General features: G+C 64.4%; 55 protein-coding genes (2 of these 55 cut by a window edge). 17 read left to right on the forward strand and 38 right to left on the reverse strand.

The genetic code is table 11. The features are described 5' to 3' along the window. A protein-coding gene (locus tag P8T11_RS06225; protein ID WP_268077759.1) for a DMT family transporter crosses the window boundary here: on the forward strand, nt 1-654 show its 3' portion. The gene continues 306 nt to the left of window position 1, outside the view; only the last 654 of its 960 coding nucleotides appear in the window; its start codon lies beyond the left edge, outside the window; the stop codon is at nt 652-654. Nucleotides 655-784: 130 nt separating this feature from the next. Continuing rightward, nucleotides 785-1,975 carry an enoyl-ACP reductase FabV gene (gene fabV / locus P8T11_RS06230; protein WP_268077758.1) on the forward strand — a complete coding sequence of 397 codons (1,191 nt, stop codon included), beginning with the start codon at nt 785-787 and terminating at the stop codon, nt 1,973-1,975. Nucleotides 1,976-2,033: 58 nt separating this feature from the next. Here the strand turns inward: fabV and P8T11_RS06235 are convergent, their stop codons facing one another. Then, nucleotides 2,034-2,339 carry a hypothetical protein gene (locus P8T11_RS06235; protein WP_268077757.1) on the reverse strand — a complete coding sequence of 102 codons (306 nt, stop codon included), beginning with the start codon at nt 2,337-2,339 and terminating at the stop codon, nt 2,034-2,036. A 327-nt stretch (nt 2,340-2,666) separates the two neighbouring features. Next, on the reverse strand, nt 2,667-3,344 hold the full coding sequence (locus P8T11_RS06240) for an ABC transporter ATP-binding protein (RefSeq protein WP_050446919.1): 678 nt from the start codon (nt 3,342-3,344) through the stop codon (nt 2,667-2,669). Between P8T11_RS06240 and P8T11_RS06245 the strand changes: the two genes are divergently transcribed. Next, nucleotides 3,343-3,993: an arylesterase gene (locus tag P8T11_RS06245; RefSeq protein ID WP_268077756.1), complete on the forward strand. Its 651-nt coding sequence runs from the start codon at nt 3,343-3,345 to the stop codon at nt 3,991-3,993. The genes P8T11_RS06240 and P8T11_RS06245 overlap by 2 nt on opposite strands. Nucleotides 3,994-4,023: 30 nt before the next feature. On the opposite strand, the gene P8T11_RS06250 is transcribed toward P8T11_RS06245, so the two are convergent. Beyond that, nucleotides 4,024-5,988 (reverse strand): SurA N-terminal domain-containing protein, encoded by a 1,965-nt coding sequence (locus P8T11_RS06250; protein ID WP_268077755.1) that lies wholly within the window; start codon nt 5,986-5,988, stop codon nt 4,024-4,026. Between the two features lie 260 nt (nt 5,989-6,248). Between P8T11_RS06250 and ugpQ the strand changes: the two genes are divergently transcribed. Both ugpQ and P8T11_RS06260 read left to right on the forward strand, forming a co-directional pair. Continuing rightward, nucleotides 6,249-6,998, forward strand: coding sequence for a glycerophosphodiester phosphodiesterase (ugpQ, locus tag P8T11_RS06255; RefSeq protein ID WP_268077754.1), 750 nt, complete (start codon nt 6,249-6,251; stop codon nt 6,996-6,998). Between the two features lie 13 nt (nt 6,999-7,011). Further along, a complete protein-coding gene (locus tag P8T11_RS06260) occupies nt 7,012-7,902 on the forward strand; it encodes a 23S rRNA (adenine(2030)-N(6))-methyltransferase RlmJ (RefSeq protein ID WP_268077753.1) in 891 nt (296 codons plus the stop codon). Between the two features lie 137 nt (nt 7,903-8,039). Here the strand turns inward: P8T11_RS06260 and P8T11_RS06265 are convergent, their stop codons facing one another. The 3 genes from P8T11_RS06265 to P8T11_RS06275 all read right to left on the reverse strand — a co-directional run bounded on the left by P8T11_RS06265 (nt 8,040) and on the right by P8T11_RS06275 (nt 10,820). Further along, a complete protein-coding gene (locus P8T11_RS06265) occupies nt 8,040-9,476 on the reverse strand; it encodes a dihydrolipoyl dehydrogenase (RefSeq protein ID WP_268077752.1) in 1,437 nt (478 codons plus the stop codon). A gap of 239 nt (nt 9,477-9,715) precedes the next feature. After that, nucleotides 9,716-10,444 (reverse strand): glutathione peroxidase, encoded by a 729-nt coding sequence (locus P8T11_RS06270; RefSeq protein WP_100855924.1) that lies wholly within the window; start codon nt 10,442-10,444, stop codon nt 9,716-9,718. A gap of 175 nt (nt 10,445-10,619) precedes the next feature. Next, entirely contained in the window at nt 10,620-10,820 is a 201-nt protein-coding gene (locus P8T11_RS06275; protein WP_268077751.1) for a heavy-metal-associated domain-containing protein, read from the reverse strand. A gap of 164 nt (nt 10,821-10,984) precedes the next feature. Here P8T11_RS06275 and P8T11_RS06280 point away from each other — a divergent pair, with 164 nt between their 5' ends. Both P8T11_RS06280 and cueR read left to right on the forward strand, forming a co-directional pair. Continuing rightward, a complete protein-coding gene (locus P8T11_RS06280; protein ID WP_268077750.1) occupies nt 10,985-13,264 on the forward strand; it encodes a heavy metal translocating P-type ATPase in 2,280 nt (759 codons plus the stop codon). 16 nt (nt 13,265-13,280) lie between these two features. After that, nucleotides 13,281-13,673 carry a Cu(I)-responsive transcriptional regulator gene (gene cueR, locus P8T11_RS06285; RefSeq protein ID WP_268077749.1) on the forward strand — a complete coding sequence of 131 codons (393 nt, stop codon included), beginning with the start codon at nt 13,281-13,283 and terminating at the stop codon, nt 13,671-13,673. Between the two features lie 91 nt (nt 13,674-13,764). Here the strand turns inward: cueR and rlmD are convergent, their stop codons facing one another. From rlmD to surE, 10 genes are all read right to left on the reverse strand, one after another. Beyond that, nucleotides 13,765-15,276, reverse strand: coding sequence for a 23S rRNA (uracil(1939)-C(5))-methyltransferase RlmD (gene rlmD, locus P8T11_RS06290; protein ID WP_268077747.1), 1,512 nt, complete (start codon nt 15,274-15,276; stop codon nt 13,765-13,767). Between the two features lie 116 nt (nt 15,277-15,392). Beyond that, nucleotides 15,393-16,559 carry an MFS transporter gene (locus P8T11_RS06295; RefSeq protein ID WP_268077746.1) on the reverse strand — a complete coding sequence of 389 codons (1,167 nt, stop codon included), beginning with the start codon at nt 16,557-16,559 and terminating at the stop codon, nt 15,393-15,395. Nucleotides 16,560-16,655: 96 nt separating this feature from the next. Further along, complete coding sequence (locus tag P8T11_RS06300; protein WP_268077745.1) at nt 16,656-17,552, reverse strand: LysR family transcriptional regulator; 897 nt, start codon at nt 17,550-17,552, stop codon at nt 16,656-16,658. A 10-nt stretch (nt 17,553-17,562) separates the two neighbouring features. After that, nucleotides 17,563-17,910: an Imm51 family immunity protein gene (locus P8T11_RS06305; protein WP_268077744.1), complete on the reverse strand. Its 348-nt coding sequence runs from the start codon at nt 17,908-17,910 to the stop codon at nt 17,563-17,565. Between the two features lie 267 nt (nt 17,911-18,177). Continuing rightward, entirely contained in the window at nt 18,178-18,930 is a 753-nt protein-coding gene (locus P8T11_RS06310; RefSeq protein WP_264616203.1) for a TorF family putative porin, read from the reverse strand. A gap of 393 nt (nt 18,931-19,323) precedes the next feature. Beyond that, entirely contained in the window at nt 19,324-19,956 is a 633-nt protein-coding gene (locus tag P8T11_RS06315) for a hypothetical protein (RefSeq protein ID WP_268077743.1), read from the reverse strand. Nucleotides 19,957-20,126: 170 nt separating this feature from the next. Continuing rightward, a complete protein-coding gene (locus P8T11_RS06320) occupies nt 20,127-20,906 on the reverse strand; it encodes a 3'-5' exonuclease (RefSeq protein WP_268077742.1) in 780 nt (259 codons plus the stop codon). Then, the gene (locus tag P8T11_RS06325; RefSeq protein WP_268077741.1) at nt 20,903-21,754 is read right to left on the reverse strand and encodes a peptidoglycan DD-metalloendopeptidase family protein; all 852 of its coding nucleotides are present in this window, start codon (nt 21,752-21,754) and stop codon (nt 20,903-20,905) included. Before P8T11_RS06325 ends, P8T11_RS06320 begins: the two co-directional genes overlap by 4 nt. 17 nt (nt 21,755-21,771) lie before the next feature. Then, a complete protein-coding gene (locus tag P8T11_RS06330; RefSeq protein WP_268077740.1) occupies nt 21,772-22,596 on the reverse strand; it encodes a protein-L-isoaspartate(D-aspartate) O-methyltransferase in 825 nt (274 codons plus the stop codon). Beyond that, nucleotides 22,581-23,339 carry a 5'/3'-nucleotidase SurE gene (gene surE, locus P8T11_RS06335; protein WP_268077739.1) on the reverse strand — a complete coding sequence of 253 codons (759 nt, stop codon included), beginning with the start codon at nt 23,337-23,339 and terminating at the stop codon, nt 22,581-22,583. Before surE ends, P8T11_RS06330 begins: the two co-directional genes overlap by 16 nt. 192 nt (nt 23,340-23,531) lie before the next feature. Here surE and plsY point away from each other — a divergent pair, with 192 nt between their 5' ends. Beyond that, entirely contained in the window at nt 23,532-24,173 is a 642-nt protein-coding gene (plsY, locus tag P8T11_RS06340; protein WP_268077738.1) for a glycerol-3-phosphate 1-O-acyltransferase PlsY, read from the forward strand. Between the two features lie 40 nt (nt 24,174-24,213). On the opposite strand, the gene tsaD is transcribed toward plsY, so the two are convergent. Continuing rightward, nucleotides 24,214-25,245 carry a tRNA (adenosine(37)-N6)-threonylcarbamoyltransferase complex transferase subunit TsaD gene (gene tsaD / locus P8T11_RS06345; protein ID WP_268077737.1) on the reverse strand — a complete coding sequence of 344 codons (1,032 nt, stop codon included), beginning with the start codon at nt 25,243-25,245 and terminating at the stop codon, nt 24,214-24,216. 111 nt (nt 25,246-25,356) lie between these two features. Between tsaD and P8T11_RS06350 the strand changes: the two genes are divergently transcribed. Further along, nucleotides 25,357-26,649: an NCS2 family permease gene (locus P8T11_RS06350; RefSeq protein WP_268077736.1), complete on the forward strand. Its 1,293-nt coding sequence runs from the start codon at nt 25,357-25,359 to the stop codon at nt 26,647-26,649. Between the two features lie 54 nt (nt 26,650-26,703). Here the strand turns inward: P8T11_RS06350 and P8T11_RS06355 are convergent, their stop codons facing one another. Further along, on the reverse strand, nt 26,704-27,963 hold the full coding sequence (locus P8T11_RS06355; RefSeq protein ID WP_268077735.1) for a hypothetical protein: 1,260 nt from the start codon (nt 27,961-27,963) through the stop codon (nt 26,704-26,706). A gap of 311 nt (nt 27,964-28,274) precedes the next feature. Here P8T11_RS06355 and P8T11_RS06360 point away from each other — a divergent pair, with 311 nt between their 5' ends. Further along, on the forward strand, nt 28,275-29,297 hold the full coding sequence (locus P8T11_RS06360; protein WP_268077734.1) for an LLM class flavin-dependent oxidoreductase: 1,023 nt from the start codon (nt 28,275-28,277) through the stop codon (nt 29,295-29,297). A gap of 173 nt (nt 29,298-29,470) precedes the next feature. Continuing rightward, a complete protein-coding gene (gene trxA, locus P8T11_RS06365) occupies nt 29,471-29,845 on the forward strand; it encodes a thioredoxin (RefSeq protein ID WP_050446945.1) in 375 nt (124 codons plus the stop codon). A 70-nt stretch (nt 29,846-29,915) separates the two neighbouring features. Here trxA and P8T11_RS06370 read toward each other — a convergent pair whose 3' ends face one another. The 16 genes from P8T11_RS06370 to P8T11_RS06445 all read right to left on the reverse strand — a co-directional run bounded on the left by P8T11_RS06370 (nt 29,916) and on the right by P8T11_RS06445 (nt 45,367). Continuing rightward, nucleotides 29,916-30,503 carry an IMPACT family protein gene (locus P8T11_RS06370; RefSeq protein WP_268077733.1) on the reverse strand — a complete coding sequence of 196 codons (588 nt, stop codon included), beginning with the start codon at nt 30,501-30,503 and terminating at the stop codon, nt 29,916-29,918. A 33-nt stretch (nt 30,504-30,536) separates the two neighbouring features. Further along, the gene (locus P8T11_RS06375) at nt 30,537-31,370 is read right to left on the reverse strand and encodes a transporter substrate-binding domain-containing protein (protein WP_418910247.1); all 834 of its coding nucleotides are present in this window, start codon (nt 31,368-31,370) and stop codon (nt 30,537-30,539) included. Between the two features lie 4 nt (nt 31,371-31,374). Then, a complete protein-coding gene (locus tag P8T11_RS06380; RefSeq protein ID WP_268077732.1) occupies nt 31,375-32,148 on the reverse strand; it encodes an ABC transporter permease in 774 nt (257 codons plus the stop codon). Continuing rightward, on the reverse strand, nt 32,145-33,143 hold the full coding sequence (locus P8T11_RS06385) for an ABC transporter substrate-binding protein (protein ID WP_050446947.1): 999 nt from the start codon (nt 33,141-33,143) through the stop codon (nt 32,145-32,147). Before P8T11_RS06385 ends, P8T11_RS06380 begins: the two co-directional genes overlap by 4 nt. 74 nt (nt 33,144-33,217) lie before the next feature. Beyond that, nucleotides 33,218-33,988 carry an ABC transporter ATP-binding protein gene (locus P8T11_RS06390; protein WP_268077731.1) on the reverse strand — a complete coding sequence of 257 codons (771 nt, stop codon included), beginning with the start codon at nt 33,986-33,988 and terminating at the stop codon, nt 33,218-33,220. A gap of 241 nt (nt 33,989-34,229) precedes the next feature. Continuing rightward, entirely contained in the window at nt 34,230-35,834 is a 1,605-nt protein-coding gene (locus tag P8T11_RS06395; protein WP_268077730.1) for an ABC-F family ATPase, read from the reverse strand. A gap of 116 nt (nt 35,835-35,950) precedes the next feature. Next, nucleotides 35,951-37,075, reverse strand: coding sequence for an LD-carboxypeptidase (locus P8T11_RS06400; protein WP_268077729.1), 1,125 nt, complete (start codon nt 37,073-37,075; stop codon nt 35,951-35,953). Then, entirely contained in the window at nt 37,072-37,572 is a 501-nt protein-coding gene (tadA, locus tag P8T11_RS06405; RefSeq protein ID WP_268082432.1) for a tRNA adenosine(34) deaminase TadA, read from the reverse strand. The genes P8T11_RS06400 and tadA overlap by 4 nt, the downstream gene beginning before the upstream one ends. A 10-nt stretch (nt 37,573-37,582) precedes the next feature. Then, complete coding sequence (locus tag P8T11_RS06410) at nt 37,583-38,431, reverse strand: HAD family hydrolase (RefSeq protein WP_230695035.1); 849 nt, start codon at nt 38,429-38,431, stop codon at nt 37,583-37,585. A gap of 187 nt (nt 38,432-38,618) precedes the next feature. Next, on the reverse strand, nt 38,619-39,116 hold the full coding sequence (locus P8T11_RS06415; protein WP_268077728.1) for a hypothetical protein: 498 nt from the start codon (nt 39,114-39,116) through the stop codon (nt 38,619-38,621). Between the two features lie 259 nt (nt 39,117-39,375). After that, complete coding sequence (gene mnhG, locus P8T11_RS06420; RefSeq protein ID WP_268077727.1) at nt 39,376-39,717, reverse strand: monovalent cation/H(+) antiporter subunit G; 342 nt, start codon at nt 39,715-39,717, stop codon at nt 39,376-39,378. Beyond that, nucleotides 39,714-39,995 carry a K+/H+ antiporter subunit F gene (locus tag P8T11_RS06425; RefSeq protein WP_268082431.1) on the reverse strand — a complete coding sequence of 94 codons (282 nt, stop codon included), beginning with the start codon at nt 39,993-39,995 and terminating at the stop codon, nt 39,714-39,716. Before P8T11_RS06425 ends, mnhG begins: the two co-directional genes overlap by 4 nt. Before the next feature lie 2 nt (nt 39,996-39,997). Then, a complete protein-coding gene (locus P8T11_RS06430) occupies nt 39,998-40,480 on the reverse strand; it encodes a Na+/H+ antiporter subunit E (RefSeq protein ID WP_268077726.1) in 483 nt (160 codons plus the stop codon). Beyond that, nucleotides 40,480-42,111 (reverse strand): monovalent cation/H+ antiporter subunit D, encoded by a 1,632-nt coding sequence (locus P8T11_RS06435; protein WP_268077725.1) that lies wholly within the window; start codon nt 42,109-42,111, stop codon nt 40,480-40,482. Before P8T11_RS06435 ends, P8T11_RS06430 begins: the two co-directional genes overlap by 1 nt. Beyond that, nucleotides 42,108-42,452, reverse strand: a complete 345-nt coding sequence (locus P8T11_RS06440; protein WP_268077724.1) for a Na+/H+ antiporter subunit C — start codon at nt 42,450-42,452, stop codon at nt 42,108-42,110. Before P8T11_RS06440 ends, P8T11_RS06435 begins: the two co-directional genes overlap by 4 nt. Further along, nucleotides 42,452-45,367 carry a monovalent cation/H+ antiporter subunit A gene (locus P8T11_RS06445; protein WP_268077723.1) on the reverse strand — a complete coding sequence of 972 codons (2,916 nt, stop codon included), beginning with the start codon at nt 45,365-45,367 and terminating at the stop codon, nt 42,452-42,454. The genes P8T11_RS06440 and P8T11_RS06445 overlap by 1 nt, the downstream gene beginning before the upstream one ends. Nucleotides 45,368-45,923: 556 nt before the next feature. Here P8T11_RS06445 and P8T11_RS06450 point away from each other — a divergent pair. Together P8T11_RS06450 and P8T11_RS06455 are read left to right on the forward strand one after the other, a co-directional pair. After that, nucleotides 45,924-46,910, forward strand: a complete 987-nt coding sequence (locus tag P8T11_RS06450; protein WP_268077722.1) for a Bug family tripartite tricarboxylate transporter substrate binding protein — start codon at nt 45,924-45,926, stop codon at nt 46,908-46,910. A 406-nt stretch (nt 46,911-47,316) separates the two neighbouring features. Next, nucleotides 47,317-48,330, forward strand: coding sequence for a hypothetical protein (locus P8T11_RS06455; protein ID WP_268077721.1), 1,014 nt, complete (start codon nt 47,317-47,319; stop codon nt 48,328-48,330). Here P8T11_RS06455 and P8T11_RS06460 read toward each other — a convergent pair. The 4 genes from P8T11_RS06460 to P8T11_RS06475 form a co-directional block, all read right to left on the reverse strand. Next, the gene (locus P8T11_RS06460; RefSeq protein ID WP_268077720.1) at nt 48,311-49,192 is read right to left on the reverse strand and encodes a DMT family transporter; all 882 of its coding nucleotides are present in this window, start codon (nt 49,190-49,192) and stop codon (nt 48,311-48,313) included. The genes P8T11_RS06455 and P8T11_RS06460 overlap by 20 nt on opposite strands. A gap of 422 nt (nt 49,193-49,614) precedes the next feature. Next, the gene (locus tag P8T11_RS06465; protein ID WP_268077719.1) at nt 49,615-52,242 is read right to left on the reverse strand and encodes an AAA family ATPase; all 2,628 of its coding nucleotides are present in this window, start codon (nt 52,240-52,242) and stop codon (nt 49,615-49,617) included. Further along, nucleotides 52,239-53,363: a metallophosphoesterase family protein gene (locus P8T11_RS06470; RefSeq protein WP_268077718.1), complete on the reverse strand. Its 1,125-nt coding sequence runs from the start codon at nt 53,361-53,363 to the stop codon at nt 52,239-52,241. The genes P8T11_RS06465 and P8T11_RS06470 overlap by 4 nt, the downstream gene beginning before the upstream one ends. A gap of 73 nt (nt 53,364-53,436) precedes the next feature. Next, a complete protein-coding gene (locus P8T11_RS06475; RefSeq protein ID WP_268077717.1) occupies nt 53,437-54,738 on the reverse strand; it encodes a D-amino acid dehydrogenase in 1,302 nt (433 codons plus the stop codon). A gap of 134 nt (nt 54,739-54,872) precedes the next feature. Here P8T11_RS06475 and P8T11_RS06480 point away from each other — a divergent pair, with 134 nt between their 5' ends. The 4 genes from P8T11_RS06480 to P8T11_RS06495 form a co-directional block, all read left to right on the forward strand. Continuing rightward, the gene (locus P8T11_RS06480; protein ID WP_050446963.1) at nt 54,873-55,340 is read left to right on the forward strand and encodes a winged helix-turn-helix transcriptional regulator; all 468 of its coding nucleotides are present in this window, start codon (nt 54,873-54,875) and stop codon (nt 55,338-55,340) included. Between the two features lie 138 nt (nt 55,341-55,478). Beyond that, a complete protein-coding gene (locus P8T11_RS06485; protein WP_268077716.1) occupies nt 55,479-56,156 on the forward strand; it encodes a DUF502 domain-containing protein in 678 nt (225 codons plus the stop codon). Between the two features lie 31 nt (nt 56,157-56,187). After that, entirely contained in the window at nt 56,188-56,415 is a 228-nt protein-coding gene (locus P8T11_RS06490; RefSeq protein ID WP_268077715.1) for an RNA-binding S4 domain-containing protein, read from the forward strand. Further along, on the forward strand, nt 56,412-56,447 hold the beginning of the coding sequence (locus tag P8T11_RS06495; protein WP_268077714.1) for a restriction endonuclease. The gene runs 540 nt beyond the window's last position; 36 of the gene's 576 nt are visible here — the first part of the coding sequence; it begins with the start codon at nt 56,412-56,414; the stop codon falls past the right edge of the window. The genes P8T11_RS06490 and P8T11_RS06495 overlap by 4 nt, the downstream gene beginning before the upstream one ends.

Genomic DNA, 56,447 nt, shown 5'->3' on the forward strand with positions numbered 1-56,447 from the left:
ACGCTCAGCTACATTCCGCAGGCCGAAGCCACGGCCATCAACTTCCTGGCGCCCTTGCTGGTGCTGTCGGTGGCGCCCTGGGTCCTGAAAGAGCCCGCCCGCATGTCCCGCTTTGTGGCGGCGGGCATTGCGTTTATCGGCGTCATCATCGTCATCCGTCCTGGCGGCGGCTTGCATCCGGTTGGCACCATTTTCGGTTTGCTGACGGCCTGTTGCTTTGCCGCGCAGTTCATCGCCACGCGGCGGGTGGCGGGCGATGACCCGTTCACCTCGCTGATCTGGAGCGGCGCGGTGGGCACGGTCTGCCTGACGGTGACCCTGCCTTTCGTATTGCCGGCGGCGCTGCCGGTCTTGCAGGGCCTATCCGGCTTCGATTGGTTCTTGCTGATCTCGACCGGCCTGACTGGCGGGGTCGGCCATCTGTTCCAGATCGCCGCGTACCGCCGGGCCCCGGCGTCCACGCTGGCGCCCTTCATCTATTTGCAGATCATCAGCGCCACGTCCGTGGGCTGGCTGGTCTATGGCCATTTCCCGGACCCGCTGACCTGGCTGGGCATCGCCATCATCTGCGCCAGCGGCATCGGCATCGGCCTGATCGAATGGCGCCGCAGCCTGGCCATCAGCGCGGCGTCCACCAGGGCCGCTGTTCGCTAGATCCACCGCTGAACCCAAGGGCGCGGGCCGTGTCCGGCGCGCGCCGGGCGGCTCCCGTACAATGCTCGTCGCTTTTTGCGCTTTCGCGCTTAGGCTCCCAGCATCCGGCATTTCCCCGAGCGAGGTTTTCATGGTCATCAAGCCCCGTGTGCGCGGCTTTATCTGCGTCACCACCCATCCCGTTGGCTGCGAAGCCAACGTTAACAAGCAGATCGACTACGTTCGGGCGCAAGGCCCCATCGCCGGGGGGCCGAAGCGCGTATTGGTACTGGGCGCCTCAACCGGCTACGGCCTGGGTGCGCGCATCAGTGCGGCCTTCGGCTGTGGCGCGGAAACCTTGGGCGTGTTTTTCGAACGTCCCGCCGACGCCGCCAAGGCCGGCACGCCGGGCTGGTACAACACCGCCGCCTTCCACAAGGCGGCAGAAACCCAGGGCCTGACCGCCACCAGCATCAACGGCGACGCCTTCTCGGACGAGATCAAACAAAAGACCATTGCCGCCATCAAGGCGGGCATGGGCCAGGTGGACCAGGTCGTCTACAGCCTGGCCGCCCCGCGCCGCACCCATCCCACGACGGGCCAGGTGTTCAATTCCACGCTCAAACCGATCGGCAACGCGGTCAACCTGCGCGGCCTGGACACCGACCGCGAAGTGGTCAAGGAGTCCGTGCTGGAGCCAGCCACGCAAGCCGAGATCGACGCCACCGTGGCCGTCATGGGCGGTGAAGACTGGCAGATGTGGATAGACGCGCTGCTGGATGCCGGCGTGCTGGCCGAAGGTGCCACGACGACGGCCTTCACCTACCTGGGAGAAAAGATCACGCACGACATCTATTGGAACGGGTCGATCGGCGCGGCCAAGAAGGATCTGGACGAGAAGGTGCTGGACATCCGCGCCAAGCTGGCTGCCCGCGGTGGCGACGCCCGCGTGTCGGTGCTGAAGGCGGTGGTCACCCAGGCCAGCTCGGCCATTCCGATGATGCCGCTGTACCTGTCGCTGCTGTTCAAGATCATGAAGGCAGAAGGCACGCACGAAGGCTGCATCGAGCAGGTGTATGGCCTGTACAAGGAAAGCCTGTGCAGCGACACGCCCATCCTGGATGAGCAAGGCCGTCTGCGCGCCGACTACAAGGAGCTGGATCCGAAGGTGCAGGCACAGGTGCAGGCGCTATGGACCCAGGTCACCAGCGACAACATCTATCAACTGACCGACTTCGCGGGCTACAAGCAGGAGTTCCTGCGCTTGTTCGGATTCGAAATTGATTCGGTGGATTACGACGCCGATGTGGATCCGGCCGTGGAAATTCGCGGCCTCGTTTGATCGCAGCTTGATCGCATCGTGCTGCCTGCGCACCGGGCTTGCCCGGCCGCGCAGCGCGTCACAGATAATCCAGCGTCACCAAACGATGCGGCACGGCCACGCCGCCAGGCCCGCCGGGCAATGGCCGCAGCGCCTTCGTACTGACCTTGACGACACTGTCATTAGCCGCCGGCTGCCTGCCGGGGGTGGGCATGCAACTGACCCGGTGCATGCCCTGCCCGGCTGCGGGCACGCGGCTGGCCTGACATCGGGTGGGTTCCACAATCGAGCCGGAAAACCGGATGACGCCGCCGGCGGCACTGACCGTCATTGGGGTCAGCAAGGCAGCTATAGACAGGACAAGCGCTGAACGACGAATAGTCATGGCGGCTCCAGAGCGGGGCAAGGTCTGGCGAGCAGGCTTGCCCGCCAAACTGCATTACCGCGCCGTTAGTACCAACGCTTGAAGTCGCGCGCCGGTGTTCGACCCAGCAGCCATAAGCCGTTGATCTTGCCGCGGTAAATCCTATGCCTCGGTTGTCAACCAGACTACTCTGAAGCCCATATAGGATCAATCTGGAATAAGTCTAAAAACGCCGCTTTATTCGCGTGTCTCGTCAACATCAATGCCAGCGCTGCAATCAAGTGCGCTATGCAATGACCGTCACGTATCGATTGGGCCTTTGGGCCTGACGGCCGGAGCCGCTGCGGATCAGTCGCCCTGCACCATCCGGCCCGCGGCCAGCACAAGCTGGCGGCCGCAACGGGCGGCCAACTGCGGGTCGTGGGTAACCAGTACCAGCGTGGTGCCGTGCTCGCGATGCAGGTCGAACATCAGGTCGATGACGGTGACGCCCGTGGCGGCGTCCAGGCTGCCGGTGGGCTCATCGGCGAACAGGAGGTCGGGCTGCACCACGAAGGCGCGCGCCAGCGACACGCGCTGCTGCTCACCGCCCGACAAGGTGCGGGGGTAATGATGTAGACGCGCCCCCAATCCCACGCGCTCCAGCATGGCCTGCGCGGCTTCGCGCGCGGATTGCCCGGCAAGTTCCAGCGGCAGCATCACGTTTTCCAGCGCCGTCAGGTTGGGCAGCAACTGGAACGACTGGAACACGAAGCCCACGTGATTGGCGCGCAAGCGCGCGCGGCCGTCCTCGTCCAGGGCAAACAGGTCCTGTCCGGCCAGATGCACGCTGCCCACGCTGGGAACATCCAGCCCGGCCAATAGTCCCAACAGCGTGGACTTGCCCGAACCGGAACTTCCGGTGATGGCGACGGCGCTGCCCGCCTGCACCGTAAAATCAATTCCTTCCAGGATAGACAGCGTCCCGCCGGCATCGGCTACCCGCTTGCCCAGCCCTTTCACCTCGATCGAATTCTTGCTATCCATGCGCCTATTTTCCCTTCTGCATCTAACGTCCGCCTTGGCGATTGCCGTCATGGCGCTTCCCGCCCACGCTCAGACCGCCCCGGCGGCCGAGGGTTCCGCATCGCGCACCGTGCTGGTGGTGGGCGACAGCCTGTCTGCCGAATACGGCATCAAGCGCGGCACGGGTTGGGTGCCCTTGCTGTCCGCTCGGGTTTCCAAACAATACCCCAAGTACCAGGTCGTCAATGCCAGCATCAGCGGCGACACCACCAGCGGCGGCATGGCGCGCCTGCCAGCGCTGCTGCGCCAGCACGTGCCCGCGGTGGTGGTGCTGGAACTGGGTTCCAACGACGCCCTGCGCGGCTTGTCGCTATCGATGACCGAACAGAATCTACGCGCGATGACGCAGGCCGCCAAGCAGGCCGAAGCAAAAGTCGTGATTGTCGGGATGCAGATTCCGCCCAACTATGGCCGCGATTACACCCAACGCTTCGCCCAACTGTTTGCCACGGTCGCCAAAGACGAAAACGCCCGGCTCGTGCCCTTCCTGATGGAAGGTATTGCAACGAACCGGGCGATGTTCCAGGCTGACGGCATCCATCCTAACGAGGATGCCCAACCCCAGTTGCTGGACAACGTATGGCCGACCCTGCGGCCATTGTTGAACTAGGGCAGACCTAAGGGCGAACCTGCTGGCGGATCAGCCCTCGGCCTGCGGCTGATCGCCGCGAATGACCTCGGCGGCGCTGGGCAGTATTTGCACTTTGTACTGTTCACGCAGCATTTTCAGCATGGCTTCGATTTCGGCCTGACCCAGGCCACCCGCCAACTGCTGCGCCAGGCGCGCCCTGGCGGCCTCGTCCACATTGCCGGATTCAACCTTTTCAAGGCGAACCAGCGTGTAGTCGTTGCCCGACTGCACACCGGCATAGCCCGGCAGCGGCGTCGACGGCAGGCGCATCGCGGCATCCACCACCGGTTGCGGCAGGTCCTTGGGATCCTGGCGCGAGATGACCACGGCGGGCGCAAGACCTTCCGGCGCGGCGGACGGGTTGGCCTTGTCGGCAGCCAGGGCCGCTTCACCGGCCTTCTTGGCGGCGTCGGCGGAGCGCTCCTGGATCAAGCGGGAACGAATGGATTCGCTGACTTTGTCCAGCGGCGGCACATGGGCCGGCTCCACATTGGCGACGCGCACGGCCAGCATGACGGCGGGCGACAGTTCGATGACGCCGGAGTTCTGCTTTTCGCGCAGCACGTCGGGCGAGAACAGAATCTGGCGCACGCGCGGGTTGTCCAGCAGTTCGGCGTCGGGGCTGTCAGCGGCGGATCCCGGGCCTGCCTTATCGGCGGGCAAGAGGCCTTCGCGGGTCACACCCGAGGCGGTGCGCAGCTTCAGGCCCACGGCATCCGCGGCGGGCTGCAGGCTGTCGCGCTGGTCATAGACCTGCTTGTTCAACTGGCTGGCCATTTCCGAGAAATGCACGGCGGCAAGCTGCTTGCGCACTTCGCCGGTGATCTGGTCCTTGACCTCGGCCAGCGGCTTGATGGCCGCGGGCTGAATCTCGGTGACCTTGATGATGTGCAGGCCGGACGGGCTTTCAATGACGCCGGAAACCTGGTCCTTGGTTTGGCTGAAGATGGCCTTGTCCAGCGGGCCGGGCAACATGCCCGGCGCCAGCCAGCCCAGATCGCCGCCCTTGGCGGCCGAGCCCAGGTCTTGCGAATTCTTGGTGGCCAATTCCGCGAACTTGGCCGGATCGGCAGCCGCCTGCTTGGCCAGGTCCTCGGCCTTGGCGCGCGCGGCCTTGCGGGCCTCTTCCGACGCGCCCGGGGGCAATTCAATCATGATGTGGCTGGCGCGGCGACGCTCGGGCTGACCAAAGCGGCTCTTGTTCTGCTCGTAGTAAGACGCCAGGTCTTCGTCCTTGACCTGGATGCCCTGCGTGGCGGCGGCTTCGTCCAGCACCAGGTATTGCACCTGGACCTGTTCAGGAATCTGCAACTGCTGCTTGTTGGCGTCATACCAGGACTGGATGTCGGCCGGCGACACCGTCACTTGCGAGCGATAGTCTTCGGCGGCGAAACGGCGCAGTTGCACGGTGCGCTGCTGCGTCAATGCCGTTTCCAACGAAGCGACGACTTCGGCAGGCGCGCCGGCGGACCCACCCACGGGGTCCAGCACGCGGCCAACGGCCAGGTCACGGCGCAGGCCGGCTTCAAACGACGTCGGCGACATGCCTTGCGCCACCAGCACCTGGCGATAGCGTTCGGGCGAGAAGCGTCCGTTGTCCTGGAACTGCGGAATGGCGGCGATGGTGTTGCGCAGCGTTTCGTCAGACACCGTGAAGCGGTTGTCGACGGCAACGTTGGCCAACAGCCGTTGGTTGATCAACTGGTTCAGCAGATCTTCGCGCAAGGCGGGCGTATCAACGACGGCGGGGTCGAACTGGGCGCCCTGACGCTGCTGTATCTGCGACAGTTGGTTGCGATGCGCCTGGTCAAACTCGGCGCGCGAAATCGGCTGGCCGGCGACCGTCGCCAACTCAGGCTCTTGGCGCATGAAGCTGTCATAGCCTTGAATTCCGACGAGGAAGAAGGACGGCACAATCAGAAGCAGCAGGATGAGCTGCATCCAGCGCCGATGGCTGCGAATTAATTCGAACATGGAATCCCTGTTGCCGCGCTCCGGGGGTGTCCACCCGAAGCCGCACGAAAACGCAAAAAAAAGGGCGAACTTGATTCGCCCCATTCCCATACCGGTCAATACCGGATCAGCGGGCGGATTTTAGCATTTCTCACTCGCGTGGGGCCTTTAGATTCTCTTCAGGTTTTCCGGGCGGCCGGACCCGCGTGTGCCACAGCGGGCGCCTGCCAAGAAGGAGTATCCTTGCAACCCTGTCCCCAAGAACCCCAAGCAACACCAAAATGACCGCAGAATTGCCCTCCTGGCCCTATTCCCGCTACATCGCGCACCGTGGCGGCGGCCGTCTGGCGCCGGAAAACACCCTGGCCGCCATGCGCGTGGGCGCCGCGCACGGGTTCACGATGTTCGAATACGACGTGAAACTCAGCCGCGACAACGTGCTGGTGCTGATGCACGACGACAACGTCGACCGGACCTCCAACGGCACGGGCCCGGCGGCCGCCAAGTCTTATGCGGAACTGGCGCAACTGGACTTCGGCGCCTGGCACTCGGCCGCTTACGCCGGCGAGCCGTTGCCCACCCTGGCCGCCGTGGCCCGCTACACGGTTGCCAACCACATCGCCAGCAACGTCGAGATCAAGCCCTGCCCCGGCCGCGAAGCCGAAACCGGCGCCGCCGTGGCGCTGGCCTGCAAGCAGCTGTGGCAAGGCGCCAGCACGCCTCCGCTGCTGTCCTCGTTTGCCGAAGAATCGCTGCAAGCGGCGCTGGACGCCGCCCCCGAATTGCCGCGCGCCCTGCTGGTGGAAAAGGTGCCCGCCGACTGGCGCGAACGCCTTGCCAAATACCAATGCGTGGCGCTAAACATCAACCAACAAGACGCAACCCGCGACCTGATCGACGCCGTGCATGCCGCCGGCTATCGGATCGCGGCCTGGACCGTCAATGACCCCGAACGTGCCCGCGTGCTGCTGGACTGGGGCATCGACGGAATTTTCACCGACGAGCTGGCCGCGATCCGGCCCGCCGCCTGAGGCAGAACGCCCCGTGTTCAGTTACCGCCACGCCTTCCACGCCGGCAATCACGCCGACGTGCTCAAGCATGCCATCCTGGTCCACACCCTGGACTACTTCAACAAAAAAGACGCGCCCTACTGGGTCGTGGACACCCACGCCGGCGCCGGGCTCTACAACCTGGAGAGCGACTGGGCCAACAAGACGTCCGAGTTCGAAGACGGCATTGGCCGCCTTTGGGACGCCAAAGACCTGCCCCCGCTACTGGCCGACTACGTCGCCCGCATCCGAGACTACAACACCAATGGCCGCCTGAAGCGCTATCCCGGTTCGCCGTGGCTGGCGCTGGACGTGATGCGCCCGTCCGACCGCCTGCGCCTGTTCGAAATGCACCCGACCGAGATCGACACCCTGGTCGTCAACCTGGAACACCAGGGCCGCACGGCGCAGCGCCAGACCACCATCTACGGCGACGACGGCTTCGAGGGCGTCAAGGCCCTGCTGCCGCCGCCCACGCGCCGAGGCATGGTGCTGATCGACCCGTCGTATGAAGACAAGCACGACTACCGCCGCACCCTGATTACCGTCAAGGAATGCGTGAAGCGCTTTGCCACCGGCACCATCGCCATCTGGTACCCGCTGGTGCAACGCCGCGAAGCCAGCGAGATGGCGCGCCATTTTGAAAACCTGAAGGTCAAGAGCTGGCTGCACGCCACGCTGACTGTCAAAAAGTCCACCATCGACGGCTACGGCCTGCACGGCAGCGGCATGTTCCTGATCAACCCGCCGTGGACCCTGCACGAAGGCTTGAAGCAGGCCATGCCCTACCTGGCTCGCGAACTGGGCCAGGACGAACGCGCCGGCTTCACCCTGCAATATCGCGAAAACCCGTTCCCGGTGCCGAAGAAGCAGTCGGACGACTGAGGACGCCACGCATCAAAGAAAATGGCCCGATCCTGATGGATCGGGCCATTTTGTATCGGGGCGTCGCAACCGCCTAGGCAGTCGAAACTACCGAAGCCCCGCCTGGGTGCGGGGGGCCGGCGCCCCCCTTGCCCACGTTAAACCGTCTCTTGTTCCGACGCCTCGTTGCGCAGCGATTCGCGGGCGGCGGCGAGTTTCGCGGCGGCGTCTCGCAGCGCCGTGCGCAAGCCCTCTTCGATGACCGGGTGGTAGAACGGCATTTCCAGCATGCGCGCCACGGTCAGCTCCTGCTGTACGGCCCAGGCCAGCAAGTGGCCGATGTGCTCGGCACTGGGGCCGACCATTTCGGCGCCCAGGAAGCGGCCCGACGCGATGTCGGCGTACACGTGCAGCATGCCCTTGTTCTTCAGCATGACCCGCGAACGGCCCTGGTCGCTGAAGTCCACTGCACCCACCACAAAGGTGCCGGGAATCAGGCGGCCGTAGCCCTGGCCCGCCAGCGCGATCTGCGGGTCGGAGAACACCACGGCCAGCGGGGCGCGGCGCAAGCCCTTGCGCAGTTCGGGATAGCGCGCGGCGTTTTCGCCGGCGATGCGGCCTTCATCCGCGGCTTCGTGCAGCAAGGGCGCGTCGGCGTTGGCGTCACCGGCGATGAAGATGGCGGAATCGCCTGCCTGCATGGTTTCGCGATCGAACACCGGCACACCATGCACGCTCAGTTCCAGCGAGGTGTTTTCCAGGCCCAGGCCGTCCACGTTGGCGCGTCGGCCGGTCGCGACCAGCGCGTAGTCGAAGCGTTCGATGCGTTCGCTGTTGTCCAGCGTCACATAGCGCACTTCCACCTCGTCGCCCACCCGCGTGGTTTCCAGCACCCGAGCGTCCGGATCCAGATAGAACTCACGCTGGAAGATCTTGCGGGCGCTATGCCGCACTTGGGGGTCACTGATGCCGCCCAAGCTGCCACTGACGCCGAAGACCCGCACCTCAACGCCCAAACGCGCCAGTGCCTGGCCCAATTCCAGCCCGATCACGCCAGGCCCGAACACCGCCACGCGGCGGGGCAAGTCGTCCCAGGCGAAAACGTCGTCGTTCACCACCAGGCGATCGCCCAGCGCACGGAACGGCGGCGGCACCGAGGGCCGCGAGCCGGTCGCGATGACCACGCGCGAGGCATGTACTTCCGTGTGCTCGTCCACTCGCAACACCGTATCCGAGATAAAGCGTGCATAGCCGCGCAGCTTGTCTTCAGCAGGAATGTTCTCGACGCCTTCCAGCACGAAGCCCACGAAGCGGTCGCGTTCACGCTTGACGCGGTCCATCACCTCGACGCCATCCACCGTGATGTCGCCGCCAACGTGTACGCCAAAGGCTTCGGTGTGCGCCGCGTTGTGGGCGGCTTCGGCGGCGGCGATCAGCAGCTTGGACGGCATGCAGCCGACACGGGCGCATGTAGTGCCATAGGGGCCGCCTTCAACAATCAGCGCGCGCTTGCCCGCGGCTTTCGCGGCGCGATAAGCGGCCAGACCGGCCGTGCCGGCGCCGATGACAGCGATATCGGTATGCAGAGTTTTCATGACTGGGTGTCCCCCTGTTGCGGGTAGCAAGAAGAATTCAAAGGCGAGTTCCGCCTTGTTGCGCATCCTCGGGACGAACACCGTCCCGCGACGCCGGTGACGGGCCGCATAAGGCATGCATTAAGGGTGCGTAAAAAGGGAAGCTCGTGCCGGAAGAAACCAGGCGGTCAACCCGCACCGCCTGACTTCACCGGCCGGGCACGGGGGCTTGCCCCTGCCCGGCCGCCAGCCAACAACCTTTAGGCGAAGTGCGCCTTCAGGTCTTCCAGGCCGCCGATCAGCGCGCCGTTGATGAACACCTGGGGAGCGGTGCCCTTGCCGGACACAGCGCCGATCACACGGCCGCGAACCTTGTTTTCCAGCGGGATTTCGATCGGGGCATAGCCCTTTTCGTCCAGCAGCGCCTTGGCTTCCACGCAGAACGGGCAGCCCGGCTTGGAGAACACGACCACCTGGTCAGGCTTCTTGGCCGTCGGCGCAATGTGCGCCAGCATCGTGTCGGCGTCCGACACTTCAAACGGGTCGCCTTCCTTTTCGGGTTCGATGAACATCTTCTGCACGACACCGTCCTTCACCAGCATCGCATAGCGCCAGCTACGTTTGCCGAAGCCCAGGTCGCTCTTGTCGACGAGCATGCCCATGCCTTCCGTAAAGGCGCCATTACCGTCGGGCAGCAAGGTGATGTTGGCCGATTCCTGGTCCTTGGCCCATTCGTTCATGACGAAGGTGTCGTTGACCGACACGCAGACAATGCTGTCGACGCCGGCGGCAAAGAACGCGGGGGCCAGTTCGTTGTAGCGCGGCAGGTGGGTGGACGAGCAGGTCGGCGTGAAAGCGCCGGGAAGCGAGAAGACGACAACCGTCTTGTTCTTGAACAGATCGTCGGTCGTGACCTTCTTCCACGTGTTGTCCTCACGGACGGGGAACGTTACGTTCGGAACACGTTGGCCTTCGCGGTTTTGCAGCATTCAAATCTCTCCTGGGGTAGCGGGGTTTGTTTAACCACCATGGAAAGAATCATAAACGCCGGCTATCGATAAAACAAATTTAATAAACTAAATTGATTGATAGCTTTTAACAATGAAATGATAGCTTTCGGAAAGCGGAACCTATCATAGCCGCCTTCCGACGTTCCGATGGAACTTACACCCGGGCCGGCTCGTAACCCGCTTCGCGGATGGCTGCTTCGACTTTATCGGCCTGATCCGTGCCCGTCACCGTGACGCGATGCGATGCCACGTCGGCAGCGACCGTGGCGCCGGGAACGGCTTGGTTTACCGCGCTGGTGATGGTCTTGACGCAGTGGCCGCAGGTCATGTCGGGGACTTGGAATTCGATGCTCATGTTGTTTTCCTGAAGATCAGCGTTGGCGGATGCAGGATTTGACCCGCCATGAAACGCAGCTTAAACATTCCCACCATGTCAAGGTCAAGCGTAAAATTTGCGCCTTGACCTTCCCACGATGGGAAGGATGAAACTGCAAGCTCTACCTCAAAACGAGAATCGCCATGAGCGTTGCCAGCCCCTCAAGCACCCAGTTGGAACTCGCCATTGAAGGCATGACCTGCGCGTCGTGCGTGAAGCGCGTGGAAAAGGCCCTGACCCATGTACCCGGCGTGGCCCAGGCCCAGGTCAACCTGGCCACCGAGCGCGCGCTAGTGTCCTACGACCCGAATGCCGCCCAACCCCAAGCCTTGGTGGATGCCGTGGTCAAGATGGGCTACGAGGCCCGCCCCATCGCCGCGCAAGACGACCACGCCGAACGCCAGTCACAAGCACGCGACGCCGAAGCGCAGCGCCTGCAACGGGCGTTCACCGTGGCGTTGGTGCTGACCTTGCCCGTGTTTGTGCTGGAAATGGGATCGCACCTGATTCCGGCCCTGCACCATTGGGTGTTGGGCACCATCGGCCAGCAAAACAGTTGGCTGCTTCAATTCGTGCTGACCACCGCCGTACTGGTGTGGCCCGGCCGCCAATTCTTCACCAAGGGGCTGACCGCGTTGTGGCGGCGCGCGCCCGAAATGAATTCGCTGGTGGCCTTGGGCGCGGGCGCCGCCTGGGGGTATTCAGTTGTGGCCACCTTTGCGCCCGCCTGGCTGCCCGATGCCGCGCGCAACGTCTACTTTGAAGCCGCCGCCGTCATCGTCACCTTGATCTTGCTGGGGCGTACCTTGGAAGCGCGTGCCAAGGGCAAGACCGGCGCCGCCATCAAGCGCCTGATCGGCTTGCAGCCGCGCACCGCGCGCGTCATGCGCGACGGCCAGGCCGTGGATGTCGAGATCGAAAAGGTCAACACGGGCGATATCGTGTTGGTGCGCCCCGGCGAAAAGATCCCGCTGGACGGCGACGTCATCGAAGGCAGTTCCTATGTCGACGAGTCCATGCTCACGGGCGAACCCGTGCCAGTTGAAAAACAGCCCGGCATGCAAGCCACCGGCGGCACCCTGAACACCTCGGGCAGCTTCACGCTGCGCGTCACCCATACCGGCGCCGACACGATGCTGGCCCGCATCATCCGCATGGTGGAATCGGCCCAAGGCGCGCGGCTGCCCATCCAGGCGCTGGTGGACCAGGTCACCGCCTGGTTCGTGCCCGCCGTGATGGCGGCCGCCCTGCTCACGTTTGTGGTCTGGTTTATCTTCGGCCCCTCGCCCGCCCTGTCGCACGCTCTGGTCAACGCGGTTGCCGTGCTGATCATCGCCTGCCCTTGCGCCATGGGGCTGGCCACGCCCACATCCATCATGGTGGGCACGGGCCGCGCGGCTGAAATGGGCGTGCTGTTCCGCCAGGGCGATGCCCTGCAAACCCTGCGCGACGTCAATGTCGTGGCGTTTGACAAGACCGGCACGCTGACGCTCGGCAAGCCCACGCTGACCGAACTGGAGCCCGCGGCCGGCCATGACGGCCCGCAGGTGCTGCAATGGGTCGCCTCGGTGCAAGCGCGTTCCGAGCATCCCATTGCGCTGGCCATCGTGGCCGCCGCCGAAGAACGCAAGATTGCGCTCTTGCCCGCCGAGGGCTTTGCCGCCATCACGGGCGCGGGTGTCGAAGCCCGCGTGGCGGGTCGCAGCGTGTTGGCGGGAGCCGCGCGGTTGATGGCCGAGCGGGGCGTCGACGTCAGCGCATTCGGCGCGCGCGCCACGGACTGGGGCAACGAAGGCAAGACGCCCATCTTTGTTGCCATCGACGGCCAGGCCGCCGCCATGATGGCGGTGACGGACCCGATCAAGCCGTCCGCCGTTTCCGCCATCGCGGCGCTACATGCGCAGGGCCTGAAGACGGCCATGATCACCGGCGACAATCGCTACACGGCGGCGGCCGTCGCGCGCCAATTGGGTATCGACGAGGTGCGCGCGGAAGTGTTGCCCGATGGCAAGGTGCAAGCCATCAATACCCTGCGCGAAGGGGGCCGCAAGGTGGCCTTCGTGGGCGATGGCATCAATGATGCGCCCGCGCTGGCCGCCGCCGACACCGGCATTGCGATCGGTACCGGCACGGACGTTGCAATTGAAGCGGCCTCGGTGGTGTTGATGGCTGATGACCTGCACGGCGTGCCCAACGCCATCGCGCTCAGTCGCGCGACGCTGGCGAACATCCGTCAGAACCTGTTCTGGGCCTTTGCCTACAACGCCGCGCTGATACCGCTGGCGGCCGGCGCCTTGTATCCGGCGTTTGGCCTGTCGCTGTCGCCCATTTTCGCGGCGGGCGCGATGGCCCTGTCCAGCGTCTTCGTGCTGGGCAATGCGCTGCGTTTGAAAGCGTTCCGGCCTCATGCCGGCCACGCCTGATCCTAAGAGCCCCAACATGAATATCGGCGAAGCAGCAAAAAGCTCCGGCATTTCGGCCAAGATGATCCGCTATTACGAAAGCATCGGCCTGATCGGCCCCGCGACCCGCACCGACTCGGGCTATCGCGTCTACACCGACCAGGACCTGCACACGCTGCGTTTCGTGCGGCGCGCGCGGGACCTGGGATTTTCGGTGGAACAGATGAATGAATTGCTGGCCCTGTGGAAGGACCGCAGCCGCGCCAGCGCCGACGTCAAGCGCATTGCGCTGGAGCACGTAGACGAACTGGAGCGCAAGGCGGAAGCCCTGCGCGAGATGGCCGCGACGCTGAAGCATCTGGCGCAGCACTGCCATGGCGATGACCGGCCCAACTGCCCGATTTTGGAAAACCTGGGCCGGTCGCACTGAGGCCTGGGCAAAGGCCCGCGCAGAGGCCTGGGCAAAGGCCCCCGCCGCGGTCTGCGCAATGGCCCACACAAAGGCCCGCGCCAAAACAAAGTTACGGCGTCTCTGCAGCCTCGCCTGCCTCTGCCGCCTCGGCTGCGACGCGCGCGTGGTAGGCATCCGTGGCAGCCTGCTTGGCGGCCGCCTTTTCAGCGGCGGCGGCGGCCTTGGCTTCTTCCGCCGCAATGGCGTCGGCTTCGGCCTGGATGGCGCGCTGGCGAGCGCGTTCCTTCACTTCCGCCACGCCGGCGGCATCCAGCGATTCGAATACGGCAATGGATTCCACATGGCCCGTGTGCGGGAACATGTTGATCACGCCCGCGCTTTTCAGGACGAAGCCGCCCTCATGCACCAGGATGGCGGCATCGCGCGCCAGCGTTGCCGGGTTACAGGACACATAGACGATGCGGCGCGGCCGCTCTTCTGCGCTCAGTTCCGACAGCGCTTGCGACACCGCATGCGCGCCTTCGCGCGGCGGGTCGATCAACATGCGGTCAAAGTAACCCAGGCTGCGCAGCCAATGCGCGTCAACCTCGAACAGGTTCAGCGTGGCGAAGCTGGTGCGTTCGCCCAGGCCATGGCGCGACGCCGCGTCGAAGGCGCGGTCGGTCAAGGCCTTGCTGCCTTCCACGCCCACCGCTTCGCGGCCTTGCGTGGCCAGCGGCAAGGTGAAATTGCCCAGGCCGCAGAACAGGTCGGCCACGCGGTCGGTGGGCTGCACGTCCAGCAGCTTCAGCGCGCGCGACACCATCGAACGGTTGATGGCATGGTTGACCTGCGTGAAATCGGTGGGGCGATACGGCATGCGCAGCCCGAATTCCGGCATCGTGTACGACAAGGAGTCGGCGTGCTCGGGCTCTAGCGGATGCACGGTTTCCGGGCCCTTAGCCTGCAACCACCACTGCACGTTGTGCTCGGCGGCAAAGGCACGCAGGATGGCGATGTCGCCATCGGTCAAGGGCAGCAAATGGCGCAGCACCAGGGCGGTGACGCCATCGCCCAGCGACACTTCAATCTGCGGCATGCGGTCGGGCGCCGACATGGACCCGATCATGGCGCGCAGCGGCATCAGCAGGTTGCTGACGTGGCGCGGCAGCACATGGCATTCACGCATGTCAGCCACGTAGCTGCTCTTGCGCTCGTGAAAGCCCACCAGCACCCCGCCCTTCTTCGGCACCACGCGCACCGACAGGCGGGCGCGGTAGCGGTAGCCCCAGGTCGGACCCTGCAACGGCGGCAGGATCAGCGCCGGACGCAGCTTGCCGACGTGCCAGAAGGTGTCTTCCAGCGAGCGTTGCTTGATGGCCACCTGTGTGCTGGGTTCCAGGTGCTGCATGGCACAGCCGCCACAGACGCCAAAGTGCGGACAGCGCGGCACGACGCGCTGCGACGAGGGGCGCAGCACCTCGTCCACACGCGCAATCTCGTAAGACGGCTTGCGGCGCACCGTAACGGTGGTGACCCGTTCGCCCGGCAAGGCGCCTTCCACGAACACCACTTTCCCGTCGCGGCGGGCGATCCCCCTGGCTTCCAGATCCAGGGACTCGATACTCAAAACGTCTGACATCTCACGCAGTCCAGAATTACACGCAACCCATGATTGTAGAAGGACTCCGCCCATTCCCGGAAATGGTCTTTCACGGGGCCGGAGCGCAGCGCCTCCGGCCCGTCGGCAGGCCCAGGTCAGGCCGCCTGCCTGCGGCGCAGGCACAGCGCCCCCATTGCGGCCAGGGCGGCGGCGGCGCCCACCAGCGGCAGCGCCGATAAACCCAGCCACGCAATGGTCAGGCTGCCCAAGCCGCCCCCAACCGCCGTGCCCAGGTTGAACGAGGCGATGTTCAGCCCCGCGGCCACCGCCGTGGCGCCCGGCACGTGGCGTTGCGCCAGTTTCAGCAAGCGCAGCGTCAACACCGTCACGATGCAGAAGAACACCAGGCCCAGCACGCCCGCCAGCGCCAATACGGCCCACCCCGACGCGCGGAACTGGTAGAGGCCCAACAGCGTCGCCACGAGCCCTGTCAGCCCCAGCAATGCGGCGCGGTCGGGATCCATCTTGTCGACCAGGTAACCGCCCAGCAGGTTGCCGCCGATGGAAAACAGGCCGAACAGCAGCATCGCCGTGCTGAGCCGCTGCACGCCCACGCCAGTCACCTGCAACAGATAGGGCGAAACAAAGGTGAAAAAGCAGAAGGTCGCCACGCTGACCAAGGCCCCGACCCCTGCCGTCATCAGCATTTGCGGGTGGGCGATGGCACGCAGCGCGGCCATGGCGCCGGGCCTGTCCTGCGCCCCCGTCGCCGGGCCCGGGTCGCGCGGCATGCAGTAAAGCAAGCCGCCCAAGCCCAGCACGGCCAACGCGCCGATCGCCAGGAACACCGCGCGCCACGACCAGACGCTGCCCAGGAACGTGCCCAGCGGCACACCCACCGCCAATGCCAGGGTGAGGCCGATCCACACCACCGCCACGGCGCGTCCGGCGCGTGCCTCGTCCACCAGCCGGGTGGCGGCGTCGGACGCCACAGCCATGAACACCCCATGCGCCAGCCCGACGGTAAACCGCAGGCCCAGCAGCATCGGCAGCGTTCCCGACAGGCTCATCAGGCAGCTACCCACCGCCAGCACGCCCATGGCCCACGCCAGGATGCGCCGGTCGCGCCAGTGCGCAACCATGGCGGTCAACAAGGGCGCACCAATGGCCGCGCCGAAGGCGTAGGCGGCGATTGCCGTGCCGACCGCCTCGATCTTGGCGTGCAGGCCATCGGCCATGGCCGAGACCAAACCCGCCACCACGAATTCAGACAGACCGAATGCGAAGGTGCAGACGGAGAAAAGATAGACAGCGATAGGCATGGCGTTCAAAGGTCGACAGAGACAGCCGCCGAGCTTAGAAGCGTCACCTCACGCCGTAAAATAGTTTATTTATCGCTAATTAAGACTTTCAGCGTCTTATTTGATCAGGCGAACGGCGTCGATCAAACGATCCCGCACGGGCGACGCCCGCGCTGCATTCCACGCCATCAGCAATTCCACATGCCGCAGCGCCTCGGGCGCATTGGCGGCAATGGGGCGGAACACGACGTCGTCGCCCGCGGCCTGGGCCAGCGACGCGGGCAGCAAGGCCACGCCGAAGCCCGCCGCCACCAAGGCGGCCACCGTCTGCAACTGGCGCGCTTCCTGCGCCACTTTGGGCACGAAGCCCGCCGCCTGGCAGAGTTGAGTCAGCTGATCGTGAAAGCCCTGCCCCAACCGCCGGGGCGACCCCACGAACGGCTCGTCTTTCAACGCGGCCAAATCCACCATCGCCTCGCCTGCCAAGCGATGCGCCGCCGGCAAGGCCACCTGGATGGGCTCTTGCAACAGACACTCGAATTGCAGGCTGGGCGTGGTGGCGCCCGGCGTGCGCATGAAACCGATGTCGGCGCGCCCGGCTTCCAGCGCCTGCACCTGCTCATGCGTCGTCGCCTCTTGCAAGGTGAAGGCGACGCCCGGATTCGCATCGCGAAAATCGCGCAACGCACGCAGCAGAGGCGCATAAGGCGCGATGTTGATGAACGTCAGCGTCAGGTGGCCGTCCATGCCTTGCGCCACGCGCTGTGCGTGCACCACGCTGTCTTCGAGTTCACCCAGGATGCGGCGCGCGGACAGCAGGAACGCCGCGCCCGCCGGCGTCAAGGCCACGCTGCGGTTGGTGCGCTCAAACAGCTGCGCGCCGATTTCAGCTTCAAGCCGCCGGATGGCCTGGCTAAGCGGCGGCTGGGCCATGTGCAGGCGCTGCGCCGCGCGATTGAAATGCAGGGTTTCCGCCACGGCGACAAACTGCCGCAACAACCGGGTTTCGATCATTGCGAAGCGGTCAGTCCAGTTCAGCCCGCGAAAACAGGTCTTGAATCAGTTTCCTGTCTTCGCAAGCGGCCTTGAACGCCAGGGCGAATGCCTTGAGCGCTTCGCTATCGGACGAATAGGCGCAGAACGTATCGGCTTCCGGATCGAAATCGATCAATTCATCGAGTTCGGGCGTTTTCTCGTTCAGAAAAACCAGTGCCAACGAGGTCCAGTCATAGCCCGTGCCCAGAAACCCCTCTTCCCTTCTGCGGCGAAAAACCTCTTCCTTGTATTCCCCGACATTGAGGCTTACCGAGAAGTTGCCTTCGTACTCCATCCAGGAAAACGGCTTGATTGTTTCTTCGAAATCGATAGTCACTGCGCTCAAAGCTCCTTGAATCGCCGGCCGCCGACAATAGCGGCCGGGCTGATGCGCGGAAAGTCCCCCGCCGCATCTTGTGCGCGACCATTAGAGGCAATTATTGCGATGCGCGCAACGCGGATCGTATTGAAGGCTCCAGCGCCCGGCAGTTTTGGCGCCCGTAGCAGATAAAAAAAGGGGAATTGAAGGGGACTGTCCCATCAGGCAGTCTCCTTCAATTCCCCAAAGGCCGGCGCCTTTTACAGCGCCGCCACGGATTTCAAATCAGAACGAACGCGCCACGGAAAACACCGCGCCTATCCGGCCGGACGGATGACCGTATTTGGTGGGCAGCCAGTTGTCCTTGGTCGCGCCCACCGCGGCCAGCCCCAGCACCCAACCCTTCAGGTCCTTGGTGACGCCAACCTTGTAGTCGACGTAGTGGCCGATGGAATCGCCGTCCATGTTGGATTGGTTTTTCAGCTTTTGATAACCCAGGTGGCCCAGCAAGCCCCATCCGTCGCCCAGGTCGAATGTGGCCGTGCCGTCCAGGTACCAGGTGCCTTTGCTGTCCGGGGTGCTGAAGAAGTCGCTGGGCGTGTAGGAGTACTTCAACGAGTAGTTGCCGTAGGACGCGCCCAGGTACAGGTCGGTGTTGTTGTAGTTGCCGCCCTTGGGAGAGCTGGAACCCGGGTAGTAGTAATGCAGCACGCCGGCGTCCAGGGTGAATCCGCCGCCTACGTCGCCTTTCCAGCCGCCGTAGAAATCCATTTCAAGGTTGCCGTCGGTGAAAACGAAGTCAGAGACGTTGGAGTTCCAGTTGCCCAGATAGAAGCCGGAGCTGTGGGCCAGGTCGAAGCCCACCTGCACGGCGGGACGGAAGTCGGTTTGTGAATAGCCGCGGAAGCGATAGTCGCTGACGATGGCGGCGTTGCCGCTAAGCGAAAAACCGGCTCCCAGGTCGGTGGGTTCGGCCTGGGCCGTCGAGGCGAAACAAGCAGCAAGCGCAAAAGGCAAGGCTAGCAACGTCTTCTTCATGGTGCGGAGTCCTGATCGGATTTAACGAGGAGGAGGACGGCCTGTGGCGCATCCCTCTAACCGGCTTTGCAGCGGCTGGTTACCGGTTCATTCTTCTTGAAGCAATGTCCGTGCCAGGTTTCCGCGGGGTGACAAGCGTGGCGCGCGCGGGGTGATGCCAGAGTGACAAGCAGTAATTCCGACACGAAACGCGGGGGGGCACGCACCAGAAACGGGCGCATCCGATCACGCCAGCGTCACGGCGTGCATCAACATGGGGAATCTGCGCCAAACTGGCTCATCGCGCGGGCTGACGCGGGCAAGCGAGACAAACAAAAACCCCGGCACGCGGGGAACGCGTCCGGGGTTGTCGAAGAGCCGTCCGCCCGATGATGACGGCGGACGGTGGCCGGTTTAGTTGGCCGAAGGCGGGGGAGGCGGAGGCGCATCGGCACCAGCGGGCGGAGGCGGCGGCATGCCGCCCTTGCCCTTGCCATGACGGGCTTCCATCTTGGCGTGGCGTTCCTGCATCCTGGCTTCACGGTCCTTGACGATCTTCGTCACTTGCCCGCGTTGCGTATCGTTCAGGCTATCCCACACCGCCAACCACTGGTCACGAACCTGCTTGGCCTCGGCGCCGAACTGATCACGCGATTGCTCCGACTGCGCCATCAGCGCGCGCGGGTCGAGCTTGCCGCTGTCAAGTTGCGACTTCAACAGGTCATGGCGCTTGCCACCGGCTTCACGCATGGCCTTGTGCAGATCGCGCTGGCCTTCTTGCGCGGTCTTGAACAGCGCCTGCTGTTTCTCGTCAAGCTTCAGTTGATCAACCTGCGCCTTGGACACGGGGCCCAGGCCGGGAATGAACAGGCCATCGCGCATACCCTTGTGGAACTCGCCACCGCGCGGGCCGTGGTGATGCATCGAAGCCGGGCCGCCATCGGCGGGGGCGGGAGGCGCGGCCATGGCGGAGCCAGCCATCAAGCCGCCCGTCGCGGCGACAAATGCAAGAGCGGCCAAATTGGAGCGAAGTGCGAATCGGGACATGAGTGTCTCCTGAAAGTGAAGAAAGCGAGGCCATTGTGCGGTTGGCCTGGTTTCAACCGGGTTTCGCGCCCGCGGTCCATGTTTCAGTCGATTGCGCCTGCGCCAGATGTGAAAACGGGGCCTTGCGGGGCCCCGTCGTATTCTGGCTTGCGCCATGCACAATGCCGGCCTCAGGTGGCGTCCCAGGCCGCCATGTATTCCTTCCAGTGCGGCGCGTCGCTGGCCGACAGCGTGTCGCGCACCAGGGAGACTTCGGCGTCGTAGCCGGTGCGGTCCAGCTCGCCACGCAGGAAGCGGAAGCGGCAGTACACCAGCCAGGTGTTGACGACGTCGGTTTCGCAGTAGGCGCGGACTTCGTCGGCGCGGCCCGTATTCCACGCTTCCCATACCTTGCTGCCGTCCATCCCCAACTTGCCCGGAAAGCCGCACAGCTTGGCCAGGTCGTCCAGCGGCGCGTTGGCGCGGCCGTTGTACTTGGCCAGCACGTCCATCAAGTCCACATGGCGCGTGTGGTAACGGGCAATGTAGTTGTTGAACTTGAAGTCACGGTCTTCTTCGCCCATGTCCCAATAGCGGGGCGCGGGCACGCCCAGGATCAGGCTGCGGTAATGCAGGACGGGCAGGTCAAAACCCGATCCATTCCAACTCACCAGCTTGGGCGTGTAGCGTTCGATGGTCTTGAAGAAGCCGGCCAACAATGCGGCTTCGGGGTCGTCGGGTTGCCCCAGCGTCTTGACGCGAAAGCCTTGGTCGTCGCGGAACACGCAGCCCACCACCGCAACCTTGTGCAGGTGCAGGGGCAGGAAATCATGGCCTACGGCTTCACGCCGCGCGGCCAGCGCACGTTCGACGACGTCCTGGTCCGAGACATCCGCCCCCCAGCCGTTGAGCTTGCGCAGCCCATCGGCATCGGGGACGGTTTCCAGGTCGAATACCAGGGTGGGCGTCATTTTGCGGGCAGGTACTGCATGGGGTCGACCGGCGTGCCCTGACGGCGGATTTCAAAGTGCAGACGCGGCGACGTCGTGTCGCTTTGGCCAAGTTCAGCGATCTTGGCGCCGCGCTTGACGTTCTGCCCCGTCTTCACGAGCAAGGAGCGGTTGTGCGCGTAGGCCGTGATGAAACCGTTCTGGTGTTCAACGATGATCAGGTTGCCCAAACCCCGCACGCCGTTGCCGCTGTACTTGACCAGGCCATCCGCGGCGGCGGTGATCGGGTCACCCAGGGCGCCGGAAATGTCGATGCCCTTGCTGCTGGCGTTGAAGGTCTGCACGATGGGGCCGTTGGCCGGCCATGCCCAATTGATGACGCTGGCATCCGCCGCGCGCGGCGAAGGCTTGACGTCGACCGGCGCCGGCGCGGGCGTGGCGTCGGGCGGCGGGTTGGTTGCAATGGGGGTTTCAGGCTGGTCCAGCGGGCGCGGCTGCGGCTTGACGCTGGCGATGGGCGCGGGTTGCGCACCGGTGCTGGCGCCGCCCGACATCTTCAGCACCTGGCCTACCGAGATCTGGTTAGGGTCGCTAAGGTTGTTCCAGCGCTTGACGCTTTCGATGTCCACGTTATTGGCGCGGGCGATCTTGTAAAGCGTATCGCCCGGCTTCACCACATAGCTGCCACCGGGCTGAGCCGTTGACGGCTGTCCGTTGGTCATGTCGACCACGGGCGCGCGAGTTCCTTTTGATGCGCAGCCGGCCAGAATAGCCAGGCTGAGTGCCCCCGCGATAAAGAGCGGGCGGCGCAGGCGCGTCATGGACGCGCCCATAGTCATATCGGTCAGTTGCGACTGCCCGTTGAGCATACGTTTCTCCTGTTTGCTCAAGATTGTATTCCGGCGCGTAGCGGCACAAAGCGCACGGCCTCTAATTCAGTGCGTTTCCAACTGGCCGCGCCGGTGCGTTCGATCAACACCAGGCGCTGGTTGGTGCCCCCTTCGGGAGCGATCAGGCGTCCGCCAGGCGCAAGCTGCGTGAGCAGCGCTTGCGGAATGGCCAGGCCAGCGGCAGCCACAACGATAGCATCGAACGGCGCCACGCCGGGCAGGCCCAGCGTGCCATCGCCGTAGATCAGGCGGATGCGGGTGGTCAGCCGCAAGGCGCGCAGATGCTCGCGCGCCAGCTCGTAAAGGCCGCGAATACGTTCGATGGAATGGACTTCACGCACAAACTGCGCCAGCACCGCCGCCTGGTAGCCACAGCCCGCGCCCACTTCCAGCACGCGCGTCGGCGTGCGGTCGTCGCACGCTGCCGCGATCATGCGCGCCACCACCCAAGGCTGCGAGATGGTTTGCGAATGCCCGATGGGCAACGCCGCATCTTCGTAGGCGCGGCTGGCCAGGGCTTCATCCACGAACAGATGACGTGGCACGGCGGCCATGGCGTTCAGCACGCGCTCGTCGCTGATGCCCTGCCCCCGCAGCCGCTGCACCATGGCCTGGCGCAACCGGTCAGAGTTCAACCCAAGATTGTTGCCCGAGGCCGGCGCGGGTGCTTGCGCCTGGCGAGGCAAAGTGGCCGCGGAAATGCGGGTGTTGCTGTTGGTGGCGGTGACGCCGGGGCTGAGCCGGCCTGAGTCGTAGCGGACCGGGCTGGGACGCCCGGGCACCGCCTGCGACACATCGGGTTGACTTACGCGTTTGCGCATAACGGCTCTGCCCAAGTTCGGATTTCGTCCAGTTGACTGTGCTGGGTCAGGTCCAGCCGCAAGGGCGTCACCGACACCGCCCCCTGCTCCACCGCGTGGAAATCCGTACCCGGCGTGGCATCGGCGGCCAAGCCTACCGGGCCAATCCAATACACCGTGTCGCCATAGGGGGTGGTGGTGCGCACGACGGGCTGCGACGGATGGCGTTTGCCCAGGCGCGTGACGGCAAAACCGTGCAGGTCTTCAAAGCGACGGTTGGGAATGTTGACGTTCAGCAGCACCGGCGCGGCCAGGGGCTGCGCCAAGTGGCGTTCCACCACCAGCCGGGCGGCGCGCGCGGCGGAATCGATGTGCTCCCAGCCCTTCTCGGCCAGCGAAAACGCGATGGCCGGAATGCCGAACAGGTAGCCTTCGCTGGCTGCCGCGACAGTGCCCGAGTAGAGCGTGTCGTCGCCCATGTTGGCGCCGTTGTTGATGCCGGACACGACCAGGTCCGGCCGGGCATCCATCAAGCCCGTCAACGCCACGTGTACGCAATCGGAGGGGGTGCCGCTGACGGCGATGAAGCCATTCGAGGCGGTGCGGACCGTCAAGGGCCGATTCAGCGTCAGGGAATTGGAAGCGCCGCTGTGGTTGGTCTCGGGCGCGACGACGGTGAGTTCGCCCAAGCCTTCTAGCGCCGCGACCAGCGCTTCCAGCCCGGGGGCCGAGTAACCATCATCGTTCGAAACCAGAATTCGCATTGTGCATCCGAAAGAAAATAAAACGCGCGTGGACGTGTCGGATTGTACCGTCCGCCGCCGCGCCCTGTATGACGGCGTGCGCGCGGGGGGCAGGAACACCACGCTCGATAACCCGTACCCAGGGGGCGCGCGCGGCGCGGTAGAATCCGCAGCCATTACGACAACAACCGACAACAACGGACTCCCTACCCCATGGCGATTACCGAACCCTCCCTGGCGTTCACCGCAGCGCTCGTCCTGCTGGCCTACCTGATCGGCTCCGTGCCCTTCGCCGTGGTTGTCAGCAAGCTGATGGGGCTGCAGGACCCTCGCAGTTATGGGTCCAAGAATCCGGGCGCCACCAACGTGCTGCGCACCGGCAACAAGACAGCCGCCGCGCTGACCTTGCTGGGCGACGCCGCAAAGGGATGGTTCGCAATCTGGCTGGCCGAAAAGCTGGCCCCGGGGATCGCCCCCGTCGGCTTGGCCCTGGTCGCGCTGGCGGCCTTCGTCGGCCATCTGTACCCGATTTTCCTGCGTTTCAAGGGCGGCAAGGGCGTGGCGACCGCGCTGGGCGTGCTGGTCGCGATTCAGCCCTGGCTGGCCGTGGCCACCGCCGCCACCTGGCTGATCATCGCCGTGTTTTTCCGCTATTCGTCCCTGGCGTCGTTGGTGGCCGCGTTCTTTGCGCCCGTCTACTACGTCTTTGGCTCGGGGCTGGCCTGGCACGCGAAGCCGGCGCTGGGCGTGGCCCTGGCAGTGATCGGCGTGCTGCTGTTCTACCGTCACCGCGCCAACATCGCGCGCTTGGTGCAAGGCACGGAAAGCAAGATCGGCGGCGGCAAGAAGAAATAATCCTGTCTTGCCGGCCGGTGGCCCGAGGAACGGGAACCGGTCAGGCAATATCCGCCAGGTCCCAACGCGGTTTCACCGTAAAGCTGTGCGCATCCGCGTCCAGCGTTACAAGCCCCGCCTTGACGCGCTCGGCCGCAGCGAAGGCGATCATTGCGCCGTTGTCGGTACATAGCTCCAGCGGCGGGAAATAAGCCTGCGCGCGCAAGGGCTTGAGCGCCGCGGCCAGCTTGGCGCGCAGCAACTGGTTGGCGCCCACCCCGCCCGCCACCACCAGACGGCGCAGGCCCGTCTGCTTGAGCGCCTTGATGGCCTTGGCCGCCAACACATCGACAATTGCCCCTTGCGTGGCCGCCGCCAGGTCAGCGCGGGTCTGATCGTCCAGCCCCCCTTCCTTTTCAGCCGCCTTGACGCGCGTCAGCACGGCGGTCTTCAGGCCGCTGAAGCTGAAATCCAGGTCGCCGCTGTGCAGCATTGGGCGTGGCAATTCGAAACGGGTCGCGTCGCCCTGCCCCGCCAGCCTGGCCAGCGCCGGGCCGCCGGGGTAGCCCAGCCCCATCAGCTTGGCCGACTTGTCGAAGGCTTCGCCCGCGGCGTCATCCAGCGTTTCGCCCAGCAGTTCGTAGCGACCCACGCCATCCACGCGCATCAATTGCGTATGGCCACCCGATACCAGCAGCGCCACGAACGGGAAGTCGGGGCGCGGGTCCGCCAGCATCGGCGACAGCAGATGGCCTTCCAGGTGATGGATGCCGATGGCGGGCAAATGGCGCGACCACGCAAACGACTGCGCGACGCTGGCGCCCACCAATAAGGCTCCGGCCAGACCAGGCCCCGCCGTGTAGGCAACGGCGCCAATGTCCGACATTTGCAGGCCCGCGTCTTGCAGCACCTGGCGGGTCAAGGGCACGACGCGGCGGATATGGTCGCGCGACGCGAGTTCCGGCACCACGCCACCATATTCCTGGTGCATGGCGATTTGGGTGTGCAGCGCGTGCGCCAGCAGACCACGTTCCGTACAGACGGCTGCGACACCGGTTTCGTCGCAGGAGCTTTCAAAGCCGAGGATAATCATGGCGGCAGAGTTTACAACTGATGCGAAAATACGCCTGTTTTGAAATCGCGCGGCGCCCATCGGCCGCCGCCTACAACAACCTACAAGCCTGCAAACACACTGGGGACTGGAATGCTGGAGAAGTTATTCAAGCTGCGTGAACACGGCACCACGGCGCGCACCGAAATCGTGGCCGGCCTGACGACGTTCCTGACGATGTCATACATCATCTTCGTCAACCCGGACATCCTGTCGTCCACCGGCATGGACCGCGACGCCGTCTTTGTGGCCACCTGCCTGGCGGCCGCGCTGGGCTCGCTGGTGATGGCGCTGGTGGCCAACTGGCCGATCGGCATGGCGCCCGGCATGGGCCTGAATGCGTTCTTCGCCTTCACCGTCGTCAAGACCATGGGCTACACCTGGGAGCAGGCGCTGGGCGCCGTGTTCATCTCGGGCGTGATCTTCCTGATCTTGACGATATCGGGCATCCGCGTGTGGCTCGTCAAAGGCATTCCGCATTCCCTGCGCAGCGCCATCGCGGCGGGCATCGGGCTGTTCCTGGCGATTATCGCGCTGTCCAGCGCGGGCATCGTGGTTGCCCATCCGGCCACCAAGGTTTCCCTGGGCAACCTGACGGCGCATGGCCCGCTGTTCGCCATCCTGGGTTTCTTCATCATCGCCTCGCTGGACGCGTTGCGTGTGCGCGGCGCCATCCTGATCGGCATCATCGTGGTCACCGTGTTGTCGATGGCGCTGGGCTACAACGAATTCAAAGGCATCTTCTCGGCCCCGCCCAGCCTGGCCCCCACTTTCCTGAAGCTGGACATCCTGGGCGCGCTGCACAGCGGTTTCGTGCATGTGATTCTGGTGTTCGTGCTGGTTGAAGTGTTCGACGCCACCGGCACGCTGGTCGGCGTGGCCAAGCGCGCCGGCCTGGTGCCTGAAGGCCGCCCCAACCGCCTGGGCCGCGCGCTGTTCGCCGACAGCACGGCCATCGTCGCGGGCTCCGCGCTGGGCACCAGCAGCACCACCGCGTTCGTGGAAAGCGCCTCGGGCGTGCAGGCTGGCGGCCGCACCGGCATGACCGCCCTGGTGGTGGCCTTGCTGTTCCTGGCCGCGCTGTTCATCTCGCCCTTGGCCGGGGCCGTGCCCGCCTATGCCACGGCTCCTGCCCTGCTCTACGTGGCCGGCCTGATGATGCGCGAACTGATCGACATCGACTGGAACGAAGTCACCGAGGCCACGCCGGCCGCGCTGACGGCGCTGGTCATGCCCTTCACGTATTCCATCGCCAACGGCATCGCCTTCGGTTTCATCAGCTACGTGGTGCTGAAAACCGCCACCGGCAAGGTCCGCGACGTGCATCCGGCCACTTGGCTGGTCGCTGTGCTGTTCGTGATCCGATACGCATTTTTCCCTGAATAGCCTGGGTAGAAGTCAGCATTCAGTCAGCCGCCCGGCGTTGCCGTGGCGGCTGTTTCAATTGCCGCCAGGCGCAGCGATCAGTTCCTTTCGCGTTCGGTCTACCACGGCGTAGAGCAATACAGCGGCTGCGAGCACTGCCGCAACCCCATTGCCGATCAGAAGTCCTTTGAACACGGGCTGAATCGCCGATGGATCAAACCAGCCTAAGGATATAGGGACCCCCACAATAATCAGCGCAAGCCGGAGCAATGGCGGACCCGCCCTCCAATCCAGCAATCGAAGCAATGTAATGAACAACATCGCCAATCCGTCGAACGCCACAACCCAGATCGCAATAAAAAAGATGCTTAGCAACTCTAGCGAGACCTGTCCCAAATAAAGCCAAGAAAGGAGAGGAGACGCGACATACAGGATTGCTCCGCTCAGGACGACATAAGAAAGTCCAAAAATTGCGAGACCCTTCAAATCAGTGAGGATCCGATGCGGCAGCGCAGAAGCGACGTTGGCGACGGCGCGAGTCATCCCGATATAGATGACAGAGGCAATGTTCAAGAAATTAATCCCGATAGCGAGCAGCGCCACCAACCCCTCGTTGCCCCGTGCACTGGCGTACGCAAACAAGAACGACATGCCACCAGTGAAAATCAACCCTACCGGCGCCTCCGATCGGCCGTAGCTGAACAGATCCTTCCATTCGATCCGGTTGAAAATCGGCGCAATGGAAATCCGATGGGTGACCACACAGCCGTAGAGCACACACGCCAACAGCAGTAGTCTGACCACCGTTGTAGCAACGGCCACTGCCACGGCTGGGGAAAACAGGCCAACGTTGATCAAAAGCAGGTCAAGCACCGCGTTCGCAACAGCAGCTCCGACGGTCAACCTGAGCACCCCGCCTGCCCCACCCGACGCTTCGATCATCGCGCATAGCGCGATGTAAATCGTGGTGGGGGCGATACCTACCGCCAGCGCGTAATAACTATCGCGCGCGTTCTCTGACATCTCCACAAAAAAAACCATGGCGACCGACATCAGGAAAAGCAAAACGCCCGCGAGCAGCGCATAGCCAACGATCGACCCCGTAATGGTTTTCGAGTGCGGCTTTCGCAAATTAAAAGCAATGTTCACGCCCACCGTCAGGCCTAGCGCAAGCACGATATAAATCTGCGAAAACTGAACTGCCAGCGCAAAGTCGGCCGTCTCGCTTAAAGAAAACCGGCCCAGGATCATGAGATCCAGCGACACCATCGAAAGCGCGACCAAGCGGGATCCCGAGATAGTCAGGGATTGGCGGATAACCTCCCAATAGTTCACGTCTGCTCCTTGCAAATCGGCGTCAAACGGCCAGCCAGCCTCGCCTGGCAAGAAACCTAGCACAAGGGTCAAACGAACAATGGGCCATTCCAAAAATTCTTATTTTTACGATTGAGCTCACCCGATTTGGAGGCGAATAGTCGCCGAGCCGCCGCCCCCGGTTACAACCCGCCCGCCCATAAGGTTGCTGCCTGCCCCGGTTGAATTCGCCGATACACTCCCCATGTATCCCGTATGGAGTTCACCTTGCGCCTTACTCGCCTTATCCCCGCGTTGCCGTCCTGTCTTGCCCTGAACGAGGGGATGTCCGCATGAGCGCCCTTGCCCGCATCCCGTTTTCGGTCCTGGACCTGGCCCCCATTGTTCAGGGCCGCGATGCCGCCGACGCTTTCCGTAATACCGTGGCGGTCGCCCAGCATGTTGAACGGCTTGGCTACAAGCGCTTTTGGCTGGCCGAGCACCACAACATCAATGGCGTGGCGTCCAGCGCCACCGCGGTGTTGATTGGCCATGTGGCCAGCCAGACACGCACGCTGCGCGTGGGCTCGGGCGGCATCATGTTGCCGAACCATGCGCCGCTGATCATTGCCGAACAATTTGGCACGTTGGAAACTCTTTACCCCGGCCGTATCGACCTGGGGCTGGGACGCGCGCCCGGCAGCGATGGCGCCACGCAGCACGCGCTGCGTCGGGGGCCGCGTAGTGGCCTGGAGTTTCCGGCGCTGGTGGAAGAATTGCGGGGATTCCTGGCGCCCTCCCGGCCGGGCCAGCCCGTGCGCGCCATTCCCGGCGAGGGGTTGGACATTCCGATCTGGCTATTGGGGTCCAGCGATTTCAGCGCCCGCTTGGCCGCGGAACTGGGCCTGCCGTTTTCTTTTGCAGGGCATTTCTCGCCGGAAGGCATGGCCGCGATGCGGCTGTACCGGCACTTGTTCAAGCCGTCGGAAACGCTGTCGCGCCCTTACGCGATGATCGGCGTGCCGGTGGTGGCGGCCGAGTCGGACGAAGCCGCCCAGCGCCAGGCCACCACGCAGCAGTTGAAATTCCTGTCGCTGGTGCGTGGCCACCGCCTGCAATTGCAGCCGCCGGTGGACAACATGGACGGCTTATGGAACGAATGGGAGCGTGAGGCGGTCAATCAAAGACTGAGCGCTTCGATCGTGGGCGGGCCGGACACCGTGAAGCGGCGGTTGGAAGCCCTGGTGGCCGAAACCGAGGCCGATGAAGTCATGATCGTGTCCGACTTTTTCGACATCGCCGACCGGCTGCGCTCTTTTGAGATTGTTGCGTCCTTGAAGAACAACGCGGGCGTCTCGACAAAAACCGCGGTCTGAGCACCGCTGACTGCGCTCTCCACAGCGCCAACCATTGCGACGCTGCCATCGCCCGCTCTACTATTGACCCAGAGCGCGTGGCACATAAAGCGTCGCCGAATCAGGCCGGGGCTGGCACACCCCGGATTCCCGATACCGCCTTTTTGCGCCGCGCTCCGCGGCAAGGATCCAAAATGAGTATTGTTGAACTCACCAAAGAAAGCTTCCAGGAAGCCATTACGCCTGACGGTACCCTGATCGTTGACTTCTGGGCTCCGTGGTGCGGCCCGTGCCGTGGCTTTGCTCCCGTTTTTGAGCAAGCCGCGACCGAGCACACCGACGTCACGTTCGCCAAGGTGAACACCGACGTCGAGCAGGAACTGGCCGGCGCGCTGGGAATCCGTTCGATTCCCACGCTGATGGTCTTCCGTGAGAAGGTCCTGCTGTTCTCGCAACCCGGCGCGCTGTCGGGCGGGCAGTTGAATGAGCTGCTGGCCAAGATCAAGGAAGTGGACATGGAAAAGGTCCACCAGGAAATCGCAGCGGCACAAGACAGCCAGAACGCGTAAGCAAACAAAAGGGCCCGGTTCAAAAAACCGGGCCCTTTTCCAATGCGGGTCGCAAACACTGTGGAGCGTCTTAAGACACCAGATCCCAGGCCGAGCGCCCGCGTGTGATGTTGGCGACAGTGACTTCCAGGTCACTCACCACCGTGCGAGGGGCCACGAAAGATAGCACCACGCCGTCTTCGTTGAAGTCTTCCTGCTGCATCACCGCGCCCGCCTGCGCCAAGCGCGACTTCAGTAGAGCCAAGTCCGCAAAACCGCAGGTGCAGCGGATGGTGGCCAGGTCCACGATTTCGCTGCGCTCGCCCAGCCGCAGGCAATTCGCCGCGCAGCCACCATACGCCCGCACCAAGCCACCCGCGCCCAGTTTGATGCCGCCGTACCAGCGCACCACCAGCACGGCCACGCGGTCCATATCCTGGCCCTCGATCGCTTGCAGGATCGGTCGGCCCGCCGTACCGCCGGGTTCACCATCGTCGTTGAATCGGTATTCCTGCCCGATGCGGTACGCCCAACAGTTGTGGGTGGCTTCGGGGTCACCGCGCTCGGCGAAGAATCGCATCGCCTCTTCCACGGTGGCAACCGGGGCAGCGTACGCGACAAAGCGGCTTTTCTTGATGTCTTCCTGATACGAGCAAGGAGCGGTCAACGTGTGCGTCATGCCCGGCATTGTAAGTGCTGGGGCGAACGCGCCCTAGCCGTGGCAGTCGGGCACTTCCTGGTCCAGGTAGACGTCGAAGGCCACGTCGCGCGCCCACTTGGCTGTCATGGCTTTCCAGGCGCCGGACTGGTTCCAGGCCTTCATTTCGCTGGCAAGCCAAGCGCGGCCAGCGGTGTCCGCGGCCGGCAACAGCCATACGCGCTCGCGCGGGGCGCCGTCCGGTTCAAGCGTGGAGGAGAACTTCTTCCATTCGGGAAAGCGCACCAGCGGCTCCCAGACGGCGTCGTCCACCAAGCCGACATCGCAAGCGCCTTCGCGCACCGCAACCAGCGCATCAGACGGCACGCGATATGTGCGCACCACGGCGCCCCAGCTTTCGGCCAGCGCGCGAGTGTCGCTTGCGGCCTCCGCCATGCAGACGCTGCGGCCGCGCACATCGGCCGGTTTGCGCAGGGTGGTGTCACTACGAATCACCGCTTTGGGGCGCGTACGGTAGCCGGTGGGCTGCACCGCCACCGTGGGCGGTTGAGTGCTTTCGCGATCAGCAAGCACCACATCGACGTCACCCGCGGCCAACCGCGCCCCGGCTTCGTCAGCAGGAACCTGCTGCAAACGCACCGGCAAGCCCAGGCTCAGACCGAGCTTTTCGGCCATGTTGGCGTCCAGCCCGTGGGGGGTACGAATCTTTGCCCCCGCAACAGGCAGCGGGGCCAGATACGGCACGCCCACCACCAATTCGCCGCGCGCCTTCGCGGCGGCAAAGCCGGCGGGTTGCTGCGCGTGCGCGGCGCCCGCGCCGGCAAGCAGCAGGCCAGCCGTCAGAGCGAGCAGATGAGTCAGATGGGTCAGGTGCCGGGCCATGGCCATGGGCTTACACGTACTGGTAACGCAACAAGCGATGCTTGAGGTTTTCAAGCACGAACTGGTCGATCAAGGCGGCTAGCACGGCGATGACGAGGATGTTGGTCATCACGCCCGTCATGTCCGCGATCTCGCCCGAGTACGCCAGCGAGCGCCCCAGGCCCTTGCCGAAACCAATCAGCATCTCGGCGGAGATCAGCGCGCGCCAGGCGTTGCCGAAGGCAAGCTGTGCGCCCGTGATCAGTTCGGGCATGACGGCAGGCAGGTACACGCGCTTGACCAGGCCCCATCGCGTGGCGCCCATGACGCGCGCCGCCGACACATGCACACGCTGCACGGATTCGGTGGCATTCATGACGCTTAGCGCGGCCGGGAAGAACGCCGACAGCGCCACCACCACGATGATGGGCGTGTTACCAAAGCCCATCACGATCAGGAACAGCGGCACCCAGGCGATGGACGGAATCGATTGCAGGATGACGATGGCGCTGCGCAGCACTTCCCGAAAGAAGAACAGCACCGCCGCCACCAGCCCGAAGCCGATGCCTGCCAACAGCGCCAGGCTATATCCCGCACCCAGCCGGCCCAAGGTACCCATCAGGCTTTGATGGAACGATTGTTTGCCCAGGTCTTCGAACAGGCGTTCGAAGACGGCCGGCACGCCTGGCATCAGGAAATCAGGCAGGACGAACGCCGCCGACTGCCAAAGCAGAAGAATGAAAAGGACACCCAAAACGCCCGCAAGATGCTTGCGGGCGCCGGTCACACGGGTAGACGAGCTCAAAGTTTGCGCGCCTCTTGCCAGGACAGATCAACGATGCTGGACACGTCGTACGGCTTGCCGTCGCGGGTCTTCAGCGAACCTTGGGCTTGCAGGATGTCAGCAATTTCCTGCATGCGCGCCGTGTCCTTCTCCGTCAGCTTGGGCGTGAACACCTGCGTGCTGATGGCTTCGGCAATGACGGTTTCACGCGGCAGTTCGCCGCGCTTGAGCGTCTTCAGCGTGGGCTCGGCGATGAAGTAGGACGCGATCAGCTTGGACGCCTGCGCGGGTTCTTTCTGCAGCAGCGTGATGGCCTGGTTTTGCGCGTCCAGCGCCTTCCAGACATCGTCTTTGCGCTTGGCCAGCGTTTCACCCGAGGTGATCACGACCATGCACGGGAACGGCCAGGCCTGGCCCACTTCGTAGATCTGCTTGACCGGCGCCACCAACTGCGCGATGCGGTCATAGGGTTCGAACAGGAAGGCCGCGTCCACGCGCTTGCCCACCAGCGACTGCACGGCAACGGCCGGGCTCACGCCCATGATGTTGACGTCATCGGCATTCAGCTTGCCTTGCTTGAGCACCACGCCCTTCAAGACCACGTCCGCGGTGCTGCCTTCGGCTTGCGAGGCGAGCGTCTTGCCCTTCAGGCCCGCGATGTCCTGGATGCCGGAATCGTCACGCACCACCAGCGAGTGATAGCCCTGTTGCGCGCCGCCCACCACTTTCAGGTCCGCGCCCTTGGACGCCCACGCCACGGCGTTGGTGAAGCCGAGCACGCCGATGTCCAGTTGCCCGCCAACAATCGCCTTGATCAGGTCAGTGCCCGACTTGAATTCGATCAGCTCGGAATCCAGGCCGGCCTTTTGATAGAAACCGCCCTCTTGCGCCACGATCGCTTGCGCGTCGTCCATCACCCGCAGATAGCCCACGCGGAACTTTTCGGCGGCCATTGCCGGGGCCGCGGCCAGCAGCGCGGCCGCCAGCGGCAGGGAAAGCCATTGCTTGAATTTCATCAGAGGAACTCCAGGGGATACAAGATTGGCGATGCGCGGACGTCGCCACAGATTGGGAATGAGAGAAATGGGGGTCAGGCGGCCAGGGCCATGTCGGCGTGGGCTTGCGAGCCGTCCACCGCGATGCCCAACAGGCGCAGGATCTCGCGCTTTTCAGCGGCCAGATCCGAGAGATCGTGTGTCTTTGCGCGATGCGCCAAATTGAATTCGCGCAGCACGCGCGCCGGACGGGGGCTGAAGACAACGATGCGATCGGCCAGGAACAGGGCTTCGTCCACATCATGCGTGACGAGCAGCACCGTGGGCTTTTCCTGGGCGATCAGTTGACGCAGCACGTCTTGCAGGCTCAGCCGGGTCAGCGCATCGAGCGCGCCGAAGGGCTCGTCCATCAGCATGGTCTGGGGCTGCGCGATGAACGCGCGCGCCAGCGCGGCGCGTTGCCGCATACCGCCGGACACCTGATGCGGGTAGTAATGTTCAAAGCCGGCCAGGCTGACACGCGCCAACCACTCACGCGCCGACTCGCGGGCGCGCTTTTTGGCGACCTTCTGAAATTCCAGCGCCAGCGCCACGTTATCTTCCAGCGTCAGCCAGGGATACAGCGCATGTTCCTGGAACACCAGCGTGCGGCTGGGGTGCGGGCCCGCCACCGGCTTGCCATCGGCCAGGACGCTGCCTTGCGTGGGCATTTCCAGCCCGGCCGCCAAATGCAGCAGCGTGGACTTTCCGCAGCCAGACGGACCGACCAGGGCGACGAGTTCGCCAGCCTTGATTTCGCTGGTGAAGCCGTCGACGACGGGCAGGTCGCCGAAGTGCTTGTGGACGTGATCGAAGTTCAGGTTCATAGGACGAATCTTGGGCGCGCGTGAAAACGAGCCTCAAATCTAACAATTCGTTATATGAATTCAAACAATCGATATTGAATGTCTTTACAGCTAGCAGTTATATAAGACCGGTTCCCAGGCAGACCCAGGCTTGTCAGACCCAAGCCGCGTGCCCTGCCCGACCAGCTAACGCTAAAGGCAAAAACAACACGGCGCGCCCCGTAGGACGCGCCGTGCTTGACCACCAGCGACTGAAGCGGCGTCAGGCTTCGATGCCGCGCGATTCCAGATAGTCTTCGTAGCCGCCGCGGTAGTCGATGATCTCGCCCGATGGCAGGATTTCAATCACGCGGGTGGCCAGGCCCGACACGAATTCGCGGTCGTGCGACACGAACACCAGCGTGCCTTCGTACTTTTCCAAGGCGAACTGAAGCGATTCGATCGATTCCATGTCCAGGTGGTTGGTGGGCTCGTCAAGCAGCATGACGTTGTGCCGGCCCAGCATCAGGCGGCCGAAGGTCATGCGGTTCTTTTCGCCGCCGGACAGCACCTTGGGCGCCTTGGGCAGGTCGTCCGCCGAGAACAGCAGGCGGCCCAGCACGGAGCGGATCGACTGATCGTCATCGCCCGGTTGGCGGTGGTCGCCCATCCAGTCCAGCAGGTTGATGTCGGTTTGCAGGAACTGGTCGGACACGTCCTGCGACATATAGCCGAGGTCGGCGTTGTCGGACCATTTCACCGAGCCCGAATCCGGCTGCAGTTCGGTGGCCAACAGGCGCAGCAAGGTGGTCTTGCCCACGCCGTTGGCGCCGATGATGGCGATTTTTTCGCCGGCATCGACCATGGCCGAGAACTTGGTGATGACAGGCGCGTCGTAAGCCTTGGTCAGGTTTTCGACCGTGACCGCCAGGCGGTGCATGACCTTGTTCTGTTCAAAGCGGATGTACGGGTTCTGGCGCGACGACGGCTTGACCACGACCTGGTCGGCCTTGATGCGGTCGATCTGCTTCAGACGCGACGTAGCCTGGCGCGACTTCGACTTGTTGGCGGCAAAGCGGCGCACGAAGTCTTGCAGTTCGGCAACACGTTCCTTGGCCTTGGCGTTGTTGGACACCAGGCGTTCGCGGGCCTGGGTCGAGGCCAGCATGTAGTCGTCGTAGTTGCCCGCGTAGATGCGGATTTCACCGTAGTCGACGTCAGCCATGTGGGTGCACACCTGGTTCAGGAAGTGGCGATCGTGGCTGATGATGATCATCGTGCTCTGGTAGCTGTTGAGCACGTTTTCCAACCAGCGGATGGTGTTGATATCCAGGTTGTTGGTGGGCTCGTCCAGCAGCAGGACGTCGGGGTTCGAGAACAACGCCTGTGCCAGCAGCACGCGCAGCTTCCAGCCCGGGGCCACTTCGCGCATGGGCAGGTTGTGCTGGTCCACGGCGATTTCCAGGCCCAGCAGCAGTTCGCCAGCGCGCGCTTCGGCGGTGTAGCCGTCGTACTCGGCGAACTTGGCTTCCAGGTCAGCCGCGCGCATGTAGTCGTCTTCGGTGGCTTCCGGGTTGGCGTAGATGGCGTCGCGTTCGGACATGGCGGCCCACATCTCGGTGTGGCCCATCATGACGACGTCCAGCACGCGCAGGTCTTCAAACGCGAACTGGTCCTGGCGCAGCTTGCCCAGGCGCACGCCCGGCTCAAGCGAGACGTTGCCACCGGAGGCTTCGAGGTCGCCGCCGATGATCTTCATGAACGTAGACTTACCGGACCCATTGGCCCCGATCAGCCCGTACCGGTTGCCTTCCCCGAACTTGACGCTGACGTTCTCGAAAAGGGGCTTGGGACCGAACTGGATGGTGAGATTGGCTGTGGATATCACGGTATTTTGAGTCTGAAGGCGCCCGAAGACGCATGCGAGGAAACCCAATAGTGTAGCAAATGGGTTTTTCCCGCCTGCGCTCGGCGCGCCTCAGGCTTCGGGCCGTGCGTACCCGATCAGTGGTGGTGCTCGTCCAGCACCAGGTGGGCCAGGCCCTTCTCGGTGGCGATGCCCACTTTTTGCCCGATGGGCAGCGTGGCCTTGGTTGCCACATGGCCATAGGGCAAGCCGGTGATGACCGGCACCTTGACCGTCTTGCGCAGCCACGCCACGACCTCATGCAGGTCGTAGCCCTTGTCGTGCGGGGCCAGCTTGTAGTCGGTGAAACGGCCCAGGACAATGGCCTTCTGCTTGGCCAGAATGCCGGCCTGCCACAGTTGGATCAGCATGCGCTCGACGCGGTACGGGTGTTCGGCCACGTCTTCCAGGAACAGGATGCCGCCGCGCACCTTGGGCATGTACGGTGTGCCGATCAAGGACGCCACCATGGCCAGGTTGCCGCCCCACAGGATGCCGCGGGCGTCGACCGGGTCGGCGTCTTGGGTCTCGAAACTCAGGATTTCAAGCTCACCGCGCATCACCTCGCCAAACAACGCTTCGGTCAGGTCGTCGACCTTTTTGCCGCCGAAGTCAGCAACGGCGGTCGCGCCGGTGTAGCTGACCGCGCCCGTCTTCGCCAGCAACGCAAGGTTGAACGCGGTGAAGTCGCTCATGCCTACGAAGCGCTTGCCACTGTCGGCCATGGCCTTCCAGTCGATCTGGTCCAGCAGCCGGCCCATGCCATAGCCGCCGCGCGTCACCATGACGATGGGCAGCTTTTGCTTGATGGCGCGCGCCAGGCTGGCCGCGCGCTGGGCGTCGGTGCCGGCAAAGCGTTGGTGCTCGGCAAAGGCGGTGCGGTCCAGGGCGGTCTTGAACCCCTGCTGCTGCAAGCGCTCGCGCGCCAGTTCAACCGTGGCGGGGTCGCGTACGGCCGACGACGGCGAGATCAGATAGATGCCGCGGGCGTCCGGCATGACTTGCCCTTCAGCGTGATGGTGACCGTGGTCGTGGCCGCAGTCTTCGCCGCAGGCGAGCCCGTGATCATGATCGTGGGCGGCGCTTGCCGTGGCGGCCGCCGTAGTGGCCGCCGGGTTGGCCGCCTTTTTATTAGCCGCCTTTTTAGCCGCCGGTGGGGCCGCCTTGCTGGCAGGCCGGGCCGCCTTGTTGGAGGCGGATTTGGCGGGTTTGCGGGTGCTCATGCGTTGGATTCCTTGGTGCGGCGTTCACGGAAGAACCGGCGCAGCAGGTCGCCGCAAGGTTCCGCCAGCACGCCGCCGGTGACTGAAGTGTGATGATTGAGTTTGGGAACGGATCCCACGTCCAGCACGCTGCCGCAGGCACCGGTCTTGGGGTCGTAGGCGCCGAACACCACGCGGGCCAGCCGCGCGTGCAGCATGGCGCCGATGCACATCACGCAGGGTTCCAGCGTGACGTACACGGTAATGCCGGGCAGGCGATAGTTTTCCAGCTGCCGCGCCGCGCTGCGCAAGGCGACGATTTCGGCGTGCGCGGTGGGGTCGTGGTCGATGATGGTGCGGTTGTAGCCGCGCCCCAGGATCTCGCCCTGCGCGGAGACGACCAGGGCGCCCACCGGCACCTCGCCAATGGCGTAGGCGGCCTGGGCTTCTTCAAGCGCCAGCCCGATATAACGTTCGTCTTCGGCGGTCCAGGGTGCAACCCCCGTAACCGCCGCCACGGGGCCGGCCTCAACCACGGTACACCCGGGACTTCAGCGCGATACGGCCGGCCAGGCTGGTCACGGCCTCTTCCAGCCATTGGTATAGCTCAGCCTGTTCGTCGTAGCGGGCCTGGTTCAAGTTCGACACGCGCCCTTCTTCGATGAAGCCCCAGGCGCGGCTGCGTTTGTCGCGGTGCTTGGGGTCCCAGACGCCAAAGGCGAAACCGCCAGCTCGGCGGATCAAGGAAAAACACGGGATGTCGGTGTAGCCGTCGCCCACGAACACCATCTGGTCGAACGGCACGCGCAAGCGGTCTTCGGGCACCTTGCGATTGACTTCGAAGGGCTTGTTGCGGAAGTCGCGCCCGATGATGCCTTTCTGAATGTGGAACAGATAGCGGGTCTTGTCGGTAAAGCTGACGATGCGGCGCGGAAAGGCAATGCCGCCGTCATCGCCATAAACGAATTCCGAGGCCCAGATTTCGGTGAATTCATGGGCAATGGGCGTGGATCGCACCACATCGCCGATGCCGCTTGATATCAGGTAGAACTCAAGCTGGACTTGCGGCTGTTCGGCCCGCACGGCGGCGCGCAGCCGCTGGAACAGGGTCGGCACGCCATCGTGCAGCTCAAGCCGCGCGCCCCAGTCTTTCAGGCGCTGCTGGGTGATCAGCCCATTCGTGCCCGCCTGGGACAGTTGGATCATCTTGTACAGATAGGCGGGGACAGGGTCCCAGTCTTGCTGGGACAGCAGCGGGTCTACCTCGTCCTTCCAGAACGAGGCCGTATCCACACCGATGCTTTCCAGGAAACCCGACGTGCTGTCCGAGGCCAGCGTGTCGTCGAAATCGAAAATCAGGGCGATGACGTCGGACATGGGAAGGTGCGTGAATGGGGGTGTGACAAGCGCGCAAGCGCGCAACAGCCGCCATTTTGCCTGAATGTGACGGCCGCTGCGCCGTCAGCCGTCGCAAATACGGCGCCGAAACCCCTTGCGGGGCGGCGGCGCCGTCGTCATGGCCCTTCCGGGCACGCTTGCTATTGGCGGGGGTAATTGGTCGGGCTTACTGACGCATCGGGGTGCCCGTCGTGGCGGGCGGGGGAGCCATGCCCTGGGCCGGAGCCGTCGGCGGCGGCATGGTGGTGCTGGGGGGGACCGTGCCCGCGGGCACCTGGATCACCGTTTCACGCAATACCCCACCGCCCTGCACGCTGCCGCGCACATTGGTGGGCGACGTCATCTGCGTGATGCAATCCTGGCGAGACGTGGTTGGCAGGCGATTGCAGCGGTCAAGCATGTTCTGCTGATAATCGGCGGTGGAGCCTTCCTTCAGATTCTGTCGATTGGCTTCCTGGCGGGCCGCGCCGGCTTCGCGCATGCAGGTGGCGCGGTCCTGGTTGGACTTGCCGCTCTTGCAATTCGCCACGTCCTGTTCGTACTGGGACTGGATGGCCGCGCGGCCAATGGCATCAGCCGCGTGGACCGCTCCCGCCGCCAGCATCAAACCCGCCGCGCAAAGGGATGCCGCAAGGCGTTTGGTATGCATGGGTCGTACGTTCATGGCCAGCTCCTTCAAAGAATTGAACCGTAGGCGGCGCGAACCTGACAGCGCTTGCGCCGCCTGCTTGTAACCACTATCCCACGATGAGACGCCCCGCACATGACGAGCGACGTGATTTCGTAAGTCGACGTATCAAGCGCCAGATTTGCGATGAATGCCGCACAGACGGAAAAACAGGGGCAGTTGCCCCTGTCCGCGTGAAATGTCGCGCTGCGCCATGGCTGGTTACGTTCACATGCCGTGTCGCTTGTTACGAGCCTTAGCGGGCGTCCAGGTCGGCGTCCGCCTTGGTCAGGCGCTTGCGATACGTGGCCGCGCGCATCAGCAGCATGGCGGTGACAGGCGACGACACGACCAACAGCAAAATGATGATCACTTCATGAAACACCGGCCGGGCCGACCACGCTGAAAACACCAGGATGGATGACAGCAGCACGCAGGCGCAGCCCAGCGTGTTGCCCAGCGTGGGCGCGTGGATGCGGGAATAAAAGCTGCGAAAGCGCAACAAGCCGGCCGATCCGGTCAGGGCCAGCAAGCCGCCCAGCACCAGCAGGATGCACGCGGGAATACCGGCCCACAGAGGAATAGTGGCGTCCATCATGGCTCGATCACCTCGCCGCGCAGCAGAAAGCGCGCCATGGCGGTAGACCCCACAAAGCCGAACAGCGCAATCAGCAAGGCGATGTCGAAATACAGCGACGAGCCCGACCGGATGCCGAAGACCAGCATCATCAACATGCCGTTGATATACAGCGTGTCCAGCGCCAGCACGCGGTCTTGCGCGGTGGGGCCGCGCAACAGGCGGACAGCGGCAAAAACCATGCCCAGGGCAAAACACACCAAGGCAAAGGACGCCGCCCAATACAGTGCGGTATTCATCGTCATTCGAACATCTCCATCAAGGGGCGCTCGTAGCGCAGCTGCACCAGATCGACCCAATGTTGCTCATTCTGAAGGTCAAGCACGTGCAACTTCAGACTGTGATCGGGCGTCAGGTCCACCCAGACGGTGCCGGGCGTGTACGTGACAATGCAGGCCAGCATCGCCAGGCCGTGGGGGTCGCGCATGGTCAGGGGTATCTGGATGAAGCCGGGTGAAAAATCGTTGCGGCGCGGGTTCAGAATCAGCTTGGCCACGGCGATGTTGGACCGAATGATGTCCAGGGCAACGCGCAGGAAAAGCGGCACCGCTTTCCAAAGATGGCGCGGCCGGGCGCGCAGCGGTCGCAAGCGGGACGCGGCCCAGGTAAACCACAACGCCAACACCACGCCCAGGGCGATCTGCCCGGCCGACAGGCTTTGGTTCAGCAGCAGCCACAGGACGAACAGGAAAACCGGCAGGAACAGGAAGTAAAGACGGCGCATCAGCTTCCCCCTTTTGCACCGCGCACGGTCTGCGCGGACATGACGGCTTCAATATAGGACTTGGGCTGATCCAGCGAACGCGCCGCATCGTCCAGATACGCCGACACCGGCCCCGCCCCCGCCGCCAGGCCCACGCACAGCAACAGCAGCACCGCAACCGGACCCGCTTCAATCACACGCAGGCGCGGCGTGCTGCGGTCGTCGCTGGCCCAGAACACGCGGATGCCCGTGCGGCTCAGGCCGGTCAAACCCGCCAGGCCGGACACCAGCACGGCGGCCACCAGAATCCATGCATTGATGGGTGGCGCGGATTCGGTGGCGGCCGACACCGCGGCCGACAGCAGCGAAAACTTGGCCACGAAGCCCGACAACGGCGGCAAGCCCGTGACGAGCAAGGCGCAGGAAATAAACGCCAGGCCCAGGAAGGCCATGGCCGCGGGAATGGCCACGCCCACGACGTCGTCAGACCGGTTCACCGACGCCGGGTCATCCAGGTCAAAGGCGTCCAGCGTCACGGCCAGCACGTTGGCGCCGAAGCTGCGGGTGCGTTCGATCAATTCGGCCAGCAGGAAGAACGCACCGGTCGTCAGCACCGAGCTGATCAGATAGAACAACGCGGGGCCGGTCAGCGTCACGCCGGGCATGCCCAGCGCCGTCAACAAGGTGCCGGCCGACACGATCACGCAGTAGCCGACTATCTTCTCCAACTGCTGCGTGGCCAACAGGCCGAAGGCGCCAAACAGCAGCGTGGCAAGCCCTGCCGCGAACATCCAGTCCAGGCTGAAGGCCGCGGGCGCGCCGGTGGGCAACAGCAGCGAGCCGATGCGCAACAGGCCATAGATGCCAACCTTGGTCATGATGGAGAACATGGCGGCGATGGGCGCGCTGGCCGATCCATAGCCCTTCACCAACCAGAAATTCAGGGGCCAGGCGCCGGCTTTCACCAGGAACGCCACGCCCAGAATGGCCGCGCCGGCTTCGAACAGCATGCGTTCGGCGCCAGTGAGGTGACCCGCGCGCAGGGCCAGGTCGGCCATGTTCAGCGTGCCGGTTACGCCGTAGATCAGCGCAATGCTGATCAGCAACAAGAAAGATGCGACCAGGTTGACGGCAATGTATTGCAGTCCCGCACTGACGCGCGCCACGCCTGAACCGTGCAGCAGCAGGCCGTAGGACGCCGCCAGCAGGACTTCAAAAAATACGAACAGGTTGAAAAGATCGCCGGTCAGGAAGGCGCCGTTCAGGCCCATCAGCAGGAACTGGAACAGAGAATGAAAGTGCACGCCGGCGCGGTCCCAGCGGGCCAGCGCATAGGTCAGCGTGGCCAGGCCCAGCACGGCGGTCAACGTCAGCATGACGGCGGCCAAGCGATCCACGACCAGCACGATGCCAAAGGGCGCGGGCCAGTCGCCTACCAGGTACGCGCCCACGCCCTCTGGCCAGACGCCAGGAACCCCACCGCCCGCCACCACCAGCAAGGCGATGGCGGCAGCCAGTTGGCCCAGCGTGGCGATGACGGAAATGGTGCCGCGCGCATAACGGCTGGTGTCGGCCAGCAGCAGCATCGCCGCGCCCGCAAACAGCGGCACGATGATGGGCAATACAGGAAGGTGTTGCAGCCAAAAATTCAAGATTGAGACTCCCGTCCATCAACGTGGTCGGTGCCCGTCAGCCCGCGCGAAGCCAGCAGCACCACCAGGAACAGCGCCGTGGTGGCGAAGCCGATCACAATGGCGGTCAGCACCAGCGCCTGCGGCAGCGGATCGGCGTACCAGGAGGGGTCGTGCGCCACGGCCGGATCGATCACCGGCGGACGGCCCGACGTCAGCCGGCCCATGCCGAAGATGAAGAGGTTGACCGCATAGGAAACCAGCGTCAGGCCCATGATGAATTGGAAGGTACGGGGCCGCAGCAGCAGCCAGACGCCAGAGCCCGCCAACACGCCAATCGCGACGGCATAAATCAATTCCATCAGGCTTCCCCAGTTTGTGCGGCGGCCGCTTGCATCTCGGCGGCGGCCTTGCGTTGCGCGCGCAGCGATTGGTGAGCCAGCGCCACCAGCACCAGCACGGTGGACCCGACGACCAGCATGTACACACCCAGATCGAACAGCAGCACGCTGGACAGGTGCACATGACCGATCAGCGGCAGTGACACGTCCCAGGCCAGCGCGGCCAGCAAGGGCTTGTAGGCGAGCCATGCGGACACGGCGGCAATGCCCGCCGCCAGCAGTCCGATGCCGATCCAGTTCTGCGGATTCAAGCGGCTGCGCGACTCCACCCAATACACGCCGCCCACCATGTACTGGAGGATGACGGCGGTGGCGAAAATCAGGCCACCCACGAAACCGCCACCCGGCTGGTTGTGGCCGCGCAACAGGAAGTACACCGAGATCAGCGCGGCGGTGGGTAGCATCAGGCGCACCAGCACCGTCGGCACCATCATGGAACCGCTGGGCAACAGCGCCTTGATGTCGGGCGCGGCCGGCACGCCGCCGTCCTGCTCTTGCTGCTGACGCGGCAGGTCAGCGCTTTCAGCGGCGGGACGGAAGCGTCGCAGCAGTGCGTAGACCGTTAGCGCCACGATGCCCAGAACGGTGATTTCGCCAAAAGTATCGAAGCCCCGGAAGTCCACCAGAATGACGTTCACGACGTTGGTGCCGCCACCGTCGGGCAGTGCGCGGTCGACGAAATAGGACGAAATCGTGTCGCCTTGCGGGCGCATCAGCACCGCGTACGCCAGTGCCGCCATACCGGTACCGGCCGCGGTGGCCAACAGCAAATCGCGAAAGCGCCGGCCCCGGGCCAGCAGCGTCGCCTTGAACGTTTCTTCGTCGTCCTGTTCGATCCGGCGCGGCAGCCAGCGCAGGCCCAGCAGCAACAGCACCACGGTGACCACTTCCACGGACAGTTGCGTCAACGCCAGATCGGGGGCGGAAAACCACACGAACGTCAGGCAGGTGATCAGCCCCGCGCCGCCCGCCAGCGCCAGGGACGCCAGGCGGTGATATTTGGCCTGGTAGGCCGCGGCCACCGCGCAGATGCCACCCACCAGCCACAACAGGGCAAAGGCCGGATCCAGGGGCGTCATGCGGCCCGTGCCTTCCAGCCAGCCGCCCGCGCGCAGGGGCAGCCAGGCCACGAACAAGGTGCCCAGCACAATCAACAGCATCTGCACCTGCAACCGCGACGACCCTACCCACCGCAGCAGCCAGGCCGCCGCCACGCTGGAGCCGTCCAGCAGGGCTTCGAATGTGCGCCGACCGTCCAGGCGATAGATGAAGGGAACGCGGCCCGGGTTGGCGCGCTGGTGGGCGCGCAGAACCAGGTAGAGCAGCACGCCCGCGGTGGTGGCCACCAGGCTCATCACCAAGGGCAGGTTCACGCCATGCCAGACGGAAAGGCTGTATTCAGGCATGTTGTCACCCAGGATGCTTTGCGCGGCGGTTGCCAGGAAGGGGCCGACGGTCAGCCCCGGCACCACGCCCACCAGCAGGCACATGAACACCAGCAAGGCGCTGGGAAACAACATCCAGCGGGGCGGCTCATGCGGCGCGCGCGGCAGGTCGGTGGCAGGGGGGCCGAAAAACACCTGCAGGATGAAACGCAAGGAATACGCCACGCTGAACGCGCCGGCAATCGTTGCCAACAACGGCAAGCCGATCTGCGTGTAGCGGTCGCCACTGACGAAGGTGGTCTCGGCGAAGAACATTTCCTTGGACAGAAAGCCGTTCAACAGCGGCACGCCCGCCATCGACGCCGCCGCCACCATGGCCAGCGTGGCGGTAATCGGCATGGCTTTATATAGCCCGGACAAGCGGCTGAGGTCACGCGTGCCGGTTTCGTGGTCGACCACCCCCGCCGCCATGAACAACGACGCCTTGAAGGTGGCGTGGTTGATCATGTGGAAAATGGCGGCCACCAGCGCCAGTTCGCTGTTCAGGCCCAGCAGCAGCGTGATCAGGCCCAGGTGGCTGATGGTGGAATACGCCAGCACGCCTTTCATGTCCTGCTGGAAGATGGCGGCATAGGCGCCCAGCACCAGCGTGATCAACCCTGCCCCGCCGATGATCCAGAACCACTGGTCCGTGCCTGCCAGCACCGGCCAGAAGCGCGCCAGCAGAAACACCCCTGCCTTCACCATGGTGGCCGAATGCAGGTAGGCGGACACCGGCGTGGGCGCGGCCATCGCGTTGGGCAGCCAGAAGTGGAACGGGAACTGGGCGCTCTTGGTCAGCGCCCCCAGCGCCACCAGCACCAGCACGGCGGGATACCAGGGATCGGCGCGGACCAGGTCGCCTGCCGCCAGGACGCGGTCCATGTCGTAGCTGCCTACGATGTGGCCCAGGATGAGCACCCCGGCCAGCAGGCATAGCCCGCCCGCGCCGGTTACCGTCAGTGCCATGCGCGCGCCGCGACGGGCATCCAGGCGGTGGTGCCAATAGGCAATCAGCATGAACGACGCCAGGCTGGTCATTTCCCAGAACATGACCAGTTGGATCAGGTTGCCGGAGAGCACCACGCCCAGCATGGCGCCCATGAAGGCGAGGAAAAACGCGAAGAAGCGCGGCACCGGGTCTTCCGGTGACATGTAATAGCGTGCGTACAGGACGACCAGCGCGCCCATGCCGGAAACAATCAGCGCGAACAGCCAGGCGTAGCCATCCATCCGCAGGGTGAATTGCAGGCCCAGGGCGGGCGCCCAGGGCATGTCGGCCCGGATCACGCCGCCGTTGGCGACTTCCGGGTACAGGCTGGCGATCAGAACCACACAGACCAGGGCGATAAGGCCTGCCAACCACGCCTCGGCATTGCGGGCGTTGGAAGGCAGCAGCGCGGCGCACAGGCTGCCGGCAAACGGCAGAGCGAGGATCAGGATCAGCGACATGGCGTTCCGAGAATGTCCGGGCCCCCTCCCGCCAGCACATGGCAGCGAAAGACGAAACAGACCGGGGATTGAATAACGGACGGAACCCTGGCCCGGTACGTCGCTGCACTACACGTTGCCCCGCGGGGACGTAACTACCGCCCCATTGAACGCCGCAGATTGATACAAACGCAATAGCTGTCTTGCAAGACCGGCCAAGAATCTCATCCGAAAAATATCAGATTCTTGTAAGTTATGCAGCAATTTATGCGCGTAACCGGCTGATGACGGCAAGATGACTGCGCAATGATTGCGCATTGAAAGGCGATCTCGACATGTTCATGTGGTTGTCATACATGAGTTTTTTGCTTATCTGACGTCAATTTCGTACAACACGACGGCACCCGAAAATTATTTTCATGACTAGCAGGGAGAAATCCCGAGTCGACCCTAGGGGGATTCCTGTGTGGAATTGCGCCCACGAAGCCGCGACCAAGTCCGTACCCCGGCAAGGCGCGCTTTACCGATGCCGGCCCAAGAAGCCGGCCGGCTCGGAACAACAATATGGAGAAGACTCTTGACCGTGCTGTCACATGCCAAGGCCATTCTGGCCGCCGCCATCGCAGGCGTCTGCTTTAGTTCCGCGGTCCAGGCCGCCGACCCCTACCCCAACAAACCCATTCGCCTGATCGTTCCCTTTGCAGCCGGCGGCACCACCGACATCGTTGCCCGCATCGTGTCCGAAGGCCTGGGCCGCGAACTCGGGCAAGCCGTGGTGGTGGAAAACCGGGGCGGCGGCGGCGGGTCCATCGGTGCGGACGCCGTGGTGCGTTCCGCCCCTGACGGTTACACGCTGGGCGTGGCCACCGTCAGCACCATGGCCACCAACCCGGCGACCAACCCCAAGAACCCCTACAACCCGCTTAAGGACTTCGTGCCCATCACCAACCTGGTGAACGTGCCGAATGTACTGACGGTAAACCCGTCGGTGCCGGCCAAGAACCTGGCGGAATTCATTGCCCTGCTGAAGGCGAACCCGGGCAAGTACGCCTATGCCTCGTCCGGCGCGGGCGGCATCGGCCACCTGGATGGCGAGCTCTTCAAGTCGCTGACGAAGACCGACATGGTGCACGTGCCTTATCGCGGCTCGGGCCCGGCGCTCAATGATGTGATCGCGGGTCAGGTGAACGCGCAGTTCGACAACCTGCCGTCATCCATGCCCCACATTCAGGCCGGCAAGCTGCGCGCCCTGGCCGTGGCCGCCCCCAAACGCCTGCCCAGCCTGCCCGACGTACCGACGTTCACGGAAGCCGGCTTGCCGGAAATGGACAACATGGCCTGGTACGGGCTGGTGGCGCCGGCCGGCACCCCCAAAGCCGTGGTTGACCGCGTGTATGAGGCGGCCGTCAAGACGCTGAAAGATCCGAAGGTCGTCCAGCGCCTGGCCGACGGCGGCTCGCTGGTGGATGGCAACACGCCCGCCCAGTACGCCGAACAGATCAAGCGCGAGCTGGAGCTGCGCCAGCGCATCGCCAAGGAACGCAATATCGTGTCAACGAACTGATCGCGTCACCGCGCACGGCTGTCCCCGAAGCGGGGACAGCTTGCCGACTTGACTAGCGATGCCCGGGTGTTAGCATCTGCCCCCGTGCGATCCCATTTTTCTCCCCTCCTCCCCGCTGCTTGCGTTCTCTGCGCCCTGCGCTCGACCTTGTTGAGTTCGCAGGAAGTCGCCGCGCGTTCCGCTTACGCGCGCTCCAAGCCCGGCTGATCGCCCGGCTTTCCCGCTTCCCCAATTTCTGATTCCGGCCTGCCGCCGGCGGTCTGAGCACATCCGTGCTTGCCCGCTGCGCCTGGCCGGCGAACGCCCTGCCGCGTGGCCGGGTGCGTCCGCCGACATTCCCATTGAATCTTTGCCGCTTGCCCGATGGCTAGCGGCCTGGCCACGCATTGATCTTCATTCCAGCGCCATGCAACTTACCAAGAAATTCGTCAAAGCCAAGAACCCCTGCGCGGGCGGCTACAAATGGTTCATCCGCGATCACAACGGCCAGGGGGACTACCAAGCCGTGCTTGATGCCCTGGTCGCCGACGGCCGCGTCGGCGACGCCAATTGGCTGCTGGATCAGTTTGGCCCGACCGACGCGGTGCTCAGGCTGGACTCCCTGGACGCCAACGCCATCGTCTTCGCGGGCACGCTGGAAATTCGCATGGGCATCAATGTAGACACGGTGGTGCGCGCCGGGCGCAGCATCATCACGGGCGGCGGCATCCGCGCCGGCGAAACCATCATGGCGGGTGAAAACATCACGGCCGCCGCCAACATCGCAAGCGGCGGCGAGATCCACGCGGGCGGCGACATCAGCGCGGACTGGGGCATCGAGTCCGCCTCGCGCCTGGAGTGCCGGGGCAACGTGCGCGCCAAATGGGACATCTGCGCGGGCCAGGACCTGGCCGTCACCGGCCACCTGCATGCCGGCCAGGACGTGCGGGCGCAAGGAGCCATCCAATGCGGCCAAGGCATCAAGGCGGGCGGCGATGTGCGGGCCGATCATGCCATCAGCGCGACCTCCGGCATTCAGGCAGGCGGTGCAATCCAATGCGGCGATCACCTGGCCTCGGGCTGGGGCATGATCGCCGGGAGCGACATCCGCGCCGACGGCTCCATCCGTGCCGGTGAAGGCGTGAAAGCGGAGGGTGTGATCCAGGCCGGCGATGGCCACGGCGTCTACGCCGGACTGAGCGTCAGGCTGGACGCCTGGTCCGTTTGCGCCCGAGTCGTTGCGCGATCGCGGCCTGCCCAATTGGTCAGCGGGCACTGGGCTGGCCCCAGCACCGTGGCCGACGGCGACGTTGATGCTGACGGCGAGGTCGATGCTGACGGCAACGTAGACGCAGACAGCAACGACATTGCAGGCAGCACTGCCAAAGCGGGCAGCGCCCGCCAGGCGAGGCCCCTACCGGTCAGCCCCGCCTTGGCGTAACCGCAGGGGCTTGATGCCGCAACACCAGCATCAAGCCCAGCAAGATCGCGCCCATGCCGGCAAGGCTAAGCCCCGACAGGCGGTTGCCCAGCACCAGGTAATCCAGGGCTGCCGTGCCGGCCGGCACCAGATAGAACAGGCTGGTGACGTTGACCAAGTTGCCGGCCTGGATCATGCGGTAGAACAGCAGCGTCGCGCCGATGGAAATCACCAGCCCCATCCAGACCAATGGCAAGATCAGGCCGATGCTCCATTGCGCTGCTATCGGCTGGAACGGCGCCAGCAACAGGCACAGCGCCAGGCTTACCGCGTACTGCAAGGGCATGACATCCAACGGCGCCTGCGTGACGCGCTTTTGCAGGATGGCCCCCGCCGTCATACTGGCCAGCGCCGCAAACGCGAACGCCATGCCGGCTACTGAGAAGCGCGCCATGCCGATGCTTTGATATACCACCATGACCAGCCCCGCCAGTGCCAGCAACAAGCCGGCGATGCGCGCCGGTTCATAGCGCCGTTCCATCACCGCCAAGGTCAGGATGGGCTGCGCGCCCAGCAAGGTGGCCAACACGCCGGGCGTGATGCCGTGGTCCAGGGCCAGCAGATAGCAGATGGAATAGACGCCGATCAGCAAGAGGCCCGTGGCGGCGACCATCACGCGCGTGCCCGGCGCGGGCAGCCAGCGCTTACGGTGGACGCAAATCAGCAACAGCACCGACAACGCCAGAAGGAAACGCAGCAGCAGAAAGCCGAAGGCCGACGCATGCGACAGCCCCCATTTGGCGAAGATTGCGCCGGCGCTCCACAGCAGCACGAACAAGGTTGTGGACCCGTAAGCGGCCCACGAGATGCGATTCGAAAACATGAGATTTCACCTGTCAGGGTAAGCACAGGCTCCAGACCGATAGCCGACGGCCGACAAGCGCGCACGCGCATGGCGCACGTCTGTCGCACACTGAGGGACTATCTATGAACGGGAGCTGGAGCCGGGAATGGTGGGTCGGCGATCAGCCGATCACGACCACGGCGGGCGGGTTCGCGCCACGGACCCCGCCGACGGGCGGCGAGACGGGCGGTGACACCACCACAGAAAAGACAGGAGAAACGACGGGAGATATGGCAGAACAAATGCCAGCAGAAAACGCAGGGGAAAGCGCGATGCCCGTCACATGCGCCCAGACTCGGCGCATGCCACCGGCCGCGACGGCGGCAGTGGCAAGGCTGGCGAGGGGCGTGAAATCGGGCATCCGCAAAGACTACCGACCGCCCCTTTTCCCGTCAAGAGCCTTAAGCGCCGATGCGCCGCTGCTCCACGCCCATATCGCGCCAGGCATCGCCGTGGCAAGTGAACATCAGGATTTGATGGCGCGTTGCCGCGTCGAACAAGGCGCGCTTCATGAAATCGCGGCGGGCATCGTCGGTGTGTACCAGCGCATCGTCCAGCAGCAGCAAGGTGGGCCGTCCTGCCTCGCGCAGCAGATCCGCATACGCAAAACGGGCCAGGATGCCCAGTTGCTCACGCGTGCCGAAACTGAGCGCGTCCAGCAAGTCTTCGCCCTCGGCGCGACGCAGCGCGGTGGGCAGCAAGGCGTCGTCCAGCCGCAGCGCGGCGTCGGGAAACAGCAATGCCAGGTAGTGGTTCAGGCGTCGAGCCAGCGGCGCCTGCAGCCGCTGCGTCGCGGCGCTGCGCTTGTCGGTCAGCAGCTTTTGCAGCAGGTCCAGCGCGGCCGCGCGGCGCGACAGTTCATCTCGGCGGCGCGCCAGCCGTTCGCACGCCGCCGTGGCTTCCGACAGGCGTTCACCCAAGCCCTGCGCGCCGGCTTGATCCAGCTTGCCCTGCAATTGAAGGATGTCGCCGTGACGCTTGTGTTGCGCCTCGCGCTCAATGGCCGCTGACTTTTCATAGCGCTGGACGTCTTGCTCGGCCAATTCGGGCCGGTGTTCCGCCAGCGCGGCTTGCGCCTCGCGCACCCGACGGTCCAGGTCGTCGTGTGCGCTGCGCACTTCGGCCAAGCGTCCGGCGCGCGCCTGCCGCTGCATGGTGCGTTCGGCGGATTGCATGTCGGCGGCGCGTGCCGTCGCCTGCCCTTCCAGCAATTGCGCGCGCGCCATGTCCGCATCCAGCGCACGCTGGGCAGCCGCCACAGAAGCTTCGGCCTGCTCGGCTACCGTCGTGGCCACACGCAAGGCCTGGGTGGCCGTGGGCAGGTCACTGTCGCCCGCCTGCTCAATGGCGGGCAGCTTGGCCAGCCGTTCCAGCAACGGCACACGGCGGGCCAGGGCCTCGTCGCGCTGCCCACGCAATACGTCCACGCCCTTGGGCGCATGAATGGCCAGCGTCTTGCGCATGCCATCAAGGTCCCGCAGCAACGCTGTATAGCGCGCATGGCGCTGTTCGGCGTCGGCCAGCGTTGCCACGCCCAGCCGTTCCAGCAAGGCGCCCCACGCCGCTTGCAGGCTACCAAGCTCGCGCTCCAGCGCCGGCAGATCCTGGCCGCCCGGTTCAATCCGGAAACGGCCCACGCCGGGCAGTTCCAGGTTGGCGGCGGACGTCAGCAGTACCTGGTCGGCGCCGGTCAGCGTCCGGCCATCCAGCGTTGCCTGGCGCCCTGGCTCAAGTTCGTACGACAAGCGTGTCGCGATGGCTTGCTGGCGTAGCTGCAGATTGGCCAGTTCACGTTCGGCCTTGCGCAGTGCGTCGATGTCGGCATCGGCGATTTCAATGCGCAACGCTTCGGTCTTCAGCGTTGAGCCCTGTTCGATCAGTACGGTAGCGGCTTTGAGCGCGTCGTCCAAGCGTTCGACTTCGGCGTTCAACTGGGCCAGTTGGTGTTCGAGGTCAAGGCGGTCGGTAACGGCCTGCACGGCGGCCACCCGCAAGCGGGCTGCGTCAACCGCCGCGGCATGCGCCTGCTGTTGTTGCTGCGCGCGAGCCAAAGGCCCTTGCGCGGCGTCTACCCGGGCACGCGCGCCCTGCGCTTCCTGGACCAGCGCCTGGTAGTCGGCGTCGTCTTGTTGATCGCGACGCACCTGGTCTTGCAGCAAGGCCAGCGTTTGTGCGGCCTGAGCCTGTTCGCGGCGCAGGCCGTCAAGCGCCTCGCGTTGTTTCGCCGCCGCCGCCAGCCGCGCGCGCGCCTCAGCGGCCTTGGCCTCAAAGTCTTTCCAGGGTTCGTTGGCCTGGGCGCGCTCGTGCTCGCGGCGCAGTTCGGCCAGGCGGTCCACGTCGGTGTTCAACTGCGCCATGGCTTGCGCGCAATCGTCGCGTTCAGTGGTGGCGCGCGCCAGGGCGTCTTCGGCGTCTTTATAGATGCCCTTGGGGCGGCCGTTGCGCGCATCCAGCAAAGCGGCGCGTTCGGTGGATACGCGCTCAAACAGGCGGTCGCCATCGCTTGAGGCCAGCTCGCCAGACAACTGCGTCAGCGCATCGCGCAAATGCGTGCCGGCATAAGACGCCGCCGCTTGCAGGTTGTGGCCGTCGCCTTGCTGAATCCATAACAAGCCGGGGATGCCGGCCAGGTCCGGCTTGCTTTGCCCCCGGCCCGGCAATTCGAAACCCAACAAGGCGGCCAGCGCGTTTTCGGCTTCTTCACCGTCCAGGCGCTGGGCGCCGTCGTCGATCAGCAATTCACAACGCGCGCGCGACAGGAATTGCTTTTTCAGCACATAAGTATGGCCGGCATGCGCGAACGACAGCTCCACACTGGGCCGCGCACCCGACTCGCCATGCGGCGCCAGGTCCGCCACCTTGCTGGTGCTGTAGCGTTCAAGAAAGGCCGCGCGTATGGCGGCGGCAACGGTGCTTTTACCGGCCTCGTTCGCGCCCACGAACAGGTTCAAGCCGTCTTGCAGGCCGTCCAGCACCAGGGGTTGGCGAAACTTGCGGAATTCTTCAAGCGCGATCTTTGACAGTTTCATTTGGCGGCCCCCATGGCGCTTTCGCGCTGGAACCGCAATAACAAGCGCAAGGCTTCACCGGCAACCGCGGCCTGCTCGCCGTCGCCTTGCATGGTTTGCAATTGCGCGGCCACGTCGCCCACGTAACCGCTGGCGCCCAGTTCGGCCAAGTCGGCCTGGTCGGGTTCCAGCCGCAAGCCGGACAGGTCGGGCAGCAAGGCACGCACCTGCGCGGCTGCCTGATCCACGGCGCGTTGCAGCGCGTCCCAGGTTTCCATGTTGACGTGGCCTTGCACGTCCAACCGCAGGACATCATCGGCGCGCAAGGCCGCCAGGCGCTCGGCCAACGCCTGCGCATCGGTGGGCAGGCTGATGGTTTCCATCCAGGCCGACCAACGGTACTTGCCGATGGCGATGCGTTCGACCACGGGTGTGGCCCCCGGCGCATCGATCTGCACGTCCAGCACGTAGCCGGGTTCGTTGCCGCGAAAGCGATCCTGTTCGGGCGTGCCGGCATACCAGGTGTGCGCGTCGATGGACAGGCAGCCGTGCCAATCGCCCAGCGCCAGGAAGTCCAGCCGGGCACGGGCGGCGCGGTCGGGCGCGATGGGGTTGGTCGCGTCGATGGTGTCCGGCAAACGGCCCGCCACGCTGCCGTGGGCCAGGCCCACGCGCACGCGGCCGGCTTCGGTGTCCAGCGTGTCGAAGGACTGGGTCACATCGTCGTAGGTATGCCGTTGGGTCAGCGGCGCGGCCAGCACGGCAAGGTTGATGGCGGGCAAGTCCACCACGCCGATGCGCGTAGGCACGTGCACGTTGGCGGGAATGCAGCCCAACTGCGCGGCGCGGCTCCAGACGCTGTCGGCCAAGGCGGCGTCGTGGTTGCCGGCGATCATGACCCAAGGGCCGGCATAGGCGGCCATGGCGGCGAAGAGCCGGCGGATAGTGCGGTCGGACACGCCTTGCGTATCGAAGACATCGCCCGCGACCAGCACGGCATCCACGCGGCGTTCGGCGGCAAGCGCCGCGATACGGGCCACCACATCAAAGCGCGCCTCGGCCAGGATGGCGGCGTCGTCGGTTTCAAACTGGCCGTATTGACGGCCGATCTGCCAGTCGGCGGTATGCAGGAAATGAGTCATGCGCCGATTTTGGCATAAGCCGGCACCCGCCAAAGCTGCGGGATGCCGAATTGGTCACGCTTGCCAGGACGGCTCAGGCGCCCTTGCCGTCCAACACCAAGGACGGGCTTGACGCCGCGCCGCGCTCGTAGCGCGAGATGCCCAGGCCGTCGGTGCGGATAGCGGGGCGCTGCCCCATCACCTGGTCGGCCACCAGCTTGCCGGAGCCGCAAGCCATGGTCCAACCCAGCGTGCCGTGGCCGGTGTTCAGGAACAGGTTGCCGTAACGGGTGGGCCCGACGATGGGCGTGCTGTCCGGCGTCATCGGGCGCAGGCCCGTCCAGAATTCAGCCTGGGCCACATGGCCGCTGTCGGGGAACAGGTCGTTGACGACCAGCTCCAGGGTCTTGCGGCGGGCGTCTTTCAAGCGCAGGTCGAAACCGGATAGTTCGGCCATGCCGCCCACGCGAATGCGGTCGTCAAAGCGGGTGACCGCGATCTTGTAGGTTTCGTCCAGGATGGTGGAGACGGGAGCGGCGGCCTCGTCTTTCATGGGGATGGTCAGCGAATAGCCCTTGACCGGGTAAACCGGCAGATCCAGGCCCAGCGGCTCGAGCAGGCCTCGCGTGTAGCTGCCGAAGGCGGCCACGTAGCGGTCGGCCGTCAAAACTTCGTTGCCCACGCGCACGCCGGTGATCTGGCCGCCCGCGGTGTCCAGGCCGGAAACGGTCTGGTTGTAGCGGAAGTCCACGCCCAGCGCAGCGGCCATCTCGGCCAGCCGTGTCGTGAACAGGCGGCAGTCGCCGGTTTCGTCATTAGGCAGGCGCAGGCCGCCGGCCAGCTTGTGGATCGAGCGTGCCAGGGCGGGTTCGGCCGTGACCAGGCGGTTGCGGTCCAGCAGTTCATAGGGCACGCCCACTTCTTCCAGCACGGCGATGTCGCGCCGGGCGGCTTCCAATTGGGCGTCGGTGCGAAACAGCTGCAAGGTGCCGCGCGTGCGCTCTTCATAATGAATGCCGGTGGACGCGCGCAGTTCGCGCAGGCAATCGCGGCTGTATTCGGCCAGGCGCAGCATGCGCTCTTTATTGACCGAATAGCGGTCGGCGGAACAGTTGGCCAGCATGGCGGCCATCCACTTCAACTGGTACAGGCTGCCGTCCAGGCGAATGGCCAAGGGCGCATGCTTCTTGAACAGCCATTTGATGGCTTTCAGCGGAATGCCGGGCGCGGCCCAGGGCGTGGAATAGCCCGGCGAGACCTGGCCGGCGTTGGCGTAGCTGGTTTCCTGGGCCGCGGCGGGCTGGCGGTCCAGGACCGTCACGCGGGCACCCTGACGGGCGAGATAATACGCGGTCGTGGTGCCGATCACGCCGCTGCCAAGGACGATTACATGCATGATTCTTTCCGTATTTGGATTTACTCAGTTATTTCGGTAGTCTATGGCTCCAATCGCAGTGAAAAGCACTGATTATTTTGCTTTGACAGCGCTTTTTCTGGGGTGCCCCCTGTTTTCCGATCGGCAAAAGTGAAATGCGCGACCTAGACCGAATTGACCTGAAAATCCTGGAAATCCTGCAGCGCGAAGGCCGCATTTCCGTTACTGATCTGGCCGAGCGGGTCAGCCTGTCGGCCACCCCCTGTTCGGACCGGGTCAAACGGATGGAACGCGAAGGCGTCATCACGGGTTACCATGCGCGCGTCAATCCGGCGGCGTTGGGCAAAAACCTGCTGGTCTTTCTAGAGATCAAGCTGTCAGCCAAGTCCGGCGACGTGTTCGACAAGGTAAAAAAAGAGCTGCTGTACGTGCCCGAAGTGATGGAATGCCATCTGGTGTCTGGCGATTTCGATTACCTCGTGAAGGCCCGCCTGACGGAAATGAACGAATACCGCCGGCTGTTGGGCGAAATCCTGAAGCGCTTGCCGGCGTCGGCGGAATCCCGCAGTTACATCGTCATGGAAGAAATCAAGGAAACCCTGTATCTGCCGGTGGATCGGTAGTGGCAACTTGGCCTCCGGGCAAGTGCCCCCACCGGATACGCGGTTTGTTACGGGCGCGCGCGCCCGCGGCTGCTATGCTGGCGGCCCTCTGACCCGTGCCGCCAACCCTGGTCCGACCCCATTATCTAGTCCCTGCCTATGACTCGCCTTTATAAATACTTCTTTCGCGGCCTGATTACCGTGCTGCCGCTGGCCCTGACGATTTACCTGCTTTACATCTTCCTGGCGTGGACGGAAGCCGTGGCGCTGACGTTCCTGCGGCCCTTCATCGGCGGCTTCTACGTGCCAGGCATGGGGCTGGCGCTGGGCATCCTGGGCATTTTGGCCATTGGCTATCTGGTATCCAAGCAACGGGTGCAGAAGTTTCTGACCGTCGTGGAAATGCCCTTCACCAACCTGCCGGTGGTCAAGAGCATTTATTCATCGCTGAAGAGCTTTGCCGATTATTTTTCGCCCAGCTCCAAGAACACGGCGCAACAGGTCGTTATCCTGCGCGTGCCCGGTCAGCAATTGGAGGTGGTGGGCCTGGTGACTCGGCGCAGCATGGAAGGCCTGCCCGAAGGGTTTACGCAAGGCGACCGAGTGGCCGTCTATCTGCCCATGGGCTACATGATTGGCGGCTACACCGTGTTTGTGCCGCAAGACTGGGTGCAGCCCATCCAGATGTCGGTCGAGGAAGCCATGCGCTCGTCGCTGATCGCCTGGATGGCGCGCGCCGAGAACACCAGCCGCCCCACGGCGCCCCCCGTGACGGACACGCCCGTGGCGCCACCGCCGCCCCCGCCCGCCAACCCGAATAGCGGCGGCCCGGCCTGACCGGCTTTTCATCATTACATCCGCGCATCCCATGCCCATTATTGAATTCACGCTTGCCGAAGGCAGCCCCTACATTGAGATCAACCAGCTCTTGAAAGCCACCGGCGTCTGCGACAGCGGCGGCGCGGGCAAGATGATGGTGGCCGACGGCCAGGTCAGCGTGGGCGGGGTCGTCGAAACCCGCAAGACCGCGAAAATCCGAGCCGGCCAGATCGTCACTTGCGGCGACATCCGCATCGTTGTGCGAGGCCCGCAATGAAACTCAAGATGGCCAAGAACTCCATCTTTGCC

The organism is Achromobacter spanius (genome assembly GCF_029637605.1).
In the GTDB taxonomy this organism is placed as follows: Bacteria; Pseudomonadota; Gammaproteobacteria; order Burkholderiales; family Burkholderiaceae_B; genus Achromobacter; species Achromobacter spanius_E.

Bases quoted from the DNA above. Each gene is read 5' to 3' on its own strand.
- fabV (WP_268077758.1), top strand. From the start codon at position 785: ATGGTCATCAAGCCCCGTGTGCGCGGCTTTATCTGCGTCACCACCCAT.
- P8T11_RS06235 (WP_268077757.1), bottom strand. From the start codon at position 2,339: ATGACTATTCGTCGTTCAGCGCTTGTCCTGTCTATAGCTGCCTTGCTG.
- P8T11_RS06245 (WP_268077756.1), top strand. From the start codon at position 3,343: ATGCGCCTATTTTCCCTTCTGCATCTAACGTCCGCCTTGGCGATTGCC.
- P8T11_RS06240 (WP_050446919.1), bottom strand. From the start codon at position 3,344: ATGGATAGCAAGAATTCGATCGAGGTGAAAGGGCTGGGCAAGCGGGTA.
- P8T11_RS06250 (WP_268077755.1), bottom strand. From the start codon at position 5,988: ATGTTCGAATTAATTCGCAGCCATCGGCGCTGGATGCAGCTCATCCTG.
- ugpQ (WP_268077754.1), top strand. From the start codon at position 6,249: ATGACCGCAGAATTGCCCTCCTGGCCCTATTCCCGCTACATCGCGCAC.
- P8T11_RS06265 (WP_268077752.1), bottom strand. From the start codon at position 9,476: ATGAAAACTCTGCATACCGATATCGCTGTCATCGGCGCCGGCACGGCC.
- P8T11_RS06270 (WP_100855924.1), bottom strand. From the start codon at position 10,444: ATGCTGCAAAACCGCGAAGGCCAACGTGTTCCGAACGTAACGTTCCCC.
- P8T11_RS06275 (WP_268077751.1), bottom strand. From the start codon at position 10,820: ATGAGCATCGAATTCCAAGTCCCCGACATGACCTGCGGCCACTGCGTC.
- P8T11_RS06280 (WP_268077750.1), top strand. From the start codon at position 10,985: ATGAGCGTTGCCAGCCCCTCAAGCACCCAGTTGGAACTCGCCATTGAA.
- cueR (WP_268077749.1), top strand. From the start codon at position 13,281: ATGAATATCGGCGAAGCAGCAAAAAGCTCCGGCATTTCGGCCAAGATG.
- rlmD (WP_268077747.1), bottom strand. From the start codon at position 15,276: ATGTCAGACGTTTTGAGTATCGAGTCCCTGGATCTGGAAGCCAGGGGG.
- P8T11_RS06295 (WP_268077746.1), bottom strand. From the start codon at position 16,559: ATGCCTATCGCTGTCTATCTTTTCTCCGTCTGCACCTTCGCATTCGGT.
- P8T11_RS06300 (WP_268077745.1), bottom strand. From the start codon at position 17,552: ATGATCGAAACCCGGTTGTTGCGGCAGTTTGTCGCCGTGGCGGAAACC.
- P8T11_RS06310 (WP_264616203.1), bottom strand. From the start codon at position 18,930: ATGAAGAAGACGTTGCTAGCCTTGCCTTTTGCGCTTGCTGCTTGTTTC.
- P8T11_RS06315 (WP_268077743.1), bottom strand. From the start codon at position 19,956: ATGTCCCGATTCGCACTTCGCTCCAATTTGGCCGCTCTTGCATTTGTC.
- P8T11_RS06320 (WP_268077742.1), bottom strand. From the start codon at position 20,906: ATGACGCCCACCCTGGTATTCGACCTGGAAACCGTCCCCGATGCCGAT.
- P8T11_RS06325 (WP_268077741.1), bottom strand. From the start codon at position 21,754: ATGCTCAACGGGCAGTCGCAACTGACCGATATGACTATGGGCGCGTCC.
- P8T11_RS06330 (WP_268077740.1), bottom strand. From the start codon at position 22,596: ATGCGCAAACGCGTAAGTCAACCCGATGTGTCGCAGGCGGTGCCCGGG.
- surE (WP_268077739.1), bottom strand. From the start codon at position 23,339: ATGCGAATTCTGGTTTCGAACGATGATGGTTACTCGGCCCCCGGGCTG.
- plsY (WP_268077738.1), top strand. From the start codon at position 23,532: ATGGCGATTACCGAACCCTCCCTGGCGTTCACCGCAGCGCTCGTCCTG.
- tsaD (WP_268077737.1), bottom strand. From the start codon at position 25,245: ATGATTATCCTCGGCTTTGAAAGCTCCTGCGACGAAACCGGTGTCGCA.
- P8T11_RS06350 (WP_268077736.1), top strand. From the start codon at position 25,357: ATGCTGGAGAAGTTATTCAAGCTGCGTGAACACGGCACCACGGCGCGC.
- P8T11_RS06360 (WP_268077734.1), top strand. From the start codon at position 28,275: ATGAGCGCCCTTGCCCGCATCCCGTTTTCGGTCCTGGACCTGGCCCCC.
- trxA (WP_050446945.1), top strand. From the start codon at position 29,471: ATGAGTATTGTTGAACTCACCAAAGAAAGCTTCCAGGAAGCCATTACG.
- P8T11_RS06370 (WP_268077733.1), bottom strand. From the start codon at position 30,503: ATGACGCACACGTTGACCGCTCCTTGCTCGTATCAGGAAGACATCAAG.
- P8T11_RS06375 (WP_418910247.1), bottom strand. From the start codon at position 31,370: ATGGCCATGGCCCGGCACCTGACCCATCTGACTCATCTGCTCGCTCTG.
- P8T11_RS06385 (WP_050446947.1), bottom strand. From the start codon at position 33,143: ATGAAATTCAAGCAATGGCTTTCCCTGCCGCTGGCGGCCGCGCTGCTG.
- P8T11_RS06390 (WP_268077731.1), bottom strand. From the start codon at position 33,988: ATGAACCTGAACTTCGATCACGTCCACAAGCACTTCGGCGACCTGCCC.
- P8T11_RS06400 (WP_268077729.1), bottom strand. From the start codon at position 37,075: ATGAGCACCCGCAAACCCGCCAAATCCGCCTCCAACAAGGCGGCCCGG.
- P8T11_RS06410 (WP_230695035.1), bottom strand. From the start codon at position 38,431: ATGTCCGACGTCATCGCCCTGATTTTCGATTTCGACGACACGCTGGCC.
- P8T11_RS06415 (WP_268077728.1), bottom strand. From the start codon at position 39,116: ATGAACGTACGACCCATGCATACCAAACGCCTTGCGGCATCCCTTTGC.
- mnhG (WP_268077727.1), bottom strand. From the start codon at position 39,717: ATGATGGACGCCACTATTCCTCTGTGGGCCGGTATTCCCGCGTGCATC.
- P8T11_RS06425 (WP_268082431.1), bottom strand. From the start codon at position 39,995: ATGAATACCGCACTGTATTGGGCGGCGTCCTTTGCCTTGGTGTGTTTT.
- P8T11_RS06430 (WP_268077726.1), bottom strand. From the start codon at position 40,480: ATGCGCCGTCTTTACTTCCTGTTCCTGCCGGTTTTCCTGTTCGTCCTG.
- P8T11_RS06440 (WP_268077724.1), bottom strand. From the start codon at position 42,452: ATGGAATTGATTTATGCCGTCGCGATTGGCGTGTTGGCGGGCTCTGGC.
- P8T11_RS06445 (WP_268077723.1), bottom strand. From the start codon at position 45,367: ATGTCGCTGATCCTGATCCTCGCTCTGCCGTTTGCCGGCAGCCTGTGC.
- P8T11_RS06455 (WP_268077721.1), top strand. From the start codon at position 47,317: ATGCAACTTACCAAGAAATTCGTCAAAGCCAAGAACCCCTGCGCGGGC.
- P8T11_RS06460 (WP_268077720.1), bottom strand. From the start codon at position 49,192: ATGTTTTCGAATCGCATCTCGTGGGCCGCTTACGGGTCCACAACCTTG.
- P8T11_RS06465 (WP_268077719.1), bottom strand. From the start codon at position 52,242: ATGAAACTGTCAAAGATCGCGCTTGAAGAATTCCGCAAGTTTCGCCAA.
- P8T11_RS06470 (WP_268077718.1), bottom strand. From the start codon at position 53,363: ATGACTCATTTCCTGCATACCGCCGACTGGCAGATCGGCCGTCAATAC.
- P8T11_RS06475 (WP_268077717.1), bottom strand. From the start codon at position 54,738: ATGCATGTAATCGTCCTTGGCAGCGGCGTGATCGGCACCACGACCGCG.
- P8T11_RS06480 (WP_050446963.1), top strand. From the start codon at position 54,873: ATGCGCGACCTAGACCGAATTGACCTGAAAATCCTGGAAATCCTGCAG.
- P8T11_RS06485 (WP_268077716.1), top strand. From the start codon at position 55,479: ATGACTCGCCTTTATAAATACTTCTTTCGCGGCCTGATTACCGTGCTG.
- P8T11_RS06490 (WP_268077715.1), top strand. From the start codon at position 56,188: ATGCCCATTATTGAATTCACGCTTGCCGAAGGCAGCCCCTACATTGAG.